The organism is Ruegeria sp. CDSC085, from assembly GCF_059610465.1.
Genome location: NZ_JBXWNR010000003.1, coordinates 1 through 57,084 on the forward strand (window position 1 = coordinate 1; position 57,084 = coordinate 57,084).

The 57,084-nt window shown below is 55.1% G+C and carries 55 protein-coding genes and 1 tRNA gene (1 of these 56 only partly in view); 20 read left to right on the forward strand and 36 right to left on the reverse strand.

The window, feature by feature from the left end; translation table 11 throughout:
• Nucleotides 1-218: 218 nt before the first annotated feature.
• The 4 genes from AC2FJB_RS06355 to AC2FJB_RS06370 all read right to left on the reverse strand — a co-directional run bounded on the left by AC2FJB_RS06355 (nt 219) and on the right by AC2FJB_RS06370 (nt 2,344).
• Nucleotides 219-503: a YiaA/YiaB family inner membrane protein gene (locus tag AC2FJB_RS06355; RefSeq protein ID WP_496717613.1), complete on the reverse strand. Its 285-nt coding sequence runs from the start codon at nt 501-503 to the stop codon at nt 219-221.
• A gap of 43 nt (nt 504-546) precedes the next feature.
• A complete protein-coding gene (locus tag AC2FJB_RS06360; protein WP_496717614.1) occupies nt 547-1,230 on the reverse strand; it encodes a PspA/IM30 family protein in 684 nt (227 codons plus the stop codon).
• A gap of 92 nt (nt 1,231-1,322) precedes the next feature.
• Nucleotides 1,323-1,913, reverse strand: a complete 591-nt coding sequence (locus tag AC2FJB_RS06365; protein ID WP_117869565.1) for a TetR/AcrR family transcriptional regulator — start codon at nt 1,911-1,913, stop codon at nt 1,323-1,325.
• 56 nt (nt 1,914-1,969) lie between these two features.
• A complete protein-coding gene (locus tag AC2FJB_RS06370) occupies nt 1,970-2,344 on the reverse strand; it encodes a hypothetical protein (RefSeq protein ID WP_299898859.1) in 375 nt (124 codons plus the stop codon).
• A 91-nt stretch (nt 2,345-2,435) separates the two neighbouring features.
• Here AC2FJB_RS06370 and AC2FJB_RS06375 point away from each other — a divergent pair, with 91 nt between their 5' ends.
• Nucleotides 2,436-3,194, forward strand: coding sequence for an alpha/beta fold hydrolase (locus AC2FJB_RS06375; protein ID WP_496717615.1), 759 nt, complete (start codon nt 2,436-2,438; stop codon nt 3,192-3,194).
• On the opposite strand, the gene AC2FJB_RS06380 is transcribed toward AC2FJB_RS06375, so the two are convergent.
• The 6 genes from AC2FJB_RS06380 to AC2FJB_RS06405 form a co-directional block, all read right to left on the reverse strand.
• Nucleotides 3,195-3,380, reverse strand: coding sequence for a hypothetical protein (locus AC2FJB_RS06380; RefSeq protein ID WP_117869568.1), 186 nt, complete (start codon nt 3,378-3,380; stop codon nt 3,195-3,197).
• Nucleotides 3,381-3,473: 93 nt separating this feature from the next.
• Nucleotides 3,474-3,851 (reverse strand): rhodanese-like domain-containing protein, encoded by a 378-nt coding sequence (locus AC2FJB_RS06385; protein WP_299898853.1) that lies wholly within the window; start codon nt 3,849-3,851, stop codon nt 3,474-3,476.
• Nucleotides 3,852-3,930: 79 nt separating this feature from the next.
• Nucleotides 3,931-5,283 (reverse strand): HlyD family type I secretion periplasmic adaptor subunit, encoded by a 1,353-nt coding sequence (locus AC2FJB_RS06390; protein ID WP_298855778.1) that lies wholly within the window; start codon nt 5,281-5,283, stop codon nt 3,931-3,933.
• A gap of 2 nt (nt 5,284-5,285) precedes the next feature.
• Nucleotides 5,286-7,508 carry a type I secretion system permease/ATPase gene (locus AC2FJB_RS06395; protein ID WP_496685515.1) on the reverse strand — a complete coding sequence of 741 codons (2,223 nt, stop codon included), beginning with the start codon at nt 7,506-7,508 and terminating at the stop codon, nt 5,286-5,288.
• Nucleotides 7,509-7,547: 39 nt separating this feature from the next.
• Nucleotides 7,548-9,488, reverse strand: coding sequence for a type I secretion protein (locus AC2FJB_RS06400; protein ID WP_496717616.1), 1,941 nt, complete (start codon nt 9,486-9,488; stop codon nt 7,548-7,550).
• Nucleotides 9,489-9,618: 130 nt separating this feature from the next.
• Entirely contained in the window at nt 9,619-11,901 is a 2,283-nt protein-coding gene (locus AC2FJB_RS06405; protein WP_496717617.1) for a hypothetical protein, read from the reverse strand.
• Between the two features lie 763 nt (nt 11,902-12,664).
• Between AC2FJB_RS06405 and AC2FJB_RS06410 the strand changes: the two genes are divergently transcribed.
• The 3 genes from AC2FJB_RS06410 to AC2FJB_RS06420 all read left to right on the forward strand — a co-directional run bounded on the left by AC2FJB_RS06410 (nt 12,665) and on the right by AC2FJB_RS06420 (nt 14,453).
• Nucleotides 12,665-13,255: a helix-turn-helix transcriptional regulator gene (locus tag AC2FJB_RS06410; RefSeq protein ID WP_299898843.1), complete on the forward strand. Its 591-nt coding sequence runs from the start codon at nt 12,665-12,667 to the stop codon at nt 13,253-13,255.
• Nucleotides 13,248-13,745 (forward strand): hypothetical protein, encoded by a 498-nt coding sequence (locus tag AC2FJB_RS06415; RefSeq protein ID WP_299640899.1) that lies wholly within the window; start codon nt 13,248-13,250, stop codon nt 13,743-13,745. The genes AC2FJB_RS06410 and AC2FJB_RS06415 overlap by 8 nt, the downstream gene beginning before the upstream one ends.
• A gap of 270 nt (nt 13,746-14,015) precedes the next feature.
• Nucleotides 14,016-14,453 carry an Arm DNA-binding domain-containing protein gene (locus AC2FJB_RS06420; RefSeq protein WP_496717619.1) on the forward strand — a complete coding sequence of 146 codons (438 nt, stop codon included), beginning with the start codon at nt 14,016-14,018 and terminating at the stop codon, nt 14,451-14,453.
• 949 nt (nt 14,454-15,402) lie between these two features.
• Here AC2FJB_RS06420 and AC2FJB_RS06425 read toward each other — a convergent pair.
• Nucleotides 15,403-15,792, reverse strand: coding sequence for a nuclear transport factor 2 family protein (locus AC2FJB_RS06425; protein ID WP_496717622.1), 390 nt, complete (start codon nt 15,790-15,792; stop codon nt 15,403-15,405).
• Nucleotides 15,793-15,888: 96 nt separating this feature from the next.
• Here AC2FJB_RS06425 and AC2FJB_RS06430 point away from each other — a divergent pair, with 96 nt between their 5' ends.
• The 3 genes from AC2FJB_RS06430 (at nt 15,889) to AC2FJB_RS06440 (ending at nt 19,297) form a co-directional block, all read left to right on the forward strand.
• On the forward strand, nt 15,889-17,130 hold the full coding sequence (locus AC2FJB_RS06430; protein WP_496817999.1) for an alpha/beta hydrolase: 1,242 nt from the start codon (nt 15,889-15,891) through the stop codon (nt 17,128-17,130).
• A gap of 315 nt (nt 17,131-17,445) precedes the next feature.
• Entirely contained in the window at nt 17,446-18,549 is a 1,104-nt protein-coding gene (locus AC2FJB_RS06435) for a linear amide C-N hydrolase (RefSeq protein WP_496717625.1), read from the forward strand.
• A 526-nt stretch (nt 18,550-19,075) separates the two neighbouring features.
• Nucleotides 19,076-19,297, forward strand: a complete 222-nt coding sequence (locus AC2FJB_RS06440; RefSeq protein ID WP_496717627.1) for a hypothetical protein — start codon at nt 19,076-19,078, stop codon at nt 19,295-19,297.
• A 582-nt stretch (nt 19,298-19,879) separates the two neighbouring features.
• Here AC2FJB_RS06440 and urtE read toward each other — a convergent pair.
• Genes urtE through urtA form a run of 5 tightly spaced genes read right to left on the reverse strand, consistent with a single transcriptional unit; the run spans nt 19,880 to nt 25,841 of the window.
• A complete protein-coding gene (gene urtE, locus AC2FJB_RS06445; RefSeq protein WP_496717629.1) occupies nt 19,880-20,575 on the reverse strand; it encodes an urea ABC transporter ATP-binding subunit UrtE in 696 nt (231 codons plus the stop codon).
• 3 nt (nt 20,576-20,578) lie between these two features.
• Nucleotides 20,579-21,319, reverse strand: coding sequence for an urea ABC transporter ATP-binding protein UrtD (urtD, locus tag AC2FJB_RS06450; RefSeq protein ID WP_496674104.1), 741 nt, complete (start codon nt 21,317-21,319; stop codon nt 20,579-20,581).
• Nucleotides 21,316-22,545 carry an urea ABC transporter permease subunit UrtC gene (gene urtC, locus AC2FJB_RS06455; protein ID WP_496717630.1) on the reverse strand — a complete coding sequence of 410 codons (1,230 nt, stop codon included), beginning with the start codon at nt 22,543-22,545 and terminating at the stop codon, nt 21,316-21,318. Before urtC ends, urtD begins: the two co-directional genes overlap by 4 nt.
• A 3-nt stretch (nt 22,546-22,548) precedes the next feature.
• Nucleotides 22,549-24,501 carry an urea ABC transporter permease subunit UrtB gene (gene urtB, locus AC2FJB_RS06460; RefSeq protein ID WP_496717631.1) on the reverse strand — a complete coding sequence of 651 codons (1,953 nt, stop codon included), beginning with the start codon at nt 24,499-24,501 and terminating at the stop codon, nt 22,549-22,551.
• Between the two features lie 59 nt (nt 24,502-24,560).
• Nucleotides 24,561-25,841: an urea ABC transporter substrate-binding protein gene (urtA, locus tag AC2FJB_RS06465; RefSeq protein WP_496717633.1), complete on the reverse strand. Its 1,281-nt coding sequence runs from the start codon at nt 25,839-25,841 to the stop codon at nt 24,561-24,563.
• A gap of 395 nt (nt 25,842-26,236) precedes the next feature.
• Between urtA and AC2FJB_RS06470 the strand changes: the two genes are divergently transcribed.
• The 10 genes from AC2FJB_RS06470 (at nt 26,237) to AC2FJB_RS06515 (ending at nt 33,207) form a co-directional block, all read left to right on the forward strand.
• The gene (locus AC2FJB_RS06470; RefSeq protein WP_496717634.1) at nt 26,237-27,052 is read left to right on the forward strand and encodes an urease accessory protein UreD; all 816 of its coding nucleotides are present in this window, start codon (nt 26,237-26,239) and stop codon (nt 27,050-27,052) included.
• Nucleotide 27,053: 1 nt separating this feature from the next.
• On the forward strand, nt 27,054-27,356 hold the full coding sequence (locus AC2FJB_RS06475; protein ID WP_299898816.1) for an urease subunit gamma: 303 nt from the start codon (nt 27,054-27,056) through the stop codon (nt 27,354-27,356).
• 18 nt (nt 27,357-27,374) lie between these two features.
• Complete coding sequence (locus tag AC2FJB_RS06480; protein ID WP_158506935.1) at nt 27,375-27,536, forward strand: hypothetical protein; 162 nt, start codon at nt 27,375-27,377, stop codon at nt 27,534-27,536.
• Nucleotides 27,533-27,865 carry an urease subunit beta gene (locus AC2FJB_RS06485; protein WP_117869590.1) on the forward strand — a complete coding sequence of 111 codons (333 nt, stop codon included), beginning with the start codon at nt 27,533-27,535 and terminating at the stop codon, nt 27,863-27,865. The genes AC2FJB_RS06480 and AC2FJB_RS06485 overlap by 4 nt, the downstream gene beginning before the upstream one ends.
• Complete coding sequence (gene ureC, locus AC2FJB_RS06490) at nt 27,840-29,600, forward strand: urease subunit alpha (RefSeq protein WP_496717635.1); 1,761 nt, start codon at nt 27,840-27,842, stop codon at nt 29,598-29,600. Before AC2FJB_RS06485 ends, ureC begins: the two co-directional genes overlap by 26 nt.
• A gap of 121 nt (nt 29,601-29,721) precedes the next feature.
• Nucleotides 29,722-29,946 (forward strand): hypothetical protein, encoded by a 225-nt coding sequence (locus tag AC2FJB_RS06495; RefSeq protein ID WP_496717637.1) that lies wholly within the window; start codon nt 29,722-29,724, stop codon nt 29,944-29,946.
• A 28-nt stretch (nt 29,947-29,974) separates the two neighbouring features.
• Nucleotides 29,975-30,427 (forward strand): urease accessory protein UreE, encoded by a 453-nt coding sequence (gene ureE / locus AC2FJB_RS06500; RefSeq protein ID WP_496717638.1) that lies wholly within the window; start codon nt 29,975-29,977, stop codon nt 30,425-30,427.
• Nucleotides 30,411-31,064, forward strand: a complete 654-nt coding sequence (locus tag AC2FJB_RS06505) for an urease accessory protein UreF (RefSeq protein ID WP_496717639.1) — start codon at nt 30,411-30,413, stop codon at nt 31,062-31,064. Before ureE ends, AC2FJB_RS06505 begins: the two co-directional genes overlap by 17 nt.
• Nucleotides 31,061-31,726, forward strand: coding sequence for an urease accessory protein UreG (gene ureG, locus AC2FJB_RS06510; protein WP_496717641.1), 666 nt, complete (start codon nt 31,061-31,063; stop codon nt 31,724-31,726). The genes AC2FJB_RS06505 and ureG overlap by 4 nt, the downstream gene beginning before the upstream one ends.
• Nucleotides 31,727-32,175: 449 nt before the next feature.
• Nucleotides 32,176-33,207 carry a GlxA family transcriptional regulator gene (locus AC2FJB_RS06515; protein WP_496717642.1) on the forward strand — a complete coding sequence of 344 codons (1,032 nt, stop codon included), beginning with the start codon at nt 32,176-32,178 and terminating at the stop codon, nt 33,205-33,207.
• On the opposite strand, the gene AC2FJB_RS06520 is transcribed toward AC2FJB_RS06515, so the two are convergent.
• The 10 genes from AC2FJB_RS06520 to AC2FJB_RS06565 all read right to left on the reverse strand — a co-directional run bounded on the left by AC2FJB_RS06520 (nt 33,185) and on the right by AC2FJB_RS06565 (nt 43,615).
• The gene (locus AC2FJB_RS06520; RefSeq protein ID WP_496717643.1) at nt 33,185-34,117 is read right to left on the reverse strand and encodes a 3-hydroxyacyl-CoA dehydrogenase NAD-binding domain-containing protein; all 933 of its coding nucleotides are present in this window, start codon (nt 34,115-34,117) and stop codon (nt 33,185-33,187) included. The genes AC2FJB_RS06515 and AC2FJB_RS06520 overlap by 23 nt on opposite strands.
• Nucleotides 34,117-34,857 (reverse strand): SDR family NAD(P)-dependent oxidoreductase, encoded by a 741-nt coding sequence (locus AC2FJB_RS06525; RefSeq protein WP_496717644.1) that lies wholly within the window; start codon nt 34,855-34,857, stop codon nt 34,117-34,119. The genes AC2FJB_RS06520 and AC2FJB_RS06525 overlap by 1 nt, the downstream gene beginning before the upstream one ends.
• Nucleotides 34,857-36,275, reverse strand: coding sequence for a gamma-aminobutyraldehyde dehydrogenase (locus tag AC2FJB_RS06530; RefSeq protein ID WP_496717645.1), 1,419 nt, complete (start codon nt 36,273-36,275; stop codon nt 34,857-34,859). Before AC2FJB_RS06530 ends, AC2FJB_RS06525 begins: the two co-directional genes overlap by 1 nt.
• Nucleotides 36,276-36,285: 10 nt before the next feature.
• Nucleotides 36,286-37,218: a 3,5-dioxohexanoate:acetyl-CoA acetone transferase gene (gene kce / locus AC2FJB_RS06535; protein ID WP_109312331.1), complete on the reverse strand. Its 933-nt coding sequence runs from the start codon at nt 37,216-37,218 to the stop codon at nt 36,286-36,288.
• Complete coding sequence (locus AC2FJB_RS06540) at nt 37,218-38,012, reverse strand: SDR family NAD(P)-dependent oxidoreductase (RefSeq protein ID WP_299898791.1); 795 nt, start codon at nt 38,010-38,012, stop codon at nt 37,218-37,220. Before AC2FJB_RS06540 ends, kce begins: the two co-directional genes overlap by 1 nt.
• Before the next feature lie 5 nt (nt 38,013-38,017).
• Nucleotides 38,018-39,544, reverse strand: a complete 1,527-nt coding sequence (gene betC / locus AC2FJB_RS06545; protein WP_496818007.1) for a choline-sulfatase — start codon at nt 39,542-39,544, stop codon at nt 38,018-38,020.
• Nucleotides 39,541-40,662: an aromatic ring-hydroxylating oxygenase subunit alpha gene (locus tag AC2FJB_RS06550; protein ID WP_496717648.1), complete on the reverse strand. Its 1,122-nt coding sequence runs from the start codon at nt 40,660-40,662 to the stop codon at nt 39,541-39,543. Before AC2FJB_RS06550 ends, betC begins: the two co-directional genes overlap by 4 nt.
• Nucleotides 40,663-41,045: 383 nt before the next feature.
• Nucleotides 41,046-42,605, reverse strand: coding sequence for an acetolactate synthase large subunit (locus AC2FJB_RS06555; RefSeq protein ID WP_496717649.1), 1,560 nt, complete (start codon nt 42,603-42,605; stop codon nt 41,046-41,048).
• Between the two features lie 144 nt (nt 42,606-42,749).
• Complete coding sequence (locus AC2FJB_RS06560; protein ID WP_496717650.1) at nt 42,750-43,403, reverse strand: terminase small subunit; 654 nt, start codon at nt 43,401-43,403, stop codon at nt 42,750-42,752.
• Nucleotides 43,404-43,423: 20 nt separating this feature from the next.
• On the reverse strand, nt 43,424-43,615 hold the full coding sequence (locus AC2FJB_RS06565) for a hypothetical protein (protein WP_496717651.1): 192 nt from the start codon (nt 43,613-43,615) through the stop codon (nt 43,424-43,426).
• Nucleotides 43,616-44,082: 467 nt separating this feature from the next.
• Here AC2FJB_RS06565 and AC2FJB_RS06570 point away from each other — a divergent pair, with 467 nt between their 5' ends.
• Entirely contained in the window at nt 44,083-44,394 is a 312-nt protein-coding gene (locus AC2FJB_RS06570) for a helix-turn-helix domain-containing protein (RefSeq protein ID WP_496717652.1), read from the forward strand.
• Nucleotides 44,395-44,633: 239 nt separating this feature from the next.
• On the opposite strand, the gene AC2FJB_RS06575 is transcribed toward AC2FJB_RS06570, so the two are convergent.
• Nucleotides 44,634-44,719, reverse strand: a tRNA-Leu gene (locus AC2FJB_RS06575).
• A 581-nt stretch (nt 44,720-45,300) separates the two neighbouring features.
• Here AC2FJB_RS06575 and AC2FJB_RS06580 point away from each other — a divergent pair.
• The gene (locus AC2FJB_RS06580; protein WP_299898778.1) at nt 45,301-46,227 is read left to right on the forward strand and encodes an MBL fold metallo-hydrolase; all 927 of its coding nucleotides are present in this window, start codon (nt 45,301-45,303) and stop codon (nt 46,225-46,227) included.
• On the forward strand, nt 46,224-47,168 hold the full coding sequence (locus AC2FJB_RS06585) for an MBL fold metallo-hydrolase (RefSeq protein WP_496717654.1): 945 nt from the start codon (nt 46,224-46,226) through the stop codon (nt 47,166-47,168). The genes AC2FJB_RS06580 and AC2FJB_RS06585 overlap by 4 nt, the downstream gene beginning before the upstream one ends.
• A 1-nt stretch (nt 47,169) precedes the next feature.
• Here the strand turns inward: AC2FJB_RS06585 and AC2FJB_RS06590 are convergent, their stop codons facing one another.
• The 9 genes from AC2FJB_RS06590 to soxA form a co-directional block, all read right to left on the reverse strand.
• Nucleotides 47,170-48,228 (reverse strand): YeeE/YedE family protein, encoded by a 1,059-nt coding sequence (locus AC2FJB_RS06590; protein WP_496717655.1) that lies wholly within the window; start codon nt 48,226-48,228, stop codon nt 47,170-47,172.
• A gap of 58 nt (nt 48,229-48,286) precedes the next feature.
• Nucleotides 48,287-49,510, reverse strand: coding sequence for a 5-aminolevulinate synthase (hemA, locus tag AC2FJB_RS06595; RefSeq protein WP_496717657.1), 1,224 nt, complete (start codon nt 49,508-49,510; stop codon nt 48,287-48,289).
• A 1-nt stretch (nt 49,511) separates the two neighbouring features.
• The gene (locus AC2FJB_RS06600; RefSeq protein WP_496674049.1) at nt 49,512-49,946 is read right to left on the reverse strand and encodes a DUF302 domain-containing protein; all 435 of its coding nucleotides are present in this window, start codon (nt 49,944-49,946) and stop codon (nt 49,512-49,514) included.
• Nucleotides 49,947-50,027: 81 nt separating this feature from the next.
• Entirely contained in the window at nt 50,028-51,290 is a 1,263-nt protein-coding gene (locus AC2FJB_RS06605; RefSeq protein ID WP_496717659.1) for an FCSD flavin-binding domain-containing protein, read from the reverse strand.
• A 24-nt stretch (nt 51,291-51,314) separates the two neighbouring features.
• On the reverse strand, nt 51,315-52,022 hold the full coding sequence (locus AC2FJB_RS06610; protein WP_496717660.1) for a c-type cytochrome: 708 nt from the start codon (nt 52,020-52,022) through the stop codon (nt 51,315-51,317).
• 2 nt (nt 52,023-52,024) lie between these two features.
• Entirely contained in the window at nt 52,025-53,350 is a 1,326-nt protein-coding gene (locus AC2FJB_RS06615) for a c-type cytochrome (RefSeq protein ID WP_496717661.1), read from the reverse strand.
• Nucleotides 53,334-54,596, reverse strand: a complete 1,263-nt coding sequence (soxC, locus tag AC2FJB_RS06620; protein WP_496717662.1) for a sulfite dehydrogenase — start codon at nt 54,594-54,596, stop codon at nt 53,334-53,336. The genes AC2FJB_RS06615 and soxC overlap by 17 nt, the downstream gene beginning before the upstream one ends.
• A gap of 24 nt (nt 54,597-54,620) precedes the next feature.
• Nucleotides 54,621-56,318 carry a thiosulfohydrolase SoxB gene (soxB, locus tag AC2FJB_RS06625; protein WP_496717664.1) on the reverse strand — a complete coding sequence of 566 codons (1,698 nt, stop codon included), beginning with the start codon at nt 56,316-56,318 and terminating at the stop codon, nt 54,621-54,623.
• An 87-nt stretch (nt 56,319-56,405) separates the two neighbouring features.
• Nucleotides 56,406-57,084: the 3' portion of a sulfur oxidation c-type cytochrome SoxA gene (soxA, locus tag AC2FJB_RS06630; protein ID WP_496717665.1), read on the reverse strand. Its footprint extends 167 nt past the window's final position; 679 of the gene's 846 nt are visible here — the last part of the coding sequence; the start codon falls outside the window, past its right edge; its stop codon occupies nt 56,406-56,408.

Consider the following 57,084-nt stretch of genomic DNA (forward strand, 5'->3'; position numbering starts at 1 on the left):
GACGGCAACAGAGCCGTCGAAGCCAAGGTCAAGGCCGAAGTCGCAGACCTCTGCGCCAAATTCCCGATCTATCCGAACTTGTAATCGGCCCATCTTCCAACATAAAACGGCGTCCCGGCGGCGCCGTTCTTTTTTTCAGACCACTTGCCCATACAACTGAATGCTGGCGTCAGAGATACCGTTGGGCCAAGCGCCGTGGTTACACGGCGCGGCTTTGATCAACCGTCAGATGACGGCTCTTTAAGTACATCCTCCAACAATTTTTCATTTCGCGCCTCTTCAATCCGATTGATGCGATCCTCGGCCGAGCGCGCGTCGAAGCGATATTTGACCACGTTTATCAGGCTAAGCGTCAGCAGAACGATACCCATGCCCCAATAGCCCTTGGTAGCCAGCGGAACATCGGTCGACAGGTACAGTGAAATAGCCAGCAAAGCGTAGGCAACAGCAACGCCTGCGCCGTTCAACATGAGAATAGGGGCATTTTCGTTTCGATTGATCATTGGAAGTCTCCTGTTGTCAAAGCATGTTGATATTGGTCGATTTTCAATTGTCTGTTTGCGCCTTGAGACGCTTCAGAACATCTGATGCGGTTGCCCGCGTTTTGGGGCCATATCCGGCTTCTTCCATTCGGGCAGTAAGGTTTAAGTGGTCCATCCCGGCGTCAATCTCTTGCAAGATTTCGGATTGCTCGAACGGGTCATCCTGTTTCATCACGCGAGCAATCAGCGCCTCAGCTTCGTCTATCGGGCTGTCGCCGCCCAGATGTCGGTTCAGCAACTTTTGCAGCCCTTGCTCTCGTTTTACGGCGCGTGCAGAGATTGCACCTTGCTTGAGATCCAGAATGCGGCGGCTCGCCGCCTGAACTGAATGGCGCAATTGCAGGATGCGCGCTTCGAGTCGGCCCTCGGTCTGTTTGCGCAGCGCCAATTCGTTTTCCAGATCTGCAACCGCCTGCGCCGCGGTTTGGGCAAGATCCTGTCGATCGTCCTCCAACGCCTGACACGCCCGCGCCATCAGGTCGTCAATACGGGCTTGCAGGGTCTCGACCTGTCGGATTTCACTACGCTGCTTCTGAATCAGGCTGGCCAGCGTCAGCTTTGCCGCCTTGAGGTTCTGTTCTGCTTCGCGGATTTTCTGATCAATCAGTTCAATAGAAAAACTGTCCCTCAAGCGGTTTTCGGCCTTGGCGTTTGCACCATCAATCAAGGTCTTCAGGGTACTGAACATGTGTTCCTCCATTTCATGAACATCGTTCACATCATGGAGATAACAACCCAATGAACGCCGTTCAAGTATTTTTGTGAACACCGTTCAGGAAACTATTTGTTTCCAATACGTGAAAGAACCTGCGCGATCATGCGTTCGATCTGTTCTGGCGGCACACCTGAAATGCGGTTTTCAAGCCCAAGGGTGACGATCCCGTGAACCGACGAGAACAGCGCGCGCGTCATCAGATCCATCTCAACCCGATCCAGTTCGGGAAACAGTTCGCTGACCGGCTCAGCAATGAAGGAAAACAACTCTTTCAACGCGTTGCGATACCAGTCGGGCACAGGGCCATCATCGGACATCTGCAAGTCGAACAAGGCCCGCCACAGGTTCGCGTTTTCATCGGCGAAATACAGATAAGCCGTGCTCATGACAATCAACCGCTGCACCGGAGGTTCACTGCCGTCAAAAGACGTACCGACTGCCTGCCCCAGACGTTTGAACGTACGCCCGTTCACGGCCATGACAATTGCGTTGAGATCCTCGAATACGTTGTAAATCGCGCCCAGCGCACATCCGGCATCTTTGGCCAGATCCCGTGCCCGAAGGTCGCTCAGGCCATTCTGGTCAATGCGGGTTTCTGCCGCCTCGACCAGCTTTTCGCGGAGCAGTTCACGCCGGATCTGTGCTTTCGTTGACATCGCGCCCTCGGGATTGAACCACGTTCAGAACTCAGCGCATAGTCCAGAATGCAAGGTCAGATCAAGCCGCGCCACCACAGAAAGACCAGCAGCAGTGTCGCCAATGCCAGCATGTTGAAAGCCAGCCCTCCCAACAGGCCGAGGAACCAGCCCCATCTGCGGTCGGCAAGGTTGATGGACCCCAGATGATCCTGCACCACATCGGACGCCTTGATCAGCTTGGGATTATCCAGAACCAGCCTCAGCTTGGGATGAGATGCCATCGCCTCGGCCCGGGCCAGAAACAGCGCCTGCTTGTAGACGCGGCGCGGCAGTCGGCGTTTGGCCTTGCGGATCGACGCCTCGAGCGTCCTGTCGCGCACTCCAATTTTTGCGCGCAGCAAAACAACCGTCTCGGCGATCCGGGTTTGAATGTCTGGGTCCTGCGACATATGTTGCCTCCTGCGGGGGCAATCTAATGGCAGCTACAAAGACCTACAATGGGGCTGGTCGTTTCCAGCGGTGACTTGTATCACGCGAAACATGCTGAACACGATAGTACATGGTGAACCAACCGCCCGACCGCCTCTTGTGATTGCCCATGGCCTATATGGATCGGCCCGAAATTGGGGCGTGATTGCCAGACGGTTATCGGACGAGCGGCAAGTTGTTGCAGTCGACATGCGTAACCACGCCTACAGTGCGTGGGATCCTTGCCATGACTATCCCCAACTGGCGCAGGATATTGCCGACGTCATCGAGCAGATTGGCGGGACAGCAGATGTGCTAGGGCATTCAATGGGCGGGAAGGCCGCGATGACACTTGCGCTGCAACACGGCGCCCTGGTGAACAAAATGGTGATCGCAGATATTGCGCCGGTGAAATACACGCACAGCCAAATTCAGTTTATCGAAGCCATGCGTGCCGTGGACTTCTCGCGCATTGCACGCCGCTCGGATGCCGAGCAGCAATTGGCCGAGCAGGGCGTTGAAAAAGCATTGCAGAGCTTTTTCACCCAATCGCTGGACATCAAGGGAAAGCGTTGGTTGCTGAACCTGGATGTGTTGGCAGACCAGATGCCAAATATCATGGGCTTTCCAGATCTGGACGCCCTGTGGCAAGGTTCCGCGCTGTTCCTGTCAGGGGGCGCGTCAGACTACGTCCTGCCTGAGCATCGCGATAAAATCCGCACGTTGTTTCCCGGAGCGCGTTTTGCCAAAATCCCCGGTGCCGGACATTGGCTGCATGCCGAAAAACCGCGTGAGTTCGAAGCTGCCGTCAGGACATTCCTGAACGCCTGATCACGCGCCTTGATACAGCCGCCGGGCCACCATCCAGGATGCCGGAGCGGCGAGTACAGCCCCTGCGGCTGCGGCGCCAACGATCGCGCTGACAGACACCATTCCAGCCGACAGCACGGCGATAATGGCCGAACCTGACAGAGCAGTTGCAATCAGTGAATACAACATAGCGGCAAGACGAAACATGGCCGGGTTTTCCTTCTGATGACTTCCGGCCAAATGTTTCACGATTCGAATGTGTTGCACTTTGATTTGTGTCAGATGCAGGCTGTTCCGGACCTAGGATTTGACGGTTTCACCGCCTCCATTCACCCAGTCGGCCAACCCACCGAGATTATACACCTTCTGATATCCCATATCCTTCAGAAGCTTTCCGGCCAAAGCCGCGCGCCCACCTGATGCGCAGTACAACACGATGGGGCGTTCCTTGCGCAGTTCGGGGTCATGTGATTGCAATGCATCGTCTGCCCGAAATTCCAGCATGCCACGGGGTATATGATGCGCCCCGGCGGCGCGACCAGTGTTTTCCAGCTCATTCGCATCGCGAATATCCAGCAGCAGCCCCCCCTGTTCGATCATGGCCTTTGCCTGGGCAGTATCGATACGCTCGACCACCGCATTGGCGGCCTCCATCATGTCTTTGACCGTCACCGGCATGCAAGTTCTCCTCTACGTCGCCGCGCAGAGGTTAACATGCGAGAATTAGAAGGTGTAGGCGTGAAGGAGAGCGACCGCGTTATTGCTCCCGAAACGCGCGCGACATGCTGTCTGATACCGGTTTGGCGATATAGGCCGCAAAGGTGCGTTCTTCGGTTTGAATCATGATTTCAGCGGGCATCCCCGGGGTCGGAACAAAGCCGCTGACGCGGTGCAACTCATCCGGAGTGAGTGAGATCCGCGCCAGATAGACTTCTTGCGGAACACCGGTCGAATCCTCAAGCAGTGAATCGGCCGAGATATAGAAGACTTCTCCGTACAAAACAGGCGTCGTGCGCTGATTCAATGCGATCAGGCGTACAGTGGCGGTCTGCCCCGTAACAACACTGTCAATCTCGGTGCGCGGAATCTGTGCCTCGATGATCAGGGGCGCATCTGCGGGCAGTATCTCGGCTATCGGTTCCCCGGTTTCAATCACACCGCCCGGCGTATGATAGTGCAATCGCACCACCGTTCCGGTCACAGGCGCGCGCACTACGGCCCGGTCAAGAACGCTGCGGGCCTGACGGGATTTTTCACGAACGCTTTCCAGATCGGCTTCGATAACGCCCAGTTCGTCCAGCGCGGCCTCACGATAGGCGGACCGCGTACGCGTAATCTGTTCGTCATATTTCAGCAGCATCTGGTTGATTTCGGCGGCTTCCGCCTGCAACCGGGCCTGCTGCCCTTCGGCTTCGGCCTGAACACGACGGATGGTGTTCAAATCCCCTTTGCGAACAAGGCCTTTCTCGAACAGCTGGCTCTTGGCCTCAAACTCCTCCTGCAATATCTCGGCTCGCCGGGTCATGCTGTCCAGCTGAGCCTCAAATCCGCTGGCCCGGATTTTCAGCGCTTCCATGTTGCGTTCCAACAGCGCCAAGTCATTCAGCAGAGTCTTGCGCGACACATCGAAGCTGAGCTTTTGCCCGTCAAGAATGGCCATTATTTCAACATCTTTGGCGGCTTCGATCAGTTCCGGCGAAAACACGAGGCGGTCGCGTTCCCCGTACTCCGCCAGCAGCCGCTCGGTCATAGCCTGAAGGCGCAGCTTGCGAATAAACAGCTCACGCTCATTGGCCTGGGCCGAAGTCTGATCCAACGTCATCAGCACCTGACCCGCCTGAACCGACTGACCTTCCACAACTTTGATGTCTTCGATGATGCCGCCCTCAAGGTGTTGTACTATCTTGTTCCGACCCGTGGCGACGAAGCTGCCTTGCGCGATGACCGCAGCGGCCAGCGGAGCGCTGAAGGACCAGACCCCGAAACCGCCGAAACACACGACAAGCATGACCAGCCCGATCACAATGAACCTGTTGATCGAGCGTGGAACCTCAGCATACCACACATCTGGATCATTGTCGGAGTTGTTCACAGGTACGAGGTCGTTCATGGTCAGCCCCCCTGCCGGCCTTCAATGCCGGTCTGTTTGCGCGGCCCATTGAGCTGCTGAAGAACCTGGTCTCGCTGACCGAACAGGGCCACGCGCCCGTCGGTCAAAAGCATGATCTTGTCGACAACATTCAACAGCGTTGGTTTCTGCGTGATAACAACCACGGTGATCTTGCTCGCACGCGCCTGCTCAATGGCACGCGCAAGCGCTTTGTCCCCAGCGACGTCAAGGTTTGAGTTCGGCTCATCCAGCACAACCATTTTGGGGTTGCCAAAGAATGCCCGCGCCAGTGCGATACGTTGTTTCTGACCACCGGATAAGGGCGACCCATCAGCGGCCACCACGGTCTCATATCCCTGCGGCAGGGTCGCAATCATGTTATGAACATCGGCCAGAACGGCGGCATCGTGAATCTGTTCGTCTGTGGCATCCACCCGCATCCGTCCGATATTGTCCTTGATCGTGCCGGGGAATAGCTGAACATCCTGTGGCAGGTAGCCGATGCTTTCGCCAAACTGGCGCGGGTCCCAGTTGCGGATGTCCATCAGGTCAAGCCTTACACTACCCGATGTGGGCAGAATGGACCCGACAAGAGTTTTCCCAAGCGTGGTTTTCCCCGCACCTGAATTGCCGATAATGGCCAGTGTTTCGCCGGGAACCAGCGAGAACGTAATACCGTTCAGAACCACGCGTTTGGTTCCGCCCGGCACATAGAGCAGACGTTCGACATCCAGACGACCTTCGGGGCGAGGCAAGCGCAGTTTTTCGTATTGCAGGGCCGAGGTCGATAGCAGCGCCTTGATCCGCCCATAAGACCCGCGTGTCAGCAGATAGCTGTTCCACCCTTCAATCGAGCCTTCAATTGGCGCAAAGGCGCGCCCGGCAATGATCGAGGCCGCAATCACCATACCACCCGTGATCTCTCCCTGCAGGGCCAGAAACGCGCCCCAGCCCAGTATTCCGATCTGCGTCAGCAGGCGAACGGCGCGCGAAATTGCAGCGAAGATCACGTTTCGGTCCTGTGCCCGTACCTGCCAGGTCAATGATTGGGCTGTGTCCCGCCCCCAGATTCGCACTGCTTCGGGGATCATCGCCAAAGCGTTAATGATCTGGCTGTTGCGCGACATCGAATCCAGATGCAGGTTCGCCATGGACTGCGCCTTATTTGCCTCGGCAAACGGCTTGGCTGTCATTTTTTGGTTGATCAGCGCAATCGTCATCAGGATCAGCGCAGTAACCACCACGATCATCCCCAGTTCCGGATGCACCAGAAAAATCATCAGGATGAACAATGGCGCAAACGGCACGTCCAGAAACGAGATCAGCGTACCGGACACCAGGAAACCACGAAGCTGTTGCAGATCGCCCAACGTCTGATACTCGCGCCCGTTTCCATGCAACGACGCATGGGCCGCCGCGCTAAGTACTGGTGCGCCCAGCCGGGCCGCCACCTCAACGCCCGTGCGCATAAGCATGAACCGCCGCACCGCATCGAAGGCAGACTGAAAAACCACCGCCCCCGCAACGATAGCCGTCAGCATGATCAGCGTGTCCAGCGACCGGCTGGTCAGGACCCGGTCACTGATTTGAAACAGATAAATCGGAATCGCCAGGATCAGGACATTCGTGGCGCAGGTCAGGACCAGAACAAACGCAAGATTGCGCCAGATTGCCCGTGTCGAAACGCGTAACGTGCGCTGGAAATCCTCGGGCGGGGTGCGTTTGTGGAAGGTTTGGGGTGGCCCGTTCCCATCACCGCCGCCGGTCTTCGTTTGCAACAGTGGCTGGTTTGCCTTGGCCTCGATCGTGGTGCCTATGCCGCTCTCACCGGGTGCGCGCGCAGAGGGGGTCTTGCGCGCAGTTGAGTCACCGGCGGATGTCGGATCCAGGCCGTCGGCGTCGGCCACCCCATTGCCACCACCCACCGGGTCTTCATCTTGCGCGGGCTGCGGCTGTGCACGCTGATGGGGAGGATCAGCGCGCCGTTGTTCGCGTGCGTGTTTTTGGTCTACGGATTGCTGCGACTCTTCAGTCTCAACCGTCGCATTTTGATCTGGCTCAGGCACACGCATCTCCTGCGTCAGGTGCAATCGGGCTTTGACCTTTTGTGCCCGTGTCGTAGGATCCGGGCCATCGCCAGCGCACTGACGCTGTGGACCCAAACCGCCCTGCCTGTCCAATGGACTGGATAAGAATGGACGGCGCGACGAAAAAACAATCGACATTTACAAACCTTCTGGTCACTCGGTAACAATTCGGGAGGGTCAGGCCAGCATGGTTTGCAGGCCATCATCTGGTGTCGTTGCGTCAGTGGATGGTGCGTTCAATGCCAGTGCGGCATCCGGTTGCGGCATGGACATGTCGTCCATGATTGCAGCGATTGCCTCATTGGTCATCTCGGTGATTTCTTCGTTGTTTGGAACGTCAATCAGGCTGGCTTGATGAAGCAGCAGGTCAGAGTAAGACCCGTCAGCGGCCATAACAGTTGAATCCACACCCATTTTGGTCAGGTTCGCGGCGTTCAACAGGGCGTTGCTGCCAGCGACGACCTCGGTATCGGCTGCATTTGGACCGGACAGGTCAATCTGATCCTGATCCAGCATCATGGTGACCTGCTCAACGATGTTCACCTGCAACAAGTCTCCGTCGATCTTGAGCACGCGCAACTGCTCCATCCCGGCGAACATGGGATCGTTGAGCAACGCATCCTCCAGCGCATCCATATCCGTTTGTTCAAGCGCCATGGCGTCGGACAGGTTCTGTTGCAAATCCTGATGAGTATCTTCGCCTATCGTTTTGACGGACGCGTCATTCATGATCAGGTTTTCATCATCTCCGGTCGTTGCCCCGGGCATACCACCGCTGATGATATCATCATCCATCAGGGCGCTGGTCTGATACAACATATCCACGGAAATCATGTTTCCATCGATCATGATCAGGTCATAAAAGCTGCCCAGCTGTACTATGTCGGTGACATTGAACATCTCGTTATCGCCCATCGCGTACAACGTCGATGCGGCCGAAATCTCTGTCTGAATGTTGTCGATATCCGTGGCGTCGATAACCTGCTTGATGAAGTTTGCCACAACCAGATCACCGTGCACCCAATCCACAACGATGAATTCGGGTTGTCCGGAGGTTCCGGCGGCGTCATCAAGCCAGGGGGCAACGCGGCCTTCGACTTCGATCTTCGAGGACTGAATCACATCGGTGCCACTGCCCGCGCCCGGCGCCCCCACATCCCAATCAGATACAAGCGCAACCTGGCTTATGGCGGTAAGGCTGATCGCCTGCCCTCCGACGGCGATATAGGGGGCATCAACCCAACCTACGGATGCCGAGAAGGCATTGATCGCAAGGTTGCCTCCGGTCACGACAAGGTGTCCGTCGTCAAATTCAGGATCCTTCGACTGATCCCACTCGTCCGGAAGCATGGCCTCTGCCACGTTCTCGCCTGCTTCGTCCTGTTGATGGAACTCAGGCAGAATGTCCGTCCAGACTGGAGCCTCGTCAACATACTTGCCATTGACGATCACACCCAACGCGTCATCGCCATGGAATTGATGCACGGTAACGCCGTCCACGTTCGCGCTCACCGGGGTCAGCATCTGCTGGGCCAGCGCCTCAATCATCTCGGTTGATTTGTAATCCGCGAGTGAAAACGATGGGACTGCCACGCCATGAAACGACAACGCCAGTTCCAGAACCTCTTCGCCCTGAGCGATCAGCGCCTCGGTATCACGAAAGTCTCCTTCGCCCACCGTATCGTTGTCGCGCATGACCACTTTTTGCACAGTGAAGGTCATTGCCGAACCCAATGGCACTGTCTCGGGCCGCAGAACAATCAACTCCGGCGCAGAAGACGAGCCGGATATGCTGTCCGGAACAAATCGCTGAGACACCGCGCTGTCACCATTAAGGATGACCGCTGACTCATACACCGGTCCATCAGGTGCTTGTGGTAATGGCAATTCTGGTTGAGAGGGAAGGAAATTGAATGGCAGGGCTTTATACTCGCCCGACGGGATATCCAGATCAGCTTTGATGTGAATCGAGGTCGGGTCCTCAAGCCCATCTATTTCAGCTTTCCGCCTCAGCGCGCTGAACTCCTCGTACTGATCCCTCAGTCGGGCCTGTTCAATCGTAATTTCGAATGTTCCAACAAAATGCGCTATCGTTTCTGTAATACCGTCAAGTGCCATGTCGGTTATCCTTTATGCCCGCAACGGCTCGAAATTTCCGCTTTGGGTTCAGTTGGGCCGGGGCCGCGTTTTGCGGCCCCGGCATTTTCGAAAGTTGCAAGGCCCGAAAATGCGAGCCCTGCCGTTTGACTTAAACGTCTGTGTCGTCGCTGGCGTGGGACATGGTCATCGAACCACCCACCATGGTCGTATCGACCGTGTTGCCCAGAACGTTGGCGCCCATGATGATCGACTGGTTGAACGCAGACGTATCAACGACTGCTGCAGCCGATGCATAGGACTCTCCGGTTACGATGCCATCGCCACCATTGTTCGCGCCCCAGGCACCACCATTGCCGCCGGCACCACCGTCGCCTGAATAGGCGCCGCCGCCGTTACCACCGGTGATCGTGCCGCCCATGGTATCGCCTGACGTTGCGCTGCCCATCGAAGCTCCGCTGGTTCCGCCGTCCGCGGCGGATGCGCCACCGGCACCACCGTAGCCCGAGTCGGCAGAACCGGTCGCGTCGCCGGAGCCGGTCGATGTAGCATCATTGTCGGAACTGCCTTCGCCACCGTATCCGGCAATTGCCTCGGCCAGGCTGTCAGCCGCGCCGTTTGTATCGGCATCTCCGAAGACGTCCGCTGCTCCGCCATCGCCCGCGGTATTTGCGGCATCGGCAGACCCTGCTCCGTTTCCGGTAGACGTCGATGTTGGCGTTGTACTGCCGCCCGCGCCGCCGTCGCCGTCAGCAGCTGACGTTCCGGTACCGGCCGCATCCGCAGCGCCGTCGGCCGCGTTTGACCCTCCGTTACCGCCGCTGCCGTCGGTATCTTGCGAATTGCTGGCTGCGCCGTTCACGTCACCCGGGCTCTGGTCAATATCCGGCCCGCTTGCCGACTGATCACCAACGCCCTGAGCATCGGAATTCGCGTCAGCGGTTCCACCAGAACCGTCGCCGCCCGAGCCGTCGCCGCCGGAACCGTCGCCGGCTGTTCCGTCGCCACCGGTTCCATCACCGCCGGTTCCGTCACCGCCTTCGCCTGCTTCAGCGTCAATCATGCCCAGCTCTTCCTGCAGAGCCAGGATCGCAGCTTCGACCATCGCGCCGAAGCCACCTTCGCCGTCGCCGCCGGTGCCGTCGCCGCCGGTTCCGTCACCGCCAGTTCCGTCACCGCCAGTTCCGTCGCCACCGGTTCCGGTTCCACCAGAGCCGTCAGCCGAGCTGTCCGCGCCGCTGTCAGCAGTGCCATCCGCTGTGTTGTCACCAGCAGTGGCATCATTTGCGTCGGTGTTGCTGTCGCTGGTGTTCGAGGCCGAACCATCTGCCGCAGCGTTACCATCACCACCGTCCGCTCCGGACGCGTCCGCGGCGTTATCCGCCGTCCCGGTACCCGTTCCAGTCGAGTCGGAGTCGCTGTCGCCGCCGTTTGCGTTACCGGATGCATTCGAACCGGACAGACCCAGCCCCAGACCCAGACCAAACGAATCCGCACTGCCGCCGGCTCCACCAGTACCCGTACCATCTGCACTTGTGCTGCCATCGTTGTCAGACGACGCTGAGCCATCCGCGGCACCACCATCTCCACCGGTACTGTCACCGTCGGATCCTGCGCCCGCCATACCAACACCATTGCTGGCATTGCTCGCGTCACCGGTCGATCCGCCCCGGCCGCCGCTGGAATCGGCATCGGCACTGCCGGTGTCACCACCGTCAGCCCACGCGTGGCTACCCAGCGTTGATGAATCGGCCGCACCACCATAGCTGGTTCCGCCGTCACCCGATTTACCGCCGGTAGCATCCGAACTGATGCCTTCAGCCGCAGTTGCCGTGCCACCATTGGCGTCGCCGTTCTGGTAGAAGTCGGCATTGTTGGATACGCTTGGTGAATCCAACGTGTCATCATCACTCAGACTGGCGACCTGGCTGTTCACGGATGACATCGCTGTTCCGGCGCCATCCATCGAGACATCCAGATTCATGTCATCGCCGGGATCATAGGTCAGATCGCGGCCAGCCGTGATCACGTCACCCACTGTCGCCGAGTCGCCGAGATCCAGATCAACCTGATCGTCGTCGCGCGGAATCCACTCGCCGCCGCCGAAATCGATGTTGATTTCGTTGTTGTTGGAGTTGTCGTTGGTGTTGTCTCCGGCATTAAGCGTCTGATCTTGATCCTGACCTTGGTCCTGATCCTGACCCTGGTCCTGACCTTGGTCTTGGCCCTGGTCCTGACCCTGATCCTGGCCTTGGTCCTGACCCTGTTCGTTGGCGTTTTCTACGTTTTGGTCCTGCTGCTGCTGTTGCGCAGTCACGTCGGCTTCGACAAGAGCCTCATCAACCTGAATTTCAACATCCACCGGAGCATCCAGGTTTTCGACAATAATTTCGTCAACGGTCGTTACATTGGTATTGTTTACATTGCGTCTCATAACTAATTCCCATTTCTGGAACGCCTGACCGCCATTCATCTACAAAGCGGCAACGGGCGTGATTGAAACAAAATTCCCCACACAGCGTTCGAACACACTGAATGCGGTAAACATTAGTTTTCCTGAGGCCACCTCCTTTCCCGGCTAAGCCGAAAACGCGACCGTTCTCAATCAATGCTGAAATGCGCAAGGAACGGACACGACAGGGACAGACGCTTTGACAATTAAAGCCCGCCCATGTTTGCAGCGGTATGCGTTCGCGACTAGCTAACTGAAAGTTCTGATACGGTTAACTTGTTGTTTTTAATATTTATTTTGTAAGAATTTGAGGCTACCGCCAAACCACGCCCAAAAGTTCTATATGAAGAAAGTAACAAAAAATAAGTGCAATTGTTTCCGCCAGTTACACAAATTCGCGCAGGAAAACCTAACCAATAGTTCTATATCCCCGACACACGAACTATACCGTCTGGTTGTAGAAATTCACGCTTTCTGCTACAATTAAACATACGTAATTCTTTGATTAGTTAACTACTTTTGCTCCGGTAATTAGATTTCAATAACGCAATTTCCGGTTAACCCCGCTTTGTGAGGGAATGTAATGAGTGAGTCTTTGATCAATAAAACTGGCAGTCACGGTATTTGTTCAGAAGATTTTCCGATTATCTTCCTCGGAAAAGAACTATTCTATTCAAATCAAACTCTAAGAAGCGTTCAAACTGAATATGGGATCTGCGCTTTTCGCTTCGAAACACTCGAGGCCATGCGCGAACATGTTCCGGACAGCGGCAAGATCGTCGTTGTGGATCAGATGTTGATCGAAGACCTGTTGGCGCGTCCCAGGGCATATACCAATAGTACAGGTTCCGGTTGCCTTGCCTTTGCCTATCGCAAGGAGGATTCGGCCAGACACATGTTCGAAAGCTGGAACCGTGCGCAGTTTGGAGATGTTGGCTTTCTGCCGATGAATGTCGCACCGGACGCGTGGCGCGCCATCCTCAGATTGCTGATGCATGAAGAACTATATCTTCCCAGTTTTCTGGCTGACTGTGTCTCTTCCCCCTGTCAACAAGCGACTGATAGACCTCGGGACCGGGAAACTATTGCATCGAACGGCGTGGATCGGCATGCACAATACTCCAAGCTGACACGCCGCGAAAAGCAGGTTCTGCAACTGGTCTCACAAGGCAAAAGCAACAAACTGATTGCGGCCAAGCTGGGCATCACAGAACACACGGTCAAGCTGCACATGCATAATGTTGTCGGCAAGATCGGTGTCAGCAACCGGACGGCGGCGGCTCATTTCTATTTCGAGGTTGCGCCTCATGAGGCGCAGCAGACAGCCTTTGACTGATCCTTTTGAAGCCCGGTTCGACCGCCTGATCCTTTTGGTCGGCAGGCTGAACTATATGTGGACCAACACCGAGAGCCTGTTGATCCACCTGATCGCCGGGCTGACCGACACGTCGAAGGACGTTGCCGTCATCATTTTCCTGACTTTGAACACCACCCGGGCGCGAATCGATCTGGTTGAAAGACTTGCAAAAATGGAAGGGCGTCCGGCCCTGATCCGCGATCCGATCCTTGAGCATACACAACGGCTGGCCAAGCTTTCTGGTATTCGCAACAAGTACAACCATTGCATCTATTCCTTCGACCCTGAAAGCGGAAACCCGAAAACAATCCTAATGCGGATTGCTGACCGCAAAACCGACATAAAACTCGGCCGTGAAGACACCGTCGACGAGAATGCCCTGCGCCAGATCGAAGCAGTCGTTGAACAGCTGTCAGCCGCAAACAGGGACATTTGGAAACTGATCCGACAATTGGGGTTTCCGGTTTAGGCTAACCATTATGGCACAATTGAACAGCGGAGTTTTGTGGGGTCATCGCAGCACTCGCAAGATCGCCGCCGCGCATTCGGCCAAGCACATGTAAGTCATTGCACAATTTCAGAATTCTTGTGTGGTGCGGGCGGTGAGCACCATGTTTCCGTTGCAACATGGTGCAAATAAAAAACGTACTCTGTTGCTAGTGTTGGGTTTTGCAAATTTCACTTGTAGCAACTTGTGTCAACATGTTGCAAGTCAACCCACAGCAAGTGTGGGGCAGATATGGCAAGAGGCGATAACTGGCTTTCCGTAACTCAAGTAAAGAACGTGCCTTCCGGCAGCGTCATTCAAGACGGCGGCGGGCTATCCCTAAAAACGTCAAAGAATGGCGGGCGCTGGTTTTACCGATTCCAAGTTAACGGCAAGCGTCGGGACATGGGGTTGGGTTCATATCCTGACATGTCGCTATCGGACGCGCGCAGGGAGCGTTCAAAGTGGGCCGCTTATGCTGAGCGCGGCGAAGATCCGATTGCAGAGCGTGAGCGTCAGAGACTTGAAGCGGAAAACAGCCAAAACGACCCGACCTTTGAGGAAGTGGCGGCAATGGTGTTTGAGGCGCGGAAGGAAAGTCTTCGCGGTGATGGTGTACGCGGACGCTGGTTCTCCCCCTTAAAGCTCTATGTAACGTCAAGATTAGCAAGCGCCGTGTCAGCACCCTAGCTGCGCGTGACATTCACGACGCGCTGAAACCGATCTGGCGCATCAAACACGAAACCGCAGACAAAGCCCTCTATCGAAAACGGATGGTGCTACGTCAGGCGAAGCTTATGGACTACGAGGTAAAACCGCTCATCTGTGACAAAGCTCGTCATATGCTCGGATATGCAGATCGGGTTTCACAGCCCCTTCCCGCGACACCATGGCAAGAAGTTCCTGATTTATATTCGAGACTCGACAAAGAACACCCCTCTTACCTGGATCTGCGCTTCACGATTTTGAGGCGGCGCGGGGAATGCCGGTGCGCGGGGCTCGTTTCAGTGAGATTGACGGCGACGTGTAGACTGTCCCGCAAGAACGGATGAAGGGAGAACGGGGCAAGGTGCAAGATTTCCGCATTCCGCTCTCAAACGAAGCGCTGAACGTCGTCGAGCAATGCAGATCCACGGCCCTAAACGACTTCCTTTTTCCCAGCCCGCGCGCTGCGGGCGGTGTGAGCGACGTAGCAATGTCAATGGTATTGAAGCATTTGAATGAAGCCGGGCGTGTCAATGGCTTCCACACGTCGTTCAGGACGTGGGTGCAGGATACCTAGGCGGCAGGGTTCGAAGTCGCTGAAACTGCGCTGGCCCATATAGTCGGCAACAAGGTCGAGCGGGCCTATGCGCGCTCGGATCTGCTGGATAAGCGGCGCATCCTCATGCAGAAGTAGGCCGATTACGTGAGCCAGACTGAGGCAAAGGTCGTGCAGCTTCGCGGTTAGATCGGCGGCGGCTCGGTTCGTCTACGACACAATTTTTGTACACTCTGGGGGCTAGACCTAGAAACAAGCATATTTCAACTGCAGTTTCACGCCAAATTGCGGACGGTCGGCTGAATTTTGGCTGAGACCGAATTGCGGACGAAGCACCAAGTCGCTGCGGCTGCGCCAAGGCCTGCTTTTGCCAGGCTGTCATCCATTCCCTGTTTGATGTGAGTACGCATCTGCGTCAAACCATCCTCGTGAAGCCTGAACTTCCATCTCATGGTTCAAATCCCATTCCTCCCAACCATGGATTTTGAGAGGATTGCCACTGGTTGCGTCATGCCCCGTGAAAGTCCACAGAAAGAGCGCGTGCTGCCCGGAAATGCGCACGTCATCGCAGGTGAGCGTCAGGTCTGGCACATCTCTGAAAAAGCCATCTGCCATATCCTGCACCCGGTCCCGACCGGACCACGGCTCACCCAGATTGATCACGATCTCGCCGTCCCGGGCATAAAATGAAGCAACGGCCTCAGCGGATTTCGAGTTCCAGGCATTTGTGTAATCCTGTGCCATTTGCGCGATTTTCATGGTGTCCATCTTAACTTCCTCTGTGACTTCAGTTGTCTCAGGAATGTCACCGAACCACTACGTTTGCGCTTGAGGAAGACCTTGGGAAACTCTTAGGATTCTCCTGTGATTGACCCAATTGCGAAAGAAGACACAGTGCGAGCTATGCAAAAGTACAAGTTTGGCAGTTTTGTTCTCGACCCCGAGCAGCACAGTCTGATGCATTCAGGAGCACCGGTTTCGATTGAACCGAAGGTGTTCGATCTCTTGTTGCTTTTGGTGAAAAACGCAGGTGAGTTGATCAGCCGCGACACATTGATCGAACGCATCTGGCAAGGGCGTATTGTCTCAGAATCTGCGATCAGCGCCTGCGTTGCCGCAGCGCGACGCGCGGTCGGCGATGACGGGCAATCTCAGGCAGTAATCCGAACCGTGGCGCGGCGCGGCTTTTTATGTTGTGCCGAGGTGGAGGTTGTTGAAACCGCAGATGATGCCCAATCCAGAGAGCTTTCGCTACGGCTCCAGTTCACGAAAAACCGCGAAGACAAGTCTCTCGCCTATACCGTAACAGGCGAAGGGCCTCCGATCATCTACACGACTTTTGGCGGAACCAGTATCGAAGCCGACTGGAATTCCCCGTTTTTTCGCCCGTTGCTCGACGCAATCCGCGCGAATAACACGCTGGTACGCTTCGACGAAATGGGCAGCGGCCATTCTGATCTTGAAATGGACTCCGCAGGGGTCGAGGCCGTCGCCTATGATCTGTTGAGTGTTGCCGATGCCATCGGGCTGGACCGGTTCAGCTTGTTCAGCCAATCGGGCTCGGCCCTTTCCGCGGTATTTCTGGCCGCGCACTATCCAGACCGGGTTCAATCCATGGTTTTGAATGGCGGTTATGTTGAAGGCCGGAATGTGCGGCAGAACACCACTGGCACCCCAGAAATGCTGGGCATGATCTCCGAAGGGTGGGACAAGCCTGACAGTAGTTTCCTATTGGCCTATTCGTTGCTTTACTTCCCAGAAGGCCCGCTGGATCTGGCCAAGGATATCGTCGAGATCCTGCAAAAGTCCTGTCCGGCAGAAAACATGTTGCGCATGCGGAAATCGCATAGCGATGCGTCGGTGGCTGACCTCTTGCCCATGGTGCAATGCCCAACGTTTATCGTTCATGCCCGCAACGATTCAATCCACCCGCTGTCCCAGGCCCGCAAATTGGCCGCAGGCATCGCAAGTTCTGAACTACTGGTTCTGGATTCGGCAAATCACGTTCCCATGCCCAAAAGCCCGGATTGGAACGCATTTCTGGAGGCCACGCTGAACTTCTTAAATGGGAATATGGATCACTTTAGAAAGCCAAATACTCAGTAGCGATCAGCGCTACTTCTACCCAATCTGTGCAAAGCTACTTAATAACTTCAGACATTCACCCAACGCGCGGCATCAGTTGCTTTGGGCTCAAAGTGGACCTTCGCTGTATCTGCGATGAATGCCTGCCATACGGACTTGCCCGACGTTCGCACCTAATGTGTTTATCCACCCGAATGGCCAAAACATTGTCATTCACGATCATCGCAGCGAATGATGGCTTTGAACTTGAATCTTGCATGTTAGCTGTCATTTCGATCCGATTCAATTTCGCTACCGTAACTACAACAGCGCAAGGTTAAAAAAGGAAGTAGGCCAATGAAACGAGTTAATGCTCTGAAGCTAAGTAAGCTTGTGAGTTCGACGTTGTTGGCCGTGGCTATAACGACCCAATCCGCCTTGGCATGCACAGGAATCGTTCTTAAGTCGGCAGACGGCGCAACAGTGCCTGCGCGGACCATGGAATTTGGTTTTGACATTCAGTCAAATATTTTTGCGGTTCCATCCGGGACATCGATTGAAACACTCGGTTTGAATCCTGATGTGACGGGCTTCGCGTACGAGGCAAAATACGGCTTTCTTGGTGCAAACGGATTGGACATGCCAATTGTGTTTGATGGCGTTAACACAGAAGGCTTATACTTTGGCGCTTTTTACTTTGCCGGTGACGCGGTATTCTCTGAATTGACGGGTGAAAATCGCGACCGTGCCGTTTCATCCGAAGAAATGGGAAACTGGATTCTTGGCCAGTTCTCCACAGTCGCTGAAGTTAAAGCGGCACTTCCATCCATTGACGTCGTGGGTACGTACGTGGCCGAAATTGACGGATTTGCGCCGTTTCACTATGCGGTGACAGACTCAACGGGCACCTCAATTGTTATTGAGTACACCAAGAGCGGCCTTACAGTTTATGACAACACAGTTAATGCTGTCACAAACAACCCATCTTACAATTGGCACCTGACCAATCTCAGAAATTATGTTGGCCTCCAAAGTGAAAATCGCGGTTTGATGACAGTAGGCTCAGAAAACATCGCGCCATTCGGACAAGGCAGCGGCCTGTTGGGCTTACCGGGTGACCATTCATCTCCAGCTCGATTTGTCCGAGCTGTTGCTTTCGCGAACACATCTCTTCCGTCTGATGACGTGGACGACGCAATATTTAAAGCATTCCACATCTTGAACGTTTTTGACATTCCAAAGGGCTCTATTCGCGAGGCAGTTGGCGATGGCATACACACTGACTACACACTATGGACGTCAGCAGCTGACACAACCAACGCGCGTTATTTTTATAAAACGTATTTGACCCAAAGCGTTGAGAGCATTGACGTTAAGAAAGCTGTGTCGTCGATAAAAGAGCCTACAACGCTTATCATGGAAAGCGGTTTCAAGGTCCGTGACAGAACGGGTGAGTTTTAATATCGGTGACTGGTAAATTTCCTTTTTTGATTGCCCGATTGGTGGACTCGGTTCCGCCAAGGGCATCAGAGGCAAATGCGACAGCATCGTAATACGAACTCCGTAATTGACGGTCAAATTTTGGTCGCAACCGGTACTCACTACCTCATGAGATCGAAGACTTAGGCAAAATATCTGCCCGCTGTAACGACTGCTCCGGGCTCGGTGCAGACGTTCGCCCAAATATCGCGAGCGACCGCAATGCGAACAAAACTGCCGTTTGGGCCAAGACGGTTTGGGCGTTGCTGCATAGCAAATGCGTCAATCTTTTTCAGCGGAGTTGAGCCTATATTGGTCCGCTAACGCTTTTGACACGTATCTCCAGTATTACCACACACTGTGGACCGCGTTGTCGGCCAATACCTTTTCTCGTCGCCAGCGCGGGTTCTAGAGACGCCTAAGCGTTTCCAGTTGGGTCATTGATAAAGGTAATGGGAGTAGAAACATGACTAATAGGTTGGACGTTAAATCAACGTGGGATTCAGTAATGAACGAAACTAAGAATCCTCTAAAAAACCAGTCCCTTCCCACCGCCCATTTGCTGATGCAAATGCTGGCCTGGATGTGGAGCGCTATCTTTTCGCTCATGGTTGGAAGCTACTTTGTTTTTGGCGTAACGGCTGCGGCTCACACAATGCTAATTGGCGGTGTTTTTATAACCTTGCTGGTGTTTCAAAAGTCTGAAGCAGCTAGTTCTGATCTACGATAACCCGTAAGGCTCATACAATACCGGGATTGGGGCGCGCGTTTGGAGACATCTTGTGCTGTAAACGAACTGGCACCCACTTTCGTCTCTCGCTCTGACAGCCCTACGCCCAGATAAATATGGTCGAGTTTGGGCTCGGTACAGACGTTCGGCAGAATTCAGTGAATGTCTGCCTTGCGGGACAAGCCGGACTTTTGGGATTTCGCATGCTGGTGACGCAGAAAGCGTTCGCGCCCGCAGCAATGTGTTTTCGGCAATACAGCGGACACCTATTTGCGAGCGTTTGCACGGGCATAAACCGTTAAAGTCCAAACCGCCCGTTCACTGCAGTCAGCACTGACCATCGTGGAGCGCAACGTTGCGGAAAGGTTCAAGCTCAAGCCGAACCTTGATACAACACCAAGCCTGTCGATCTGTCCGAAAGTACTCACATATCACGGCAAGAGGTACCGAAGGGCCGTATCTCAAAAAAAAGCACTTCTCAAATTGTACGTTTTTGTAGGATCAAACCATGTCCCGAGCCTTAATGCAGGACATGATTTGGGTTTGATGCACCCATGCCAAAGCCAACTACATCGAGCATTGCTAAACTGTTACGGCCCGCAACACTTGATCACGCGTCAGGTCATCTCGTGTGCCTTTGACCATGACTTCGCCACGTCGCAACACAACAAACCTGTCGGCAAGATCATATGCGAAGTCGAAATACTGCTCGACTAAGACAATTGCCATTCCGCTCGTCTTTCTGAGGTGCCGGATCACCTCGCCAATCTGTTGGATTATGTTCGGCTGAATACCTTCGGTTGGCTCATCCAGCAGCAGCAGGCGCGGTCTTGTGATCAGTGCACGTGCGATGGCCAACTGTTGCTGCTGCCCGCCGGAAAGGTCGCCCCCGCGCCGGTTTTGCATTTTTTTGAGGACCGGGAACATATCAAAAATATCATCTGGAACGAAATGATCGCTGGCAGGCAGACAGGAGAAGCCTGTTTCCAGATTCTCTCGAACCGTGAGCAATGGGAATATTTCGCGACCTTGAGGGACATATGCCACACCTTTCCAGGCCATCTGATGAGCAGGCAAGATACCCATCTGCTTTCCGTCAAGCTCCAGTTCACCACCGGAACGGGGATGCGCCCCTGAGATTGCCTTCATCAGACTGGTTTTTCCGACACCGTTGGTCCCCATGACGCACGTTACTTCACCCTGTAAAGCTTCCATGGAAATCCCGTTGAGGATTTGCGAGTGCCCATAGTGCAAAGTCAGATCGGTCAGCTTCAACATTTTCTAGCGCCCCAGATAGACGTCGATGACGTCCTGATTTGATGTCACGTGATCAAGACTGCCCTCGGCTAATACTGATCCTTCATGCAAAACCGTTACTTTGCAGTTCAGGCGCCTGACAAATTCCATGTCATGTTCAACGACCACAACCGCGCGGGTCCTTGCAGCTTGAACCAGCAAGTCTGTGGTATGTTCGCGCTCTTGCGGGGTCATGCCTGCGGCGGGTTCGTCAACCAACAGCAGACGTGGGTCCTGCGCAAGCAGCATGCCAATTTCCAACCATTGCTTCTGCCCGTGGCTCAGTTCACCTGACTTCCGGCTCAGTTCCAGATAAAGCCCAATTTCGGTGGCTAGGTCCTCGACCTTCTGCAAATCACTTTTGGACGGACGGTAAAGCAGCACACCAACCCAACCACGATTTTTCTTTAGCGCCATTAGTAGATTATCGCGCACGGACTGATCCTCGAAAACCGTGGGCTTCTGAAACTTCCGCCCGATTCCCGCCTGCGCGATTTTTGCCTCGGTCATATCCAACAAAGATACGGACTTTTCACCCCATATGACCCGCCCCTCATCTGGCCGGGTCTTGCCGGTGATGATGTCCATAAACGTAGTCTTGCCAGCCCCATTCGGGCCAATCACGGAACGTAGCTCCGCTTCACCAATCTGGAAGGACAAGTTGTTGATAGCGCGGAACCCGTCGAAGGTAACCGATACGCCACTTACTTCTAACAAGGTGCTCATTGGCTGGCCTCTTTCTCACGCAAAGCGCCTTCATCCGGTCCCAGATTGGCACCATGCCGATCAGGATGACGCTGGTTGGTATACAAGTCGAACAAACCTCCGATACCTTGCGGAGCAAACAGCGTGACCAGCACAAAGGACACACCCAGCAGCACTTGCCACCAGTCGACCCATTTGATCGTGTAAAAGCCAAGCAGGATATCTGGGGCCTGCCCGCCCGTGAACCACGTGCTCAGCAGGCTGACAAAAGCCGCGCCGATGACCGCACCATACAGGCGGCCCCGGCCGCCGATAGCGACCCAGACGGCCAGATATATTGAGGCGATGGGGGCCATCTCCTCGGGGTTGATAATGCCAGCCTGCGGATAATATAGCGCACCCGCGATTGCGGCGATGCAAGCCGTCAGGGTGAAGACAGCCAACTTGTAGGCTTCGACCGAATAGCCGAGGAACCGAACCCGCGCCTCGTTGTCTCGAATACCGCGCAGGACTGAGCCGAACTTGCCCGACACGATCCATGCCGCCAGCATGTAACCCAGTCCCAACGCCAAAGCCGAAGCCCACAGGAACCAGAGCGAAACAACGTCCTGAGAGACAGTGACACCGGGCAGGTTCTGCAAGCCGGACAAGCCATTGTTGCCGCGCAAACCGCTGTCGTTCTGAAACAGATACAGCGCCAGAGCCAGCGTCATTGCTTGCGTCAGGATCGACAGATAGACGCCGGTCACTCGACTGCGGAAGGCCAGCCAGCCAAAGATCAGTGCCAGCAGGCCAGGCACCACAACGACCAGTATCAACTGCAGCGTCAAGCTGTGCGAAAACGCCCAGATCAGCGGGAATTCGGATGATCCGACTACGCCGAAAATCTGAGTGCCGATGGCGTCCACAACTTCGGCAGGCGTTGCCGGAATGTCGGCTTGTGACAATGACTCGACCACGATCAGCCGGGTGCGTTCATACATCAGCCACATGCCGATCATATAGCCACCGAGCCCGAAGAAAGCGAAATGGCCTAGTGATAGAATGCCGGTGAAACCCCAAACCAGATCCATCGCGACAGCGATCAAACACAGGCACAGGGTCTTGCCCAGCGTTTTGACGAAACTGGTTGAGATCACACCGATCCCGAACCCTTCGGACAGGACAGTTACACCCAGCGTGAACAGCGACAGGATGGCCAGAAAGACCAGCACAGATGGGTTCTTGACCACAAAACTACGTTCCATGGCTCAATCCCCCGCCGCGCGACCTTTGAGGGCAATAATGCCTCGTGGTCGAAATTGGATGAAAATGATGATGAAGATGATCATGTAGGTTTGCGCCGCGAGGGTGTTCGACGGGTTCATCCACTCGATCCCCTTTTGCAGGAACCCGATCATCCCCGCGCCTGCCAGCGCGCCCCAGATGTTGCCGACACCACCGACAACTACGGTCATGAAACTTTGCACGATGTAGTCGTTGCCCAGATCCGACGTGACTTTTGCGAACAGGCCAATGGCCACACCCGCGATCCCAGCAATGCCGGAGCCGAGACCGAAGGTCAGCATATTCACCCGCCCCGGGTTGATACCCATTGATCCGGCCATGCGAGGGTTCTGCGTGACCGCACGCATCTCAAGTCCCAGCCTTGTCCGTTTCATGATGTAAAGGAACAGCCCCAGAAAGATCAGCGCCAGTACGAAGATTGCAATGCGGATATAGCTGATCGAAACCACATCGTTCATCACCCAGGCACCGTCCAGCCAGCCCGGAGCAGTCAGAGGGCGGGCCTGTGTACCAAAGATATTCTTGGCCAGTTGCTGCAAGGCAATCGAGATACCAAAAGTCGCCAGCAGTGTTTCCAACGGGCGGGCATAAAGCCAACGGATCACCAGGCGCTCCATGGCGACGCCCATGGCAAACGTGACGGCGAAAGCCATTGGGATGGCAACGATGATCGATACCGTATGGTCGGGGACGTACTGCTGAACGACATAGCCCGTATAAGCGCCCATCATGATAAATTCGCCATGGGCCATGTTGATTACCCCCATCACTCCGAAAGTGATGGCCAACCCAATGGCGGCAAGGAAATAGATCGAGGCCAGAGAGACCGCGTCCAACGTCAGGTCGAGCGTCTGGTTTAGGCCAACTTTCAGTTCGATCTTCTTTAGCGCTTTTTCGGCAGCGGCGGTTACTTCGATGGACGGCTCGGCATAAGTCTCAAAGAACACATGCGCACCCAGCGCCGTGTCGATATCGGCTTCAGTTACCAGCGCAGGAACAAGTCCGGCTTCAGCCAAAATGCTGTAGGCTTGCGTGCGCGCAGTATTGTTGTTCAGTTGCGCGACCGGGACACCCCCTACGCGACCACCGTCGATGTTCGCAGCCAAAGCCAGGCGGATGTCGTCAGGCAACACATGGGGCGCAGCCAAGTCACTCGCGACCAACAGGTGGTATGCGTCATCCCGCGACAAAGCGTCTGATCCGGGTTCCAAAATGATGGCGACGTTAACATCCGATGGCAGGTCCGCAGCGGTCTTTCGTGAGGTCACGAGTAACGGGTTCAGCGCCGCGCGGACGTCGACACCCAGATCGTTCGACATTTCTTCAATTGCAGCCACGCGGGCCGCAACGTCTTCGTCATATCCAATCGTCAGCAGCCGTTCGAGCCGTTGCTTCTGCGCCTTCAAATCCACATCTGGCTCGTCCTCGATCGAGGCACGAAGAGGTTCGAGCAGTGCGCCCTCGGGATCACGTTGAATGGACTTTAGTGCCGCTAGGCGCTTCTTTCGATCCGGGTCGGTCAACTGAAACTGCACCAGAGCTGTCCCGATCATAGCGCGGACACCGCTGTTGGGCTTCAATTGCTTCAAGTCTGATTTCTCAAAGGTACCGACCACTTTGCCTGTGTCGAAATCGGTCAGTTCGTACGACCGTCCTTCGGCCTTTTTTCCGGCAAAGAACAGACCGTCAGACTTGCGCATCCACATGTCTTTGGCGACCCATGCCTCAAGCATCAACTGCGCTTGCGGCAGCCCACTGGCGGCAAGCGCATCAATCGCCGGTTTGATCGTCTTGCGCGAACTTTTGACAATGATCTCCTGATGATCCTGCAAGATCGGCTGCAGGCCACCGTCTTGCGCGTTGGCGTTCAGGCAGGCAAAGAGAATTGCCAGGCCCGCAAGGAATAGTCTTAACATGTGGTGAAACCCGCGTGTCTTTGGGCAAGGCGGGCGATCACACCCGCCTTGCGTACGATTTAATAGTTCGACAAAGTCTGAACGCAGCTTTCGATCTCGGTGTTGTACATACCGCAGCCGAGATCTTTCCAATCCGATTTCAGCACTGCGGATTCAGGCAGGAAGTCGGTCCATGCGTCGCCCGGTACAACGTCCGTTTCGCTGATGATGTCGAACTGGCCGTCTTCCTGAATCTCACCAATCAGAACCGGCTTAGCCAGATGGTGGTTCGGCAACATCACAGCAGTACCTCCGGTCAGGTTCGGGAATTCCTGCCCGTACATGGCGGCGCGCACAGCGTCTACTTCGGTCGAGCCGGCTTCGGTCGCGGCATTCACCCACATGTTGAAGCCGATGAAATGCGCCTCCATAGGATCGTTGGTCACCCGTTCGTCACCCATAGTGGCTTTCCAGGTTTCGACAAATTCGGCGTTCACATCAGTATCCGCCGACTGGAAATAATTCCAAGCCGCCAAATGGCCGACGAGGTTGGTGGTATCGAGACCGGAAAGTTCTTCCTCACCAACCGAAAAGGCCACGACAGGAATGTCATCTGCCGAAACACCAGCTGCGGCCAGTTCTTTATAGAAACCAATATTGGCGTCTCCGTTGATCGTCGAGATCACACCAACCTTTTTACCATCTTCGCCTAGTGCAACGACGTCAGATACGATTTTGGACCAGTCAGAATGGCCAAAGGGGGTGTAGTTGACGAAGATATCCGCATCCGCGATACCCTTTTGCTTAAGGTAGCTTTCCAAAATATTGTTGGTCGTCCTGGGATAGACATAATCCGTCCCGAGCAGAGCGAACTTCTCAACCCCCAGTTCCTCCAGGAAATAATCGGTCGCAGGGATAGCCTGCTGGTTCGGGGCCGCACCGGTGTAAAAGACATTTTTAGAGCTTTCTTCGCCCTCATACTGAACCGGATAGAACAGCAGTCCGTTCAGCTCTTCGATCACCGGCAGTACTGATTTGCGGCTGACCGAAGTCCAGTTGCCAAAGATCACATCCACCTCGTGGACGGTCAGCAGCTCACGCGCTTTTTCCGCGAACAGCGGCCAATCCGATGCGGGATCCACAACAACGGCCTCAAGCTGCTTGCCTAAAAGACCACCTTTGGCGTTTTGCTGGTCGATCAGCATCAGCATGGTGTCTTTCAGAGTAGTCTCTGAGATTGCCATCGTGCCCGACAGCGAATGCAGCACTCCGACCTTGATCGTGTCTTCGTCCGACAACGCAGCGGTGGCTATGGCAGCAAAGACAACCGATCCGGCGAGCGTGGATTTGAGCGATTTCATGTAATCCTCCTGGCGGGGCCGGGAGAGAGGGCTTGCGCAAAGGCACACTCTTCTTCTACCTGATCCCCGCAACTGTTGTTGCGTTCCGTGTGGCGGCTGTGTTCGAGGTCCAATTCGCGCAGCCGTCACACACCCCCGGGTCATTTCCGCGGTGGCACCCATACGGTTTCTGCATTGCAGCAAGGTTGGCAACTTACCTTTAGCCCAATTTGGGAAATCGGCGAGAAGCGCATATTTTTTCATCTAAGTCGAAGGTTGCTGTCTAAAATTTAGACACACGATGTGGAAATAAGCTGATTCCGACACTGCAGATTAGTGTTCCGACACTTCAACAGAGAAACAGGTGGCACCAAACGACGCGCTAAAGGTGCCCTATTACACAAGTTGCAGCCATATTGCCCACGCATAGCACGGTACCGCCACGTTCTGCAGGCACCGTCAGCTTAAGTACCAAGCAATTGGGCAACAGGACTGTGCTGGACAGATTTCGCCAGTCTGGGTCCTTTAAATGCCTATTCCCAAGAACGATCACACCTGATCTTGATGCGGTTCTTCTGAACACGGCAGGCGGTGTGACCGGAGGCGATTCATTCCGGTTTTCTTGCAAGGCAGCAAAAAGCACGGCGCTGACCTTGACGACACAAGCCTGCGAGCGCGCCTACAAAGCCCAGCCCAAAGAATGGGGCCAGATTACAAATCATTTGACGGTTGAATCTGGTGCCCGGCTGAACTGGTTGCCGCAAGAAACCATTCTGTACAACGGCAGCGCTTTGGACCGACGCCTTAGGATCGACTTGGCGCTCAATGCTGAAATGCTGATGGTCGAGCCGCTGGTCTTTGGGCGCGTTGCCATGGGCGAGACGCTGACCGGCATCCGCTTGCGCGATCGGATCGAGATTCGGCGCGAGGACACGCCAGTGTTTCTCGATACGATTAGGTTCTCTGGTGATTGGCATACGCACGTATCCAAGCCGCATATTACAAACGGCGCGGGGGCGATGGCGCTAATCGTCTTAGCGTCGAGTTCTGCCGAAGGTCATCTGAAACCTGTGCGGGCAATGCTACCGGACACCGCAGGGGCAACCGTGATCCGGAAAGACCTATTGGTCATTCGCATTCTGGCAGACAACAGCTTTGCACTGCGTCGAACGCTGATACCAGTTCTACACCGTCTGAACAAAGACACATTGCCCCGATGCTGGATGCTCTGACATGAACCTGACCCCTCGTGAAAAAGACAAATTGCTGGTCGCCATGGCAGCCGAGGTCGCTCGAAAACGACTGGCCCGCGGCGTCAAGCTGAACCACCCCGAGGCCATTGCGTTGATAACCGACGCCGTGGTCGAAGGCGCGCGCGATGGCCGTTCGGTCGCCGACATGATGCAAGCCGGGGCTGAAGTGATCTCCCGGGGCCAATGCATGGAAGGCGTGCCCGAGATGATCCACGAGGTGCAGGTTGAAGCCACTTTCCCGGATGGCACAAAACTTGTGACTGTCCACAACCCCATTCGCTAATTTCCAAAGGAGTCACCCATGAACCGTATGCTGTTTCCCGCTCTCATTCTGGCTGGTCCGGCCATGGCCCATTCGGATACCCAAGTTCACGCCCATGGCAGTGATTACGCCGCGCTCGCAGTTGGGTTGGCTTTGATCGCGGTCATCGCCATTACCGTGATTTTGAAGCTGCCGAAATGATCCCGGGTGAGATCATTCCGGCCGAAGGCTCACTGACGCTGAACGCAGGGCGCAGCAGCCGTCTTGTTATTGTCGCCAATACCGGCGACCGACCAATACAGGTCGGCAGCCACTACCATTTTTCCGAAGCAAACCCGGCTCTGGATTTTGATAGGTATGCAGCTTTGGGTATGCGGCTGGACATCCCGGCGGGCACTGCGGTGCGATTTGAGCCAGGCCAAACTCGCGAAGTTATGCTGGTGCCATTTGAGGGGCGCCGGCACATCTACGGTTTCAATATGCACATCATGGGGGCTTTGAAAGATGCCGGGCAAGATCAGCCGGAGTGACTATGCCTCCATGTTCGGCCCCACGGTCGGCGACAAAGTACGATTGGCAGATACCGATCTGATCATCGAATTAGAAAAAGACCTTATCGTGGAGCGCGCAACGACTGCGCGTTTCAGCGAGACCGGTCACCGCGAAGATGTCTATGGGGAAGAGGTCAAGTTCGGTGGTGGTAAAGTCATTCGCGATGGGATGGGGCAGTCTCAGGCCACGCGTGCCGAAGGCGCCGTGGACACGGTGATCACCAATGCTCTGATCGTGGATCACTCGGGTATCTACAAGGCGGATGTCGGCCTAAAGGACGGGCGCATCGCCAAGATTGGCAAAGCCGGAAATCCGGATACACAGCCCGGCGTAGACATCATCATCGGCCCCGGCACCGAGGCCATCGCTGGCGAGGGTCGCATCCTGACGGCTGGCGGGTTCGACAGCCATATTCACTTCATCTGCCCTCAACAGATAGAGGACGCGCTGCATTCTGGCCTGACGACCATGCTTGGTGGCGGCACTGGCCCGGCACATGGCACTCTGGCGACCACATGCACCCCGGGCCCATGGCATATCGGCCGGATGTTGCAGGCGGCAGATGCTTTTCCCATGAATCTTGCTTTCGCGGGCAAGGGAAATGCTTCGCTTCCCGCTGCTCTGGAGGAACAGGTAAAAGCCGGAGCTTGTGCCCTGAAACTGCACGAGGACTGGGGCACGACTCCGGCGGCCATCGACTGCTGCCTTGCGGTCGCTGATGCGATGGACGTTCAGGTGATGATCCACACCGACACGCTCAACGAATCCGGGTTTGTTGAAAATACAGTTGCCGCGATAAAGGGCCGTACTATCCACGCTTTCCATACCGAAGGCGCGGGCGGCGGCCACGCCCCCGACATCATCAAAATCTGCGGTGAGGACCATGTCCTACCCTCCTCTACCAACCCGACGCGGCCCTTTACGGTGAACACGGTAGAGGAACATCTCGACATGCTGATGGTCTGCCATCACCTCGACAAATCCATCCCCGAGGATGTGGCTTTTGCTGAAAGCCGCATTCGGCGTGAAACCATCGCGGCTGAAGATATCCTGCACGACATGGGTGCCTTCAGCATCATCGCTTCTGACAGTCAGGCGATGGGGCGCGTTGGCGAAGTTCTAATTCGCACCTGGCAAACGGCTGATAAAATGAAGAAACAGCGAGGCCGCCTGCCGGAGGAATCCGGTGACAACGACAACCTGCGCGTTCGCCGTTACATCGCCAAGTACACGATTAACCCTGCGGTTGCCCATGGCCTCAGCCACGAGATTGGCAGTATCGAAGAAGGAAAACGCGCCGACCTGGTCCTATGGGACCCTGCCTTTTTTGGAGTGAAGCCTGAGATGGTTTTGCTAGGCGGCACCATCGTTTGTGCACAGATGGGTGATCCCAATGCTTCGATACCCACCCCGCAGCCGGTTTATAGTCGGCCAATGTTCGGTGCCTATGGTCGATCCGTTGAAAACTCAGCAATTACCTTTGTGTCGCAAGCCGCGCTGGCGGACGGGATCGGTGATGCACTAGGATTGGCAAAGCAGACCGTGGCTGTCCAAAACACGCGAGAGATTGGCAAACAGGATCTTCTGCTCAACAACGCGACACCTCATGTCGAAGTCGATCCAGAAACCTACGAAGTCCGGGCAGATGGCGAACTGCTGACCTGCCAACCCGCCGAAGTACTGCCCATGGCACAGCGATACTTTATGTTCTGACTAAAAATTATGCTGCATTGCACAGCGCGCAACGCAGAAATGACCAAACACCCACTTCAATGTGAGGCCGATATGACAGATATTAATGCCCAAGGGAGGACCAACGTTTACGAGGGTCCAAATGGCACACTCAGCAACACAATCGCACGCACGCTTTTCGCTGCCCGGTCTGGTCGCGTCCATCACAGCATCAGTCTACGGGGCTCTGATCAGTGTGGCCGAAGCTCAATCGCGCGTTCGGCAAGTCGAATTCCTGCAATCGCTCAGCGACGAAGAGTTGAAAAAACGCGGCCTATCACGCGAACGGATCGTGCACCGGGTGTTTGCGGATTCAATCTGGCTCTGACTATTTCTGCTCCAGAGGAGGCGACGGTATGACCGCCCTGCTCTGCACCGCACGCCGTTACTCGGATCATATGCACGGCGACTCCGCAGATTGCCTGTCGCTGACTTATGACGATCGGTTTTTGCGTCGCAAGGTTCTGACCTGTGAAAGTGGCGAACAAATACTCGTCGATCTGGCGCAAACCACCTCGTTGAACCACGGTGGCACGTTGATTCTGGACGACGGTCGCGAAGTGGAAATACAGGCTGCACCCGAAGCACTGCTTGAGGTTTCCGCTCCGGACCTGACACGCATCGCGTGGCATATTGGCAATCGCCACACGCCCTGCCAGATCGAAAAGGATCGTCTGCTGATCCAGATCGATCATGTGATCCGAGATATGCTTTTGAAAATCGGAGCCACAGTGCGCGAGGTGCACGAACCGTTCAACCCCGAAGGCGGAGCCTATGGCCACGGCAGGACACATGGCCACGCCCACTGACGCCGATATCCTGACGCTGACCCAGTGGTTGTCTCCGGCATACCCTGTGGGGGGATTTGCTTATTCTCATGGGTTGGAAGCTGCAATTGACGAAGGAGCGGTCGCCAGTTCCCAAGACGCCGAAGCCTGGATTTCAGATGCGCTGGAACACGGATCTGGATGGAATGATACTCTGTTCGTGGTGTCCGCATACAACGCGCGGGACAAAGATGAACTTTTTAGCATCGATGCCAAGGCACGGGCTATCTGCGCGTCATCCGAAAGGAAAATGGAAACCGAACTGCTGGGACAGGCATTCGGGACTGTCACAGGAGAGGTCTGGGATATAGACATCCAACAGCTTTCCTACCCAGTTTCAGTAGGTCACGCCGCGCGTCTACAAAACCTCCCCCTACTGCTGACGACGAAGATGTATCTACAAGCATTCGCAAGCAACTTGGTCGCTTGCGCAACGCGTCTTGTGCCGCTGGGGCAAACCGACGCGCAGAAACTAATCCGTAATTTGACACCGCTATGTGCTCATATCGCCGAAAAGGCGCAAATGGCAGGTTTAGAAGAATTGAGTTCGACTGCGTTCCTGACGGACATCGCGTCGATGAGACACGAAATACAGTATTCAAGGATATTCCGAACATGAGAACTATGAACGGCCCTCTTCGCGTTGGCATCGGCGGTCCGGTTGGAGCCGGAAAGACCACTTTGACCGCTGCCTTGTCTGAAGCCCTGCGCGATGCTTGTTCAGTGGGCGTCATCACCAATGACATTTACACGCAGGAGGATGCCGAAGCGCTGGTTCGCATGCAGGTCCTTCCCCAAGATCGGATTATCGGCGTCGAAACGGGCGGTTGCCCACATACAGCAATCCGCGAGGACGCATCGATAAACCTTGCAGCTGTCGCTGAAATGCAGGAACGCCATCCCGATCTTGATATCGTTCTGATCGAAAGCGGCGGCGACAATCTGTCGGCTACTTTCAGCCCGGAACTCGCAGACCTTACAATCTATGTGATCGACGTCGCCGCTGGAGAGGAAATCCCGCGAAAAGGCGGACCGGCAATAACAAAATCCGACATCCTGGTCATAAACAAGACCGATCTGGCGCCGCATGTTGGCGCTTCACTGGAGGTAATGGAACGAGATGCAGCCAGAATGCGCAAAGGACGGCCATTTTTGTTCTCGTCCCTTCGCCACAAAAAAGGGGTCGACGCAATTGTTGACCTCTTGGTGAAGCGGGGTGGGGTAATAATTTCAGAAGTGAATTTGCTCCCAGAACGGAGATGCCAAATTGTCGGCACCTAAACCCGACTGGAGAGGCCGAAGGTACAATCTATAATTTTCACGTTTGTCTGGATGTTATGTTTTGTCTTCACTCATCGGCTGTCCGTATAGGAAGCGCACTAGCCAACCTAGACAACTATCCGTAACCATAACATTCTTCGGTGCCGATTTGTTGCGCGCTACGCGACTTTCGCCCTCGGATATTCCTGCGTGATGCGCGAAACTGCGACGTCTGTTGTGGGCTCGGTTCGGTTATTCGCAAAGTACTCGTGAGCGTCTGCTGTGCGGACAAAGTGAGCCTTCGCTGCGGTGGAGCGAATCTCGGCTTTCTAGCTTCAGAAACTGATTGAGATCTGATCCCCTCAGCCTAGCCTCAGCACTTAGGCAGTGCTTGGCTCAGCACTTTGGTGTCTATTGCGTATTTCCGAAACATAATTGACAATTTTGGACGCTGTTTTACAAAATCGGCCATGACGCAGCCAATAGATCGCAAGTTAGACATAGTTGTTTTGGTGAGTTCGCATTTTAATGTTTCGGCGACAACGTCTTTCGTGGATCCATTCAGAGTAGCAAATTACCTGACGGGTTCAGCTCGATTTTCTTGGACCTATGTCTCAGACCCTGGTGGTCCAATTGAATCGAGCAGCGGCTTGGTCGTTGACACTGCCCCATTGGCGGAGGTGGTGAGGCGCAAGCCTTGGATGGTTCTGGTGAGTACAAGTTGGACACCTGAGCGTCACGGGACACCTCAGTTCAAGGTAGCACTACAGAAATGGGAATCGGGTGGAGCAATCGTTGGAGGTTTGGATACTGGCGCGATTGTTCTTGCGACGGCTGGACTACTCAAAGGGAAGACCGCAACGGTTCACTATGAACACATCGACGCCTTTGCCGAAACGGCCCATGACACCACCGTGTCAGAGAACATGATTATTATGGATGGAAAGATTTTCACTTGTTGCGGGGGTTCTGCAGCAACAGATCTGGGACTGCGGTTTGTACATTCCGTCGCTGGTGAGAGTATCGCCAACGCATCTGCTCGATACCTTTTTCATCACAACGTGCGCGGTGAAGGCCAATCACAGAACCCCAAAGACGTGGAGCCGCTGGGGTATGTCACCTCTGGGGTGGTAAGGGACGCGATCGACTTGATGGAGGCGCATTTGGAGGCCACTTTGTCGATCCCTGAAATATCAGCGAAGTTGAAGATTTCGCAACGACAACTTAGCCGATTGTTTCAGCAATTTGTCCATAAGTCGCCGATCGAGTATTACCGCGACATTCGCCTTGATCGCGCGCGCGGATTAGTGACGCAAACTGAGCTTAAGTTCAGCGAGATTGCGGAAGCATCAGGGTTTAATGGACAGGTTCATTTCAGCCGGGCGTACCGCAAACGATTTGGATTGACACCCAGTGCGGATCGCATTGAAGGCCGCACCCCGTTCGAGTTTCGCGCTTGGCCAATGTTCAATCCCGACATCAAGTCCGAAGGTGTTGGGTAGCTTTTTGCATCGCCGTAAGCATCTTGTCGCGTTGCGCTGATAACTCTTCGGTACTTTGCCCCTGAGTTTGATCATTAATGCCATCGACCAGTTTATTGATGACATCCTCATCAAGACGAGGGTCGCCCAGGTCGTCCCACCAGCCATTGAATGTGTCTTTGAAATGGTCACAGAAAGCCTGCAGGCCACCATCGCCTGCGCCTAAGTGAAAAAGGGTTGTCGGACCCATCGCGGCCCACCGCAGTCCCGGGCCAGCCCACATCGCTTTATCGATGTCTTCGACACTGGCGACACCTTCGACCGCCATATGAACCGCCTCGCGCCAAACCGCGGCTTGCAAACGGTTCGCGACATGTCCTGGCATGCCTTTCTTGATCCGGATCGTGATTTTACCAATGTCTTTGTAGAAAGCTTCTGTGCGGTCCAAAACATCTGAACCGGTGGATTCGTTGACGGTCAATTCGACCAGTGGGATGAGATGCGGTGGGTTAAATGGATGACCTAGGATCAATTTGCTGGGATCGCGCCATCCCTCTTGCAAAGCTTCAAGCGTTAGGCCGGAAGTTGAGCTTGAAACTATTGCGTTAGGGTTCAACTCTGGCTCAATCCCGGCATAGGTCGAATGCTTAATTGGCAGTCTTTCTGGCACGTTCTCCTGAACAAATTGCACGCCCTGGACAGCCGCCTCGGCGGTTGAAACGAAAGTGATAGCGTCCGGTGTGGCCCTATCTGTGAGGTTCAACTCGTCCAGTGCCGGCCAGGCTTTTTCGACATAAGAGCGAACGGATGCTTCGGTATTCGGATCGGGGTCAAAGACCGTCACGCTACGGCCCGAGGCGAGAAACAACGCTGCCCAGCTTGCCCCTATCACACCGGCTCCAAGAATGGCGGTTCTTTCAATTTCTGACATCATAACAGTCCCGGATTAAGTGGGGAGGCCGCCGTCAGGCCACCGTCCACTGTGAACAACTGGCCGGTTGCAAAAGACGAGTCGTCAGAGGCCAGCCACACAGCCATCGCTGCAATATCGGCAGGTTTGCCAAAGCGTTTGACCGCGTGGCGGGCCAGCGCGTCGGATTTGGCCTTTTCTGGGTCATGCGCGAGGTCGAACGCTGCGTCCAGCATGCCCGTTTCAATCCATCCCGGGCAGATAGCATTGCAGCGCACCGTTGGTCCGTGGTCCACTGCAATAGAGCGTGTGAGCCCATGCACAAACGCTTTTGACGCATTGTAGAGCGCCATCGATGGGTCCGCGGCATTGCCCGAGATCGAACCAATGTTGATGATCGAGCCACCTTGCGACATTTCTGGAATGAAGGCGCGACAACAGTTAAAAACGCCTCGCGCATTTACGCCCATCACTAAGTCCCAATCCGCGTCTGTGCTTTCGGTCACTGTTTTTTCGACCTGAACGCCGGCATTGTTTACAAGGATATCGGTCCCACCGACTATACTGACGATCTGTGCAACGGCTTCGGCGTCGGACACATCCAGTGTGTACCAAATTACGTTTTCCGGCAGATTATCGGGTTGAGGGCCGCGCCCACAGGTAGTGACAGCGGCCCCTTCAGCCATGAACGCCTCAACAATACCCCGCCCGATTCCCTGCTTGCCGCCTGAAACAAAGGCGCGTTTTCCAGCCAACCGCATCAGTGTGCCACCATGACGTGACGGATCGCAGTATAAGCGTCCAATGCATAGACCGACATATCGCTGCCCGTGCCCGAGCCTTTCATCGCGGCCCATGGCATCTCGGGGGTCGCGACCCCATGCGTGTTTACCCACGTAAACCCATAGCGCAGCTTGGACGTCATTTGCATCGCGCGTCCAACATCCCGTGTCCAGACCGATGAGGCCAACCCGTAAGGCCCGTTGTTGGCAATCTTCAACGCCTCTTCTGCGTCAGAAAAACGGGAGACAGTTACAACAGGTCCAAAGACCTCGTTGCAAGCTATCTCCGCAGTATTGTCTACGTCGGCGATGACTGTCGGCTGGTAGAAAAACCCGTATTCTTCGCCAAACGTCCCCCCTGCAACGACTTCAGAATTGCCTCGCGCTCGGTCTACGAAACCTGCAACTCGATCTCGCTGAGTGGCAGAAACCAGAGGACCCATTTCTGTTCCCTCGGCTTTCGGCGCACCAATCTGGATCTGAGCGACCTGATCAGCAAGGGCTGCCACAAGCCTGTCGTAGGCACTGTCTGCGACCATCACGCGGCAAGGCTGTGCGCAGTCCTGACCGGCATTGAAGTAACTGCCATAACGGATCGTCTCGGCCACGGCGTCAAGATCAGCATCATCAAAGACAATGACCGGTGCTTTGCCGCCCAACTCCAGATGAACGTGTCTAATCTGCTGGGACGCTGCCCGCATTGCGGCCATGCCGGTCGCCGGCGATCCCGTAACGCTGATCCCTTCCATCTGTGGACTGTTCATCAGGGTATTCCCGACGCTGGGTCCACGACCGTGGATCACGTTGAGCACACCTTTTGGCAGGATATCTTGCAACAATTCAGCCAGACGCAGAGTAGATAGGGGCGTTATCTCGGACGGTTTCAACACAACAGAACATCCCGCCGCGATTGGTGCGGCAATCTTCCAGGACGCCATCATCAGCGGATAGTTCCAAGGCGCTATGGCCGCTACGGGACCAATTGGATCGCGCCGGATCATCGAGGTATGACCCGCAACATATTCGCCAGCAGCAGACCCCATCATGGTCCGCGCAGCACCAGCGAAAAAGCGAAAGACATCAATCGTCAGCGGCATTTCGTCATCATGAGCCGATGGCCAGGGTTTTCCCACGTCCAGGCTTTCAAGTTCTGCCAACTCCTGGCTGTTCGCCTCGATAACATCAGCTATGTGAAGCAACATCGCGGCGCGTTCCGCGGGGGTCGTACCCGAAAAGGTCTCAAATGCCTCTTGTGAGCCACGCACGGCGGCCTCGATCTGTGCATCGCTGGCTTCATTTACTGTGCAAATGATTTCGCCTGTTGCAGGGTTCAGGATTTCCAACGTCCCTTCGGTGCCTTCGACCAATTCGCCATTGATCAACATTTTCGACTGCATAAGCGTCTCCTCAAAACCCAACCTGATCGCCGCCTTTTAGTGCGAGCCGCATGCGCGCTTCTGCTGGCGTCGCGACCGTAAGGCCAAGGTTTTCTACGATTGATCGGATGCGCGTGACCTGCTCCGCGTTGGATTTGGCCAACTCACCTTTTCCAATGAACAGGCTGTCTTCGAGACCAACCCGAAGGTTTCCGCCGCGCAATGCACTTTGGGTTGCAAAAGGCATTTGGTGACGGCCAGCGGCAAGGACAGACCATTCGTAATTCTCTGCCCCGAACAGCTTGTCCGCCGTGTTGTGCATGTGGGTTAGATGGTCTGCATCGGCGCCAACACCACCCAAGATGCCGAACACCATCTGAATGAAAAAAGGCGGTTTGATCAGGCCTTGATCCACGAACCATTTGACGTTGTAGAGATGGCCAAGATCATAGCATTCGAACTCGAACTTGGTGCCATGATCACCACCAAGTTTTTCAATGGCGTAACGAATTGTTTTGAAGGTGTTGGGAAAGATGAAGTCCTCTGTCATCTCCAGGAATGGCTGTTCCCAATCGTGCTGAAACTCGGTGTATTTCTGCAGCATCGGAAAGATGCCAAAGTTCATGGAACCCATGTTTAGAGATGCCATCTCTGGGCTTGTTGAGGTCGCCGCCAGCAGGCGCTCATCCATCGACATACCCAAACCGCCGCCGGTAGAGACATTCATCACCACATCAGTGGACTGTTTGATCACAGGCAGGAACTGCTGAAATAGCTCGGGTCGGGGGTCGGGTTTGCCGGTCTCTGGATGCCGTGCGTGCAAGTGAATGATCGACGCGCCGGCTTGTGCCGCTTCAATACTTGCTGTCGCGATCTCGGCGGGCGTAATCGGCAGATGTGGTGACATCGACGGTGTATGGATGCCCCCTGTGGGTGCGCAGGTGATGATGACGGATTTGGGCATCAGAGCTTCATCTGCTGCACTTGTGCAGACAGCCCCCCATCCAAAACCCATAACTGGCCAGAGGCATACCGTGCTTCGTCGGAAGCAAGCCAATTGACCAGGTTTGCAATGTCCTGTGGCGTCCCGTAGGTCCGCATCGGATGAACATCGCGCACGGCCTGTTGCAGCGTTTCAATATTGCCGCCGCCGCCACCAGATCCTTCTCCGTTGAAGAAGCTCTGCAACATTGGGGTATCGATATAGCCGGGGCAGATGGCGTTTACGCGGATACCTTCGGGGCCATGATCGCAAGCCATTGCGCGGGTCAAAGCGTGTACTGCACCTTTGGTTGCGCAATAGGCCGCAAGGCCCGGATCAGCGATGAACCCATCGTAGGAGCCAAAATTGATGAGGCTTGCGCTATTCCCTGTCTTCGCCGCTGCGCGCATCAACGGGATGGCATATTTCGAGGTCAGGAACGTGCCCGTGGAATTAACCGCAAAGCTTTGGTTCCATTCCTCCAGCGTGGTCTCTTCAACCGTTTTTTCGATCTCGATCCCGGCCGCGTTTACTAGGATGTCCAACTTTCCGTGTGTGGCGCGCACATGATCCATCGCCGCAACCGAGTCTGCCTCTTGAGTCACATCCAGCTTAACAAAATGACTGCCATCTTCGTCGTGCTGGTCTAACGATCCTTCCGGTGTGAGGTCAGCTGCAAATACTGTTGCCCCTTCTTTTAGGAACCGCGCGACAATTGCACGCCCGATGCCACCGCGCGCGCCGGTCACAAGGGCAATTTTTCCGTTCAGCATCATTGGCTTCAATCCTTCGAAGGCGGATAGCGGTAGCGACTCGCGGCCACCGTCCAATCCAAGTTGTTGCGGACATACTGCTGACTTGCATCAGATGGTGGGTTGTAATCCCATGGCTCGCTGGCACCTGCTTCCATCGCGGCATGTAACGCGCGGCGTGATCTCTGCGTGGCGATAATCTTCTTTCGCAATTCACTACCGTCCCACCGTTCCGCGACTTCGGCTGCAAAGCGGGCTGCCGGGTCAGCATAGTCAGGTTCTGTGGCGACATTTTTTGTTTCCAGCGGGTCAGCGTTTAGGTCGTAGAGCTGCGGCGGATCGCTGTCGCAATGAATGTATTTTAAAGGGCCGCGCCGGATCATGATTACGGGATAGCCCGTCATCTCGGCACAATACTCACCGATGGCTTCATCAACTGGGTCGTATTCGCCACGGGCCAAAGGCATTAGACTGCGGCCGTCGATCGGTTCTCCGATCATCGTCTCATTACCGCCGCCAATATCGATAAAGGTCGGCAGCAAATCAACCAGCGACACTGCATTCTGCGTTGTCCCCTCTGCAACGCCCGGCCCGGCCATGACCTGTGGAACGCGCGCAGAGTGTTCAAAGAAATTCATTTTATACCACAGCCCACGTTCGCCCAGCATGTCGCCGTGATCCGCAGTTACAAACACTATGGTGTTGTCCAACTCGCCCGTCTCTTCGAGGGTCTGAATCAGCTCCCCGATCTTGCTGTCGAAGTAGCTGACATTGGCCAGATAAGCATGACGCGCGCGACGGATTTCTTCGCCGCTGAGCGGCACATATGATGCTTCGATCCCATCCATCAATCGACGCGAGAATGGGTCCTGATCCTCTGTCGCGGGTGTAAAGGACGGCATGTCGATCTCATCTTCCGAATAGAGATTCCACCATTCGGGTCGCGCAACGTAAGGATCATGCGGGTGAATGAAGCTTACCACCATCGCAAAGGGCGCATCGTTCCCACGTGCTTTGTCTCGGGCGACATCAAAGAGCCAGCGATTGGCGGCAAAGCCAACTTCATCGTCATAGTCGATCTGGAAGGTCGCATGGGCCAAACCGCTTTCCTTGACGGTCTGCATATTATGATACCACTTATCGATCCGCTCATCAGGCGCTTCCCAATCCGGGGTCCATGCGAAATCTGCGGGGTAGATATCGGTTGTTACCCTGTCTTCGAACCCATGCATTTGATCTGGGCCTACGAAATGCATCTTGCCTGAAAGGCAGGTCCTGTAGCCTAGCGATTTAAGGTAATGCGCAAATGTTGGCACCGAGGCTCTGAACTCAGATGCATTGTCATAAGCTGCAATGCGACTGATGTGCTGGCCCGACATAAAAGCAAACCGTGAAGGTGCACAGAGTGGAGAATTGCAGTAAGCCGCATCAAAGCGCATGCCGCGCGCGGCCAACGCATCAAGGTGGGGTGTCTTGGCAACCTTGTGCCCGTATGCCCCAGTAAAGTGCGGTGCCAATTGGTCCGCCATTATCACGAAGATGTTTGGCCGCGTCACGCAGCACCTTTTGCGTAAGCATCCAGGACCAGGCCATGGAAGTGATGTACGGCGTGCTCGGACTTGCCGGAACCATCCGGGTCATTGACGATCCGACCTTGGGTGAACGCAGGTGTGTTCATCCCGCGCTGCACACTTTCGACAAGGCTGATATCTTCGACCTGAAGAACTTCGTCCAGATAACGAATTGCGTCCAACTCCATCGCGTCGGGTTCCGGCGTCTCTAGGAAGAAGTCATAAGTTTCAAGCGTGCGATCTGGCCCAACAGGGATGATGTTCAACACGATCATGCTTGACCGTCCCGGATACCGCATCAGGCAGGTGGTCGGATAGAGCCACCAAACCGCATGGGTTTTCACGGTGGCATTCGACACGTCATAAGCGGAATTCGGACTTGTGCCCGCGTCAGCCATATGGCTGGAGTAAATGCCGTAGGTCGTAACCTTGTAGGTATCCATATCCACGAGGTCACAAAAATCCTTGTGCGCTGTAGGACAGTGATAGCACTCTAGGAAGTTGTCCACGACGTTCTTCCAGTTGGATTTGATGTCATAGGTCAGACGATGGCCAAAAGTGAGTTGATCCACATCCGGTGCCCAATGGCGCACTTCGGTTTCCAAGTTGCCGGATTGTTCTGACAAAGAAGCTGCCATTGGATCCAAATTGACGAAAACAAAGCCGCAAAATTCCTCGACCTGCACTCCATCGAGACAAATCTCGCCTTTCCTGAAATCTTCGAGGTTTTCGGTATGTGGTGCACGGGCCAATTGCCCATCAAGTTTATAGACCCAAGCATGATAGGGGCACATGATCCGCGTTGTATTGCCTTCGCCCGACAGCAATTCATGCGCACGGTGTTTGCAGACATTATAAAAGGCACGAAGCTTACCCTCTTTATCACGCACAACGGCAATGGGTTGGCCGGCAATATCCACTGTTACATAAGATCCCGGCTCACGTGTTTTCTCTACATGACATACCCACTGCCAAGTCTTGGAGAGTATGGCGCAAAGGTCTGCGTCAAACCACTTGCGCTCGGTATAGGCAGCAGCCTGCAATGAGCTGGAGCGCGATGGATCAGCATGATAGCCAAAGAAAATTGTATCTGAATCAGTCATGATTGCGTCTCCGATGTTAGGTTAAACCTATTTCAAGTGGGATTCGGAGCTATGTTTTATCAGCCGCTAGTTTGATTATTTTCGCCAAGCATTTGGCTTTCGGGGACACCGTATTATTCCATCAGCATTGCATTTAGCTGACAAGCGAACGCTGGGCACTTGCCTGCACTTGTTCAGCGGTCATTCGTGCACATTGCAGCAATCGGCAAAATGGGCTCACTGCAGTCTTTCGCTGCACTCGGCGTGAACGAGTTATACGCGGACAAAGCGGCAATTTCACCGCCGTTTGAACCATCGCAAAGTCTTTTCACAGCATCAACTTATACCGATCCGCACTTTGCACCCCTAGTCTCATCTGCTCGTCAGGTTCCGTGTCACAATACTCATGCTGGCGGGGGACACACAACTTCGATCAGAGATGGACCGTCGCTGGAGAGACCGGCAGAGAGCGCCTTCGCAAAGCTGTCCATGTCATCCGCGCGTGTCCCAGGAACACCGTGGCCTTTCGCCAGAGAAACCCAGTCCAGTGTCGGGTTCTCCACGTCAAACATAGCCTGAGCATTCTGACCATAGCTCGCCACACCGACATTTGTGAGTTCATCCCGCAGAATTTGATACCCGCGGTTTGCAAATACGATCACCGTGACGTCGAGATTTTCCCGCGCCATAGTCCACAGTGATTGTAGCGTGTACATGGCCGACCCATCCCCAGTCAGTGCGATGACTTTTCGGTCCGGGCAGGCGGTGGCCGCACCCGTTGCGCAAGGCAAACACAGCCCAATCGCTCCGCCGGTGCCAGCAAGCAGATCATGCGGGCGAGCGGTGGCTGTCGGTGGAATGACGTAAAACCCGGACGTTACAGATTCATTGCAGATGATCGCATTTTCCGGGATCAATGCTGCCAACGCCAAACCAACTTTTTCGAGGGTTAACTGCCCGCTGGGAACGTCCGGCAGATCGAGCGGATGGGTTTCTGCCACCGCTTTGCTTGTGACCCCAACCGCGTCGGCGAGCGCTTGCAGCGTCCATTCGATATCATCTGTGGGCGTGCACAGGTCCGTAATGGGGCAATTCGGCGGTTCGGGCACGCTCGGTTTCCCGGGATAGGCAAAAAAGGCGACTGGCCTGTCTGTGCCAAGCAGAGTGATCGAAGACGTTGCATCAAGCTGAGCGATCTTGGGCGATATCGGATAGACCAGTTGGTCTAGCTTTGCTGTTCCTGCGCCTTTGGAAATGCGCGGTATCAGAGTATCGGCCAACAACCGGCACCCTGTCTCGGCAGAAATTTTTCCAGCCAGTTCGCGCTGCAGCCCAAACAGGGCTGATCCGCCAATCATCAGCGCGGCGTTCGGCGTCACAAGACGGGCTGCCGCGGCCTCTATGTCGACTATTGACGGTCGATGGAGGCTTTCTCCGATGTCCAAAAGGTTTGCCGCTGCGTTCGCTTCGTTCCAAGCTGTGTCGGCAGGCAAGACAAGCGTCGCGACCCGGCCGTTTTGCGACCGGGCGGCCTGAACCGCAGCCGCTCCATTCATAGCCACGTCGGTGGAATTGGATGACACGCGCGTCCAATGACTGACCGCTTGGCTGATACCGAGGATGTCTCCCTTCAAAGGGCTTTCGTACCGGAGGTGATGCGTTGCGTGATCACCCACGATGTTCACGATCCCGGACCCCGCTTTCCTGGCATTGTGCAGATTGGCAAATGCGTTGCCAAAGCCAGGCGCAAGATGCAGCAGCGTGCCCGCAACATCACGTTTCATGCGAAAAAACCCATCCGCCGCACCCGTTGTTCCGCCTTCAAACAGGCAAAGAATGCAATTCATCTCCGGGTGTTCATCCAAGGCAGCAACAAAGTGCATTTCCGAGGTGCCGGGATTTGCGAAGACTGTATCCACGCCATTGTTCAAAAGGGTTTTTACGAGTGATTGAGCGCCGTTCATATTTCCTTAGCCTGATTTCAATAGTTCAATTGAGGACAATGCTCGCACGAAAAGGCCTTCTTTCTAAACATTTTTTCCTCTCGGCACGACCCTTCGCCACGAAAGGTACCGCAGCCGTTCGCGACGTGAAGCAGTCTCCGGACTTCAGGCCATTCCTTTTGGCGGAGCCAGAACTTGGAGCGAAAGCAATCGTACTTGAGGTGAGATAGGCACGGCACGGTCCTGCATCTTGATCTCAACGCCCGGCTTGGTTTCCTTCACGCCATCGAACAGGAGGCGCGCAGCTGGGCTGAACTTGCGGGTGTCGGCCATGCGGGTGATTTCCATCCCCATGCCGGAACACTCGGGACAGGCCGGGTTTGGTGGATCTGTGAGGCGATAACCGTAGCCGCCAGCGTCGTCAGGGATTCGCGGCTCTGCGATTTTACCTGACGTGGCGGCGTCTCGCAGGTCGCCGTCCGAGAACATCGAGAAGATCACTTCGGCCTTGCGCTCCGTGAACTCCCGTTCTGTTTTCCACTGGTACTGATGGTCGATGTCGTAGCAGTAGCGGCAAGGCGCGATGATGTGCTGTGTAAGCTCGTTGGGGTCTGCGAGGGCGATTTGGGCCCAGAGGTTCGCAATGCCCTCTGCATCCAGCATGGCCTTGCTCTCGACCTGTTTGCGGCCCTCAGCGATGGCGCGGGCAACCTTAATATTGCTTAACAATCGCGAACCTTGGGCCTCTGCTGATCCCTCTGCATATCCGGCGTCGATTGCGGCCTGTTTCGCGTTTAGATCAGCGATGCAGGCAAGCACAAAGGCCCGCTGACGCGGATTCAGGCGGAATTTGTCGAGCCAGGCGGTGTCTGCCAGTGCTGGATTGCCTGTTGGGCCGCTAATTCCGGGGGCGGTGCCTCTTGCGCCTCAAGATCGCCCGCAGGACAGGCCAAAAAAATCTGCATTAAGCAGCAAAATGTAAACGCAAATACCCTAGCACCACCACCAATGTATTTGTCTAGTTCTTTCATTAATGACTTCCGACTGACTTCCGGCCTGGCTTCACCCTGACTTCTGGCTTAATTTTTATTTATTATTTACAATTGGTTATTCGGCATCTTTTTGACTTCCGATCTGACTTCCCGACCGAATACTCGGATGGTGCGCTTTTATTTGCGTCATGTTCACTTCGTTGCTGCATATTGCGACACGTTTACTTAGTGAATGAGACAAAGGAGAACGGCACATGGGAAAGTCCATTGGTCGAGAAAGTGTCTAGCCCTGAGCTTGCGATCCACCAATGCAACAAACAGTGGAAATGGCACTCATCAAACGGATCATCCCCCAACAAAGTTCGTCGAACCTGCAGTTCTCAACCGATGCTACGCAACCTCCCACAAGGCCCAATTGACAGGCTCCAAGGCAGATACGGCTCACCGCACAGCAAACCCCGTAGAAACCGCCAATGCGGGCTCCACAATGGCTCCAAAGATCGATCATGAAGATACGCATTAAAGAAATCCGGCAAGCCAAAGGGCTTACTCAGGACGAACTTTCAGTGAAGGTTGATTTATCTCGATCTTATTTGGCGCAATTAGATGAGGAGACACGTCAACTCACCACCAAGAAGCAGGCTATTATTGCCGCAGCCCTTGATGTGGAGCCAAATGAGATCGTAGATTTCAACGCACCCGACAAAGACGACGAGGCGCTTCTTCTCGAGGCGTTCCGTGCCCTTTGCCCCGAACAGCGAAAAGCTTGGCTCGAATGGGCGAATATAGCTAAGGGGTCCGCCCTGGAAAAAGAGTGAATATTCTATACGCCATACCAACTGGACCAACCGATCTTGTGCACCGAGAAAAACTGCAAATTAAAGATTCACCGGGGCACGGACTGCAAGAAGGTGAAGGTCGAAGATCTGGAAAACCAGATCGAAGGAAAGGCCGCATAATCGGCGGGTATGAAAACCCAGATGTGGGGCAGAATGTGGGGCAGCTTAGGTTTTCCCTTTTTAATTTCCTTATTTTACAGGCGTTTAAAATAAAGTTTTGGTGCGGGCGGTGGGACTCGAACCCACACGGGCATACGCCCTTCAGATTTTAAGTCTGATATGTCTACCATTCCATCACGCCCGCACGGCGCAGTCCCAAAAGAACGTGCAATTTCCTTACTAGCACAGCGGGATGAGAACAATGCGCTTTGACACAGATGGGGCAGGATTTTTTGGTGGAAAGCCGTGCCCCCTGTCTGACGCCGCCGTCAATGAGCGGCAGAGCCCCTCCTCTGATCAGAAGTCACATACCAAGCGATTCATGGATCTATCCGACACCGTCTTTTCCTCAGCGGAATCTTCTACAATCCAGACCGGGCACGAAACAGGATCGAAGAACGGAGGAAACACGGCAACACAAGACGCACCGACGGTGCAATGGGGCACCGCCCGCCAGCGTAGGAAACCTTCGTGTCGACCGACCAAGGTCACGAAGCAACAACCAAACTGAATCATTCGAATGAGGCTGATCAGGAGATGAGCGCCTGCAATATGTCTTCCAAACGCCCTCTGCAATTGCGGTCTCACAGGTAAAAACGATCTGCGAGACAACTGCAAATCGCTTCAAATTACCCAGGCATTCTACATTCCATAGGGTCGAAGAATGACATCCATTTCACAACTTTCATCGTTTACAAATAATAACATTCATTTTAATGATTGTGAATGGATCGAATTTCTTTTTCTCGACGCAGTTTCATGTTCAATGCCACGTGCCTCGCGGCACTTGGAGCTCAAGCCAGGATCGTACAGGCAGAGTTGCAGCTCGGTCCTTCAGCCCGAATTACAACCCTGTCAGACGGACACCTGTCATTGCCACCTGATGTTGTTTTCGGAGCCATGCCCAAAGAAGAGCTCGAACAAATCCTGATCCGCAGTCAAGCGGACGCCACCAAGTACGAGCCAGAGTGCAACCTCACGCTCTATCGAGATGATGAAAACACCGTGCTTTTCGATGCTGGAGCGGGGCCAGACTTCATGCCCACGTCCGGCAAACTGGCGGAAACTTTTGAAAAAATCGACCTGTCACCCGAAAGTGTCACGCATGTGGTTTTCACCCACGCACACCCTGATCATATCTGGGGTGTTCTGGATGATTTCGACGACCTTCTTTTCCCAAATGCGACGCACCACATTGGGCGTAAAGAATGGGATTATTGGTGGAACCCCTCAACGGTGGACACGATTGGCGAAGATCGCACCGCGTTCGCGGCCGGTGCCAAGCGGCGATTGGAAGCAATTGAGGATCAGGTCGCGTTCTTTGAGGATGGGCATGAAATACTTCCGGGTATTGCTGCACGGGCAAGCTTTGGGCACACGCCCGGTCACATGGCCTTTGAGCTTCGAAATGGGAATGAGTCGGTGATGGTTGTCGGCGACGCGCTCGGAAATCCTCACGTGGCTTTTGAACACCCCGATTGGCACAGTGGAACGGATCAGGATCCCCAGATCGCCGCAGCTGCGCGTTACTCATTGCTGGATCAGGTTTCGGAAGAGAAAATGAGAATAGTTGGCTTCCACCTGCCGAACGGTGGAATTGGCCGCGTCGAAAAGACCGGCTCGGCCTACAGATTCATTGGAGAGGCGTCATGATTCGATCACTCGTGATTGCGGTTGCTTTCGTCACACCAGCTTGGGCAAGCGAGGATATTGCAGACCAGTATCCGCAAAGTGTTCTGTATTCCAAGCCGGTCGAATTCATCCCTGGCGTCTATTCCGCCATTGGCGCAACCGCTCCACCGACCTACGAAAACTCTGGTCACAACAACAACCTGAGCTTCATCGTGACCAGTGAGGGCGTGGTCGTTGTCAACGGCGGCGCGGCCTATGTCCTTGCCGAAGCGCTTCACAAGGAAATTCAGGCGATTACGGATCAGCCGGTCACGCTTGTCTTCAACGAGAACGGTCAGGGGCACGCGATGCTTGGCAATGCCTACTGGTCAGAAAACGGCGTTCCAATCGTCGCCCATTCGGATGCAGCAGCTGAGTTCGAGGAGTATGGCCCTCAAATTTTGGAGGGAATGAAACGATACAATCAGGACAAGGCAGAGGGAACGTTTCTGGCAGGCCCAACCGAGACATTCGATGATGAATACGTGGTTGAGATGGGCGACTTCCGGATCGAAGCCAAATACCTCGGTCCGGCCCACAGTCCCGGCGATATCTCGATCTGGTTGCCAAACCAAAGCCTTGTCATCGCGGGTGACATGGCGTTCCACGAGCGCATGCTGCCGATCTTTCAGAATACCTATACCGCGGATTGGCTTGAAACATGGGACAACGAGTTCGAGGCTTTGAATGCCACATATGTCGTACCGGGACACGGTCATCCTACGAACATGGATCAGGTGCGCCGCTATACACGGGATTACCTGTTATACCTGCGAACCAAAATCCAGGAGCACATGGACGCGGGCGGCGATTTGACTGAAGCCTACTATGTCGATCAGTCCCCCTATGCCCATCTGGACACGTACGAGGAGCTGGCAACAAAGAATGCCGGGCGCGTTTTCGAGCAGATGGAGTTCGAGTAACTCAGGAATGCTGCAGTACCGGTAGCCGCATCAAAAACCTGTGCGTGCCTATCGCCCCAACCCACATGAAGAAAACGGCAAGCCAGGCTGTCAATGACAGGGCGGACCCGCCTGAAAGTCCGGCGCCCACGGCGCAGCCTCCGGCCAGCATCGCTCCGAACCCCATGAGGACAGCTCCGACCAGGTACCGTTCCATCGGGGTATCCGAGCCAAAGCGTTCAATCCTCCACTCGCCAGTAACAATAGCAGATCCTGCTGCGCCAATGGCCACGCCGGGAACAAGGCCGATACCGAAAGACAGCACGACATTTCGCTCTGCAACCAACGCCATCAGCGTGTCTGTGGCCGGGCCTGTAAACGTCACTGAAGACACAGGTACGACTTCGAAAGAAGCTTGCGCGATGGAATATGTCATAAACCACCCAAGCGCCACTGCCCCGCCAACTCCTGCAGCTGTCACGATCTTTGCAGGTGCGACATTCCTATGAAATGCAAACACAATTGCCAGAACAAATCCAATTGCGGCAACGGCTGCATAGGCCGGTGGCGAAAGTCCGATTATTTCTGAAAGATCGCGCTGTGCGCCTCCTGAAATGGTCCACAGACCGGAAATCGCTTCACGGGCCGGGCTGAGAACACCTGTGTAGGCCGCCTGGGCCACCAAGGTCAAAACCAGCCCTGTCACGAGGGCACGCAGATTGCCGCAGGAGGCCAAGACCAGCAGGCGAGATGCGCATCCGCGCGCAAGAATCATGCCTATGCCAAACATCGCCCCACCAATTACCGCGCCGCTAAGACTGCCGGTTGACGCGATGGCGCGTGCTTCTGAAAGGTCCATAAATTCAAGCGAGACAAGCGCCTGTACCAGCGTTAGCGCTGCGGTAAAGGCGATCAGCCAAACCGCCAAACGGGGACCAAACTTACCTTCGGCGACTTCGACAGTCGACGCTCGCAAACAAAAGTGAGATATCTGAGCCGTCACGCCGAACAAGATACCAACGAGCACTCCGGCAAATGCCAAGGCGCCCGGGTCTCCCAGTAGATCGATGAGCCTCTCCATGAACAGAAATTCTCACTTGGTTGCGTGTGCGTCCTTGTCTTCGGTCAAGTTATCCTCGTCATTGCGCGGCCATCGGCCTGCGCGCCAATTGGCATTGCGTCCATAACTCACCCAATGCGGATACCAGACGGTCGACGTCTTCAGAGGTGTGCACCGGCGACGGCGTAATCCGCAGACGCTCCGTTCCTTTGGGAACAGTTGGATAATTGATGGGCTGGATGTAAATCCCATAGTCACGCATCAGTATATCAGAGATGAAGCGACACTTGACCGGATCGCCGACCATGACCGGAATGATATGGCTTGGGTTTGGAGTATGGGGAATACCCTGATCGTCCAGCCTGTCCCGGACTTCGCGCACCCGCTTTTTGTGCTGTTGTCGCTCTGCATTGCTTTGCTTCAGGTGCTTAACCGAAGCCGCAGCACCTGCTGCCACGGCCGGAGGCAAAGCAGTGGTGAAAATAAAGCCGCTGGCAAAAGATCGGACAAAGTCGACAAGTTCCTTCGACGCCGCGATGTATCCTCCGACCACGCCGAACGCCTTGCCCAACGTACCTTCAATCACGGTCAGGCGGTCCATCAGGCCCTCGCGCTCGGCAATGCCTCCGCCGCGCGGACCGTAAAGCCCGACCGCGTGAACTTCATCCAGATAAGTCATCGCGCCATATCGGTCCGCCAGATCACAGATCCCGGCAATCGGTGCAATGTCGCCGTCCATGGAATAGACGCTTTCAAACGCAATGAGCTTGGGCGCATTTGCAGGCAAGTCTGCAAGGTGTCTTTCAAGGTCCGCAAGATCGTTGTGCTTCCAGATCCGCTTTTGGCAACGACTGTGACGAATCCCCTCGATCATCGAGGCATGATTCAATTCGTCGGACAAAACCGTGATGCCAGGAATGCGGGACGCCAGGGTTCCCAAGGCGGCCCAGTTGGATACGTAACCGGACGTGAACAGCAATGCCGCGTCCTTGCCGTGAAGGTCCGCAAGCTCCTGCTCCAACAGCACATGTTCGTGCGTGGTTCCCGAGATATTCCGCGTTCCCCCTGCCCCAGCGCCACTTTTGTCAATCGCCCCGTGCATGGCTGCGAGGACTTTTGGGTGCTGACCCATTCCAAGATAGTCGTTCGAGCACCAGACAGTGACTTTTTCGGGACCATCCCCTGAGTAACTGCGCGCCTTTGGAAACGCGCCGCACTGACGTTCGAGGTCCGCGAAAACCCGGTAGTTTCCTTCTTCTTTCAGGTGACCAAGTTGATCACGAAAATACTGCTGGTAGTTCATTTCAATCCCCAACAGCCTCTTCAACGATTCCGGACAACAGGGTCTGGACCTTTTGCATTGGGCCGTCCGGATAGCTTCGGTATCCGACCTTCACCCCGTCATCGCCCTCGGTCACGAAAATCCCGTATGGGCAATAGCCGATATTCATCGGATCAGCTTCCATCACCTCACGCGAAATCTTTGCCGAGCAAAAAATAAAGATGTCCGCTGCCGCGAATATCTGTTTGTCGCTGCCGACATCAGCGCCCGTTCGGTTCAACATTTCGCCAACGTGGCTCACATAGTCGATGACCAGCCCCTGCCCGACAATGGCGGATTCGACGGCAAAGGTGGCATCATCAAAACTTCCGTCAAAGGGAGCAGTGATGATCTCTTCCGCGAGTCCCTGACTTGCGGAGACTGCAAAAAAAGCGGCCGTAACGATAAAATGTTTCATGGTTTTGATCCTCCTCCTGAGCCGCATTTTCTCAGATTGAACTTCAGGGGCTTTGACCAGTGTCAAAACCCCCGAAAACTTCTATCCGAACATGTCCGAGGTAATACCGGCATACCAACCCAGCGACTCTTCGTACGTTGCTTTTCTCAGATCGGCATTTTCGCCGGTCTGGCTGATGAAGCCGTCGACTTTGGCGATCTTTTCGGGCGTCGCCTCGTAGGTTGCACCAACCTTGACGCCATCATCTGTGTCGATCAGCGACCAGCAGGTGTTGGAAAACTTGGCCGGGAACACCTTGGATCCGGTCAACGCGCCCCGCACTGCATTCGCACAGACTTTCGCCTGGCTGTTGGCCGAGAAACCGGATTTCGGCATGTCACCCTGCTGGCTGGCATCGCCAAGGACATAGATGTCCGGATCAGCCTTGGAGGACATGTCCGCGGCGTTCACCGGCGCCCAATTGCCGTCGGTCACTCCGGCCATTTCCGCAATACGTCCGGCTTTCATCGCCGGGATCACGTTGCAGACGTCGACTTTGGTCTCTTCTCCGTCGATGGTCACCGTCATCGCGTCCGGGTTTACCGAGACATTGCCGCCACCGAAGTCTTCGCCGATCCAGTCGACCATGCCTTCATAGTTATTCGCCCAGCCTTCCTGGAACAATGCCATCTTCGAAAACTTCGGCTTCGGATCTGCCACGATGATTTTCGCAGTTGGGTTGTTTGCTTTCAGAACATGCGCAACCATCGAGACCCGTTCATAGGGCCCGGGCGGGCACCGGTACGGGTTTGGTGGAGCAACCATCGCAAAGGTACCGCCTTCCGGCATCGCCATGATCTGTGCCTTCAGAAGTTCCGTCTGAGAGCCCGCCTTGTACGCATGCGGCATATTGTTCTGCGCCGAGACATCCCAGCCTTCAACTGACCCGTCGACAAAATCGATACCAGGGCTCAGGATTAGCTTGTCGTACGGAACTGAGCCACCACCCGCCAGCGAAACAGTCTTGGCATCGCGATCCACGCCGACGGCCCAATCGTGGACCACGTTGATCCCGTATTCAGCTGCAAGCGTGCCGTAGCTGTGGGCGATATCCGAAAGTTCCTGAAACCCTCCCAGATACAGGTTTGAGAAGAAGCAGGTGTAGTAGGTCCGTGACGGCTCGATCAGCGTCACGTCGATCTCACCTTTGCTGTCCTTGGCGATATAGCGGGCTGCAGTAGCGCCGCCTGCGCCGCCGCCGACAACAACGACCCGGGGTCTGCCCTGAGCCAGAACCATCGGCGCAGATAGTCCGGCTGCCACCACCCCGGTGGCTCCTAGAAATGTACGTCTATTGAGTGTCATCGCGTTTCCTCCCCTTAGGCACAGTCACTCTGGATTATTGAAGTAGGCGGCCAAAGCCGCAATCTCGTCATTGCTCAGCCTTCCGGCGATCATTTGCATAACCGGATGTGGCCGCTGTTTGTCCTTGTATGCGTGCATGGCGACAACAAAGTCCTCGTCGGGCCAATAGACGATCGATGGGATGCCTTGGTCACCCCCTTCGATCTGGTGGCACGTCGTACATTCGCTGCTGAGATATGCGCCGTATTCGGGATCTCCCTGAATCGCCAGGATTGCTGGATCGACGGAATGATCCGTACCTTTCGCGGTTGGGTCCGCTTCGGGAATATCACGAGGATTGTCTGAAAACGCCCGCAAATAGGCAATCACGTTGGCACGGTCTTCCGGGTCTTTCAGGCCGCCAAAGCTCATCCTTGTACCCGACGCAAATGCACGTGGATTTTCGATATAGGCCGACAAAGTGTCAGCGTGCCATTCCAGACCTGAATTTCCCGCGCGCATAAGGCTCTTGGAATAATTGAAACCATCGAGACCTGCGGCCTTGCGCCCAAAGACACCATTCAGATGCGGGCCGATTTTGTTTTCAGCTCCTTCGCCAACCTGATGGCAGCCTGTGCATTTGGCGAACACTGTTTTCCCGGCCTCGGCATCACCAAGGTCTTCGGTTGCGTAGGTCGATGTGGCGAAAGCCGCCAGAACCGCCGCGCACGCCACTATGTTCGACCACCGCATGATCAGCTTCCGAACGATTTGAGGTAGACAATCACGGCCTCAATATCATCCGGCTTCCTTAGCCCCGCGAAAGACATTCGCGTGCCCTTCATGTAGTCCTTGGGTTTTGTCAGGAAGGCCGCCATTTCCTCATCCGTCCAAACAAGGCCGGCCTCGGCTGCGGCTTTCATTGCCTTGGAGTATTTGAACCCCTCGACCGATCCTGCATTGGACCCGACAATCCCGTTCAATGCCGGCCCGGTGCTGTGCTTTGCACCTTCACCCACCTGATGGCAGGCTTTGCACTTCTTGAAGACTTTCTCTCCGGCGGCAACCAGTTCGGTCGCGTCGTCAGTCTTTTCGGCTTCTTGAAGGGCCGGTTCCGCCGCGGCTTCTTCCTCGGGCTTTGGTGCTGCGGCCGGAATGAACGACGGGCCGTCCGCAGTGAATGTCGGCAGCCCCTCCACGGTGGCATCATTCATCACCGAGTTCGACCCACCTTCTGGCGGCGTCTCGACCAGAAAAACAGAGCGCATCGCGACAGCGGCCTCTGCCTTGCAGTTCTTCATGCAAGGTTCTTCGCGCCATTCAGCGTACTCGGTCTCGGGTCGCGTATCGACAACAAAACCGTCCTTGTTGTACATCTCGAATTCGGCAAAGTTTTCGTTGCTCAGTTCGAAATCGTCATCCACCAAATCATTTGAATACAGGATGTATGCAACAATCGCATAGGTCTCATCCGCGGTCAAAGTGCCTGCCTCACCAAATGGCATTGATCGGGAAATGTAATCCCAGGCGGTAGACAAATGCGGCCAGTAAGACCCTACGGTCTTCACGGGATCTTCGTTTGCAAGCGTGTCGAACCCGCCGGCAAGAACGGGCCAGTTGTCCACACCTTCAGCAAACTCGCCGTGACATGACGCGCAGCGGTCGGCAAACACTTCTTCCCCGGTCCAAACGTCGCCCGAACCGACCGGCAAGCCACGTCCGTCCGGCAGAACATCAACATCCCAGGCCGCGATCTCCTCCTCCAAGGCGGGGCGTCCAATCCCATATATGCCACCACGGCTCGGTGCAGGTGCGGTCAGGTTCGCCCCATTTGCTAACCGCTCCTCAGCAGCAGCCTGAATTTCCTGGACTTTGAGATCCAGTTGGGCTGCCCTGTCGGCTTCTGCCTGTGCTTTTGTTTGTGCGGCTGCTGCGTGGGCCTCAATCTGACCCACCCGGGTTTCCAAAGTTTCGATTTTCGATTGGCCGTAGTTTCTGTTGGCGAAGACCAACGCCCCCGCAAGCACCAACGCTGTGCCGCCGAATACCGGCAGGAAAACATGACTAAGAGACTTCGACATTCTCAGCGATCCCTTCTGCGCTTACGTACCACGTCTGGATACAGTTGTTGTGATAGACCGAGTTTTCCCCGCGCTTTTCGCGCAGCTGGTCTTTGGTTGGCTGTACGTAGCCGGTCTCGTCTATTGCTCGGGCCTGTAGGAGCATGGGTGCCCCGTCCCAATTCGTGTCGAGATAGAAACGCGACAAAGCCTTGGAGTCGCCCTGCTTGCCAAGGCGTGCCGTTTCCCACGTGATGCCGCCGTCCTTGGATACATCGACACGGGTAATCTGTCCGTGGCCTGACCATGCAAGCCCTGAAATCACCAGCGGCCCGGGCCCATGTTTGATCGGCATTTGCGGGCTGGGCGAGGTTATGACGGATTTCGCATCCATCACCCAAGTCCATTTCTGGGCTGTGCCATCGGCATAAACATCGGTGTATTTCGAAGTTTCTTCGCGGCTTTCGACTGCCCAATCGACAACCTCGATGCGGCGTAGCCACTTGACCCACATGTTGCCTTCCCAGCCTGGCACGACCAGGCGCACGGGATAGCCATGCTCCATCCGCAGGGCTTCACCATTTGCCTTGAAGGCTACCAACACGTCATCCAGTGCTTTTTCCATCGGGATGGAGCGGCCATTGGATGACGCGTCTGCGCCCTCAACATAGACCCATTTGTCGGGTGAGATATCGGCCCCCGCTTCCTGCAACAGCGTGCGCAGCGGAACACCGGTGTATTCCATATTGTGAATCATGCCGTGGGTGAATTGCGCACCGTTGAGTTGCGCGCCTGCCCACTCCATCCCGGTATTTGCCGCACATTCGCAGAAATACACGTGGTTTTCGCGCGGGAAACGTTCGATGTCGTCATACGTGAAGACAAGCGGACGATCGACCAGACCGTTGATCATCAGCCGATAGTCTTCCTTGCGCAGCTCGATTGCGCCCGAGTGATGCCGTTCAAAAGCACATCCCTGGGGTGTGATTGTGCCATCAAGCGCGTGGATCGGAGTAAAGTTGATCGACGAAATCGGAGAGGCGGTCAGCCATTCCACATTGCGGCGCACGACATGGGATTCATAGCTTATCGGCATGCCATAGGGTGCCTCGTCAACGCCTGCACCCGTGTAAGACGCCCAATCCTGAAGCTCTGTTATCAGGGGGTCAGGTGTTTCTGCCACTGCCGCACCTGCAACTGACCCCGCGGCGACCGCGGCACTGCCTTTCAGGAAGGCCCGGCGGGACGGTTTGAACGCGTCATCCATATCTCTTAGGTCTCCATCTGTTTCTCATGCGCCGACGACATCGACGCTGGTGTTCTCTTGCACTGTTACAGTGCCTAGATTGCGAATGTGGTTTTCGACGACATCCCAGATCGGCGGGCCCTCGGTACCTTCGTTGACACTGGCCCACCCCGCCACAACGTAGGTTTTCGACGGATCAATCGCTTCACCTGTCTTGAGCAGGGTCATTTCGCTGATCCGCTGCCCTTGCGGCTTGGTCACGTCGATGCGGTAACCAAGCCCACCGACACGGACCATGTCGCCGCCCTGCTGATAGTAAGGATCAGGGTTGAACAGGTTGTCGCCGACATCCTCGAGGATCACATGGATGAATTCACCTGTCATTTCTGTGCGATATGCATTCGGGTAAGACATCGAGGTGACGTTCCAGATGTCCTCGCGCGTAATCTCCTGCCCCGGCAGGATCGACGGGCCCCATCGGACGCCAGGCGACATGGCAATGTCTGCCTCACGTTCTTTAAGCAGGGCGTCGCAGATCAGATCATCCCAAGTGCCGTTGAAATTGCCGCGACGATAGAGCAACGAGTCCGTTTTACCGATCACTTCGCTGAGCGTCGCCTCATACGGCGCGCGCTGCTCATCTATCAGAGCGGTGATCGCAGGATCCGGAGCTATAACATCAGAGAAAATCGGGATCAGCTTGTGCTTCAACCCCATCAACTGCCCGTCCCGTACATCCAGGTCCACGCGGCTGACGAATTTTCCGTTCGAGCCTGACGCGATGATATGTGTTTTGCCCACCAGAACCGGCTCGGGCAGCGCGTCATGAGTGTGGCCACTGAGGATCACGTCGATCCCCTGCACCCGGCCTGCCATTTTTTTATCTACGTCAAAGCCGTTGTGGCTGAGGACGACGACGACATCGGCTCCGGCATCGCGTACCTCGTCAACCATTGACTGCATGTTCTCATCCCGGATACCGAAAGAGTATTCAGGGAACATCCAGCCCGGGTTTGCGATTGGCATATATGGGAATGCCTGCCCGATAACGGCAACTTTTGCACCGCCCCGGTCAAAGAACTTGTAGGGTTTGAACAATTCCGCAGGTTCATCCCATTCGGCATCAAAAATGTTCTGGCCCAAGGCTGCAAAGGGCAAACCTTCGACGATTTCGTTCACTCTGTCGCTGCCCAGCGTGAACTCCCAATGGAAGGTCATTGCATCAGGTTTCAGCGCGTTCATGACATTGACCATGTCCTGACCGGCCGTCTGGTAACAGGTGTAAGACCCGTGCCAGGTATCGCCGCCATCCAAAAGCAGGGCATCGGGCCGGTCAGCACGGATGGCGTTTATGACGGTAGAAACCCGGTCCAAGCCACCGACCCGACCATAGGTCTTTGCCAGTGCCGCAAAGTCGTCGTAGGTCAGCGCATAGGCGGAAGGGCTGCCATCGTCGATTCCGTAGGCCTTGCGGAACGCAGCCCCCGTGACGTGCGGCATCTGCCCCTTTGCCTCGCCGATACCAAGATTTATCTCAGGTTCACGGAAGAAAATCGGTTTGAGTTGCGCGTGAATGTCAGTGACATGGATCAGGCTGATATTGCCAAAGGTCTCAAACTCTAGCAGCTGATCCTGCGTCAGACTTTGCTGCGCTGCAAGTCTGGCCCAGTTGCCAAACCCGGATGCCCCGTACAGAGCCGATGCCGCCATTGAAACCTGCAAGAAGTCACGTCGAGAAATCATCTTTCAGCTTTCCTATAACACATATAAATGTGTGAATGTTGTTTTCATGAAAAACCCGCGCCGGGCATCGCCAACGCGGGTCATTCGTTACTGGCGCACAGCCGGAGTTTCGACTGAAAGCCCGTTGCTACGCGAGGCAACATAGAGCTCCAGCGCACGGAACTCGTCCGAACCTTCGGCAAAAGTTTCCGCCCGTGTATCACGAATACAACCGCGGAAACGATTGTGTCGCGAGATCAGCTTGGCCTGTTTCAAGCGGTAAGTCGGGAACCCGTTGATCATTCCCTGGCTCAGGTGATCCGCTCGGATCATGTTGCCCCAATTGTCTTCATGACAGTTGGCACAGCTCAGCTCCAACTGACCATAGCGGGTATAATACATTTCCTTGCCCTGTTCCCAATACGGGGCGGCATCACCGTCAATGGCAATGTTCATGGGCATTCCGCGTGACTGCAGACCGATCAAAGCGACCATACCCTGCATATCTCCACCGGACCATTTCCAGGCGTCGGCTTCCATACGCTCCGTGCGGCACTCATTGATCAGATCTTCCATGACCACCAGCTTGCCGGTTTCGTCATCAACCTTTGGCATGGAAGCCTGCAATCCCTTGAAGCTTTCCACCCCGTCGTGGCACGACGCACAACTTTTTTCGGCAGCCCCATCAACCGTCTCAAAGAGGTCGGCGGCCTGGTCGACGAAGATCATCGCCGGATTGTCGAAATCATCGATCTGAAGGGCCTGGGTCTCATTCGTACGGAAATGC

Excerpts from the sequence above, each read along its gene's own strand:
- AC2FJB_RS06355 (WP_496717613.1), bottom strand. The coding sequence starts at position 503 with ATGATCAATCGAAACGAAAATGCCCCTATTCTCATGTTGAACGGCGCA.
- AC2FJB_RS06360 (WP_496717614.1), bottom strand. The coding sequence starts at position 1,230 with ATGTTCAGTACCCTGAAGACCTTGATTGATGGTGCAAACGCCAAGGCC.
- AC2FJB_RS06365 (WP_117869565.1), bottom strand. The coding sequence starts at position 1,913 with ATGTCAACGAAAGCACAGATCCGGCGTGAACTGCTCCGCGAAAAGCTG.
- AC2FJB_RS06370 (WP_299898859.1), bottom strand. The coding sequence starts at position 2,344 with ATGTCGCAGGACCCAGACATTCAAACCCGGATCGCCGAGACGGTTGTT.
- AC2FJB_RS06375 (WP_496717615.1), top strand. The coding sequence starts at position 2,436 with ATGCTGAACACGATAGTACATGGTGAACCAACCGCCCGACCGCCTCTT.
- AC2FJB_RS06380 (WP_117869568.1), bottom strand. The coding sequence starts at position 3,380 with ATGTTTCGTCTTGCCGCTATGTTGTATTCACTGATTGCAACTGCTCTG.
- AC2FJB_RS06385 (WP_299898853.1), bottom strand. The coding sequence starts at position 3,851 with ATGCCGGTGACGGTCAAAGACATGATGGAGGCCGCCAATGCGGTGGTC.
- AC2FJB_RS06390 (WP_298855778.1), bottom strand. The coding sequence starts at position 5,283 with ATGAACGACCTCGTACCTGTGAACAACTCCGACAATGATCCAGATGTG.
- AC2FJB_RS06395 (WP_496685515.1), bottom strand. The coding sequence starts at position 7,508 with ATGTCGATTGTTTTTTCGTCGCGCCGTCCATTCTTATCCAGTCCATTG.
- AC2FJB_RS06400 (WP_496717616.1), bottom strand. The coding sequence starts at position 9,488 with ATGGCACTTGACGGTATTACAGAAACGATAGCGCATTTTGTTGGAACA.
- AC2FJB_RS06405 (WP_496717617.1), bottom strand. The coding sequence starts at position 11,901 with ATGAGACGCAATGTAAACAATACCAATGTAACGACCGTTGACGAAATT.
- AC2FJB_RS06410 (WP_299898843.1), top strand. The coding sequence starts at position 12,665 with ATGCGCGAACATGTTCCGGACAGCGGCAAGATCGTCGTTGTGGATCAG.
- AC2FJB_RS06420 (WP_496717619.1), top strand. The coding sequence starts at position 14,016 with ATGGCAAGAGGCGATAACTGGCTTTCCGTAACTCAAGTAAAGAACGTG.
- AC2FJB_RS06425 (WP_496717622.1), bottom strand. The coding sequence starts at position 15,792 with ATGGACACCATGAAAATCGCGCAAATGGCACAGGATTACACAAATGCC.
- AC2FJB_RS06435 (WP_496717625.1), top strand. The coding sequence starts at position 17,446 with ATGAAACGAGTTAATGCTCTGAAGCTAAGTAAGCTTGTGAGTTCGACG.
- AC2FJB_RS06440 (WP_496717627.1), top strand. The coding sequence starts at position 19,076 with ATGAACGAAACTAAGAATCCTCTAAAAAACCAGTCCCTTCCCACCGCC.
- urtE (WP_496717629.1), bottom strand. The coding sequence starts at position 20,575 with ATGTTGAAGCTGACCGATCTGACTTTGCACTATGGGCACTCGCAAATC.
- urtD (WP_496674104.1), bottom strand. The coding sequence starts at position 21,319 with ATGAGCACCTTGTTAGAAGTAAGTGGCGTATCGGTTACCTTCGACGGG.
- urtC (WP_496717630.1), bottom strand. The coding sequence starts at position 22,545 with ATGGAACGTAGTTTTGTGGTCAAGAACCCATCTGTGCTGGTCTTTCTG.
- urtB (WP_496717631.1), bottom strand. The coding sequence starts at position 24,501 with ATGTTAAGACTATTCCTTGCGGGCCTGGCAATTCTCTTTGCCTGCCTG.
- urtA (WP_496717633.1), bottom strand. The coding sequence starts at position 25,841 with ATGAAATCGCTCAAATCCACGCTCGCCGGATCGGTTGTCTTTGCTGCC.
- AC2FJB_RS06475 (WP_299898816.1), top strand. The coding sequence starts at position 27,054 with ATGAACCTGACCCCTCGTGAAAAAGACAAATTGCTGGTCGCCATGGCA.
- AC2FJB_RS06480 (WP_158506935.1), top strand. The coding sequence starts at position 27,375 with ATGAACCGTATGCTGTTTCCCGCTCTCATTCTGGCTGGTCCGGCCATG.
- AC2FJB_RS06485 (WP_117869590.1), top strand. The coding sequence starts at position 27,533 with ATGATCCCGGGTGAGATCATTCCGGCCGAAGGCTCACTGACGCTGAAC.
- ureC (WP_496717635.1), top strand. The coding sequence starts at position 27,840 with ATGCCGGGCAAGATCAGCCGGAGTGACTATGCCTCCATGTTCGGCCCC.
- AC2FJB_RS06495 (WP_496717637.1), top strand. The coding sequence starts at position 29,722 with ATGGCACACTCAGCAACACAATCGCACGCACGCTTTTCGCTGCCCGGT.
- ureE (WP_496717638.1), top strand. The coding sequence starts at position 29,975 with ATGACCGCCCTGCTCTGCACCGCACGCCGTTACTCGGATCATATGCAC.
- AC2FJB_RS06505 (WP_496717639.1), top strand. The coding sequence starts at position 30,411 with ATGGCCACGCCCACTGACGCCGATATCCTGACGCTGACCCAGTGGTTG.
- ureG (WP_496717641.1), top strand. The coding sequence starts at position 31,061 with ATGAGAACTATGAACGGCCCTCTTCGCGTTGGCATCGGCGGTCCGGTT.
- AC2FJB_RS06515 (WP_496717642.1), top strand. The coding sequence starts at position 32,176 with ATGACGCAGCCAATAGATCGCAAGTTAGACATAGTTGTTTTGGTGAGT.
- AC2FJB_RS06520 (WP_496717643.1), bottom strand. The coding sequence starts at position 34,117 with ATGTCAGAAATTGAAAGAACCGCCATTCTTGGAGCCGGTGTGATAGGG.
- AC2FJB_RS06525 (WP_496717644.1), bottom strand. The coding sequence starts at position 34,857 with ATGCGGTTGGCTGGAAAACGCGCCTTTGTTTCAGGCGGCAAGCAGGGA.
- AC2FJB_RS06530 (WP_496717645.1), bottom strand. The coding sequence starts at position 36,275 with ATGCAGTCGAAAATGTTGATCAATGGCGAATTGGTCGAAGGCACCGAA.
- kce (WP_109312331.1), bottom strand. The coding sequence starts at position 37,218 with ATGCCCAAATCCGTCATCATCACCTGCGCACCCACAGGGGGCATCCAT.
- AC2FJB_RS06540 (WP_299898791.1), bottom strand. The coding sequence starts at position 38,012 with ATGATGCTGAACGGAAAAATTGCCCTTGTGACCGGCGCGCGCGGTGGC.
- AC2FJB_RS06550 (WP_496717648.1), bottom strand. The coding sequence starts at position 40,662 with ATGACTGATTCAGATACAATTTTCTTTGGCTATCATGCTGATCCATCG.
- AC2FJB_RS06555 (WP_496717649.1), bottom strand. The coding sequence starts at position 42,605 with ATGAACGGCGCTCAATCACTCGTAAAAACCCTTTTGAACAATGGCGTG.
- AC2FJB_RS06565 (WP_496717651.1), bottom strand. The coding sequence starts at position 43,615 with ATGAAAGAACTAGACAAATACATTGGTGGTGGTGCTAGGGTATTTGCG.
- AC2FJB_RS06570 (WP_496717652.1), top strand. The coding sequence starts at position 44,083 with ATGAAGATACGCATTAAAGAAATCCGGCAAGCCAAAGGGCTTACTCAG.
- AC2FJB_RS06580 (WP_299898778.1), top strand. The coding sequence starts at position 45,301 with ATGGATCGAATTTCTTTTTCTCGACGCAGTTTCATGTTCAATGCCACG.
- AC2FJB_RS06585 (WP_496717654.1), top strand. The coding sequence starts at position 46,224 with ATGATTCGATCACTCGTGATTGCGGTTGCTTTCGTCACACCAGCTTGG.
- AC2FJB_RS06590 (WP_496717655.1), bottom strand. The coding sequence starts at position 48,228 with ATGGAGAGGCTCATCGATCTACTGGGAGACCCGGGCGCCTTGGCATTT.
- hemA (WP_496717657.1), bottom strand. The coding sequence starts at position 49,510 with ATGAACTACCAGCAGTATTTTCGTGATCAACTTGGTCACCTGAAAGAA.
- AC2FJB_RS06600 (WP_496674049.1), bottom strand. The coding sequence starts at position 49,946 with ATGAAACATTTTATCGTTACGGCCGCTTTTTTTGCAGTCTCCGCAAGT.
- AC2FJB_RS06605 (WP_496717659.1), bottom strand. The coding sequence starts at position 51,290 with ATGACACTCAATAGACGTACATTTCTAGGAGCCACCGGGGTGGTGGCA.
- AC2FJB_RS06610 (WP_496717660.1), bottom strand. The coding sequence starts at position 52,022 with ATGCGGTGGTCGAACATAGTGGCGTGCGCGGCGGTTCTGGCGGCTTTC.
- AC2FJB_RS06615 (WP_496717661.1), bottom strand. The coding sequence starts at position 53,350 with ATGTCGAAGTCTCTTAGTCATGTTTTCCTGCCGGTATTCGGCGGCACA.
- soxC (WP_496717662.1), bottom strand. The coding sequence starts at position 54,596 with ATGGATGACGCGTTCAAACCGTCCCGCCGGGCCTTCCTGAAAGGCAGT.
- soxB (WP_496717664.1), bottom strand. The coding sequence starts at position 56,318 with ATGATTTCTCGACGTGACTTCTTGCAGGTTTCAATGGCGGCATCGGCT.